30 protein-coding genes (1 of these 30 cut by a window edge) are annotated in these 43,382 nt (G+C 71.7%); 13 read left to right on the plus strand and 17 right to left on the minus strand.

Translation table 11 applies throughout. From position 1 onward, the window contains the following. From ACIQPT_RS28455 to ACIQPT_RS28470, 4 genes are all read right to left on the minus strand, one after another. Positions 1–3,114, minus strand: the 5' portion of a protein-coding gene (locus tag ACIQPT_RS28455; protein WP_401159882.1) for a CDP-glycerol glycerophosphotransferase family protein. 348 nt of this gene lie to the left of the window's left edge; only the first 3,114 of its 3,462 coding nucleotides appear in the window; it begins with the start codon at positions 3,112–3,114; the stop codon falls past the left edge of the window. A 212-nt stretch (positions 3,115–3,326) separates the two neighbouring features. Further along, the gene (locus ACIQPT_RS28460; protein WP_401159884.1) at positions 3,327–4,229 is read right to left on the minus strand and encodes a TylF/MycF/NovP-related O-methyltransferase; all 903 of its coding nucleotides are present in this window, start codon (positions 4,227–4,229) and stop codon (positions 3,327–3,329) included. Positions 4,230–4,240: 11 nt separating this feature from the next. Beyond that, positions 4,241–4,999, minus strand: a complete 759-nt coding sequence (locus ACIQPT_RS28465; RefSeq protein WP_401159886.1) for a methyltransferase domain-containing protein — start codon at positions 4,997–4,999, stop codon at positions 4,241–4,243. Between the two features lie 117 nt (positions 5,000–5,116). Next, a complete protein-coding gene (locus ACIQPT_RS28470; RefSeq protein WP_401159938.1) occupies positions 5,117–6,247 on the minus strand; it encodes a CDP-glycerol glycerophosphotransferase family protein in 1,131 nt (376 codons plus the stop codon). Between the two features lie 236 nt (positions 6,248–6,483). Here ACIQPT_RS28470 and ACIQPT_RS28475 point away from each other — a divergent pair, with 236 nt between their 5' ends. Both ACIQPT_RS28475 and ACIQPT_RS28480 read left to right on the plus strand, forming a co-directional pair. After that, a complete protein-coding gene (locus ACIQPT_RS28475) occupies positions 6,484–10,764 on the plus strand; it encodes a CDP-glycerol glycerophosphotransferase family protein (RefSeq protein WP_401159888.1) in 4,281 nt (1,426 codons plus the stop codon). 84 nt (positions 10,765–10,848) lie between these two features. Then, the gene (locus tag ACIQPT_RS28480) at positions 10,849–12,117 is read left to right on the plus strand and encodes a hypothetical protein (protein ID WP_401159889.1); all 1,269 of its coding nucleotides are present in this window, start codon (positions 10,849–10,851) and stop codon (positions 12,115–12,117) included. A gap of 54 nt (positions 12,118–12,171) precedes the next feature. Here the strand turns inward: ACIQPT_RS28480 and ACIQPT_RS28485 are convergent, their stop codons facing one another. After that, the gene (locus ACIQPT_RS28485; RefSeq protein ID WP_401159891.1) at positions 12,172–12,783 is read right to left on the minus strand and encodes a TetR/AcrR family transcriptional regulator; all 612 of its coding nucleotides are present in this window, start codon (positions 12,781–12,783) and stop codon (positions 12,172–12,174) included. Positions 12,784–12,976: 193 nt separating this feature from the next. Here ACIQPT_RS28485 and ACIQPT_RS28490 point away from each other — a divergent pair, with 193 nt between their 5' ends. Further along, positions 12,977–13,876 (plus strand): ABC transporter permease, encoded by a 900-nt coding sequence (locus ACIQPT_RS28490; RefSeq protein ID WP_401159893.1) that lies wholly within the window; start codon positions 12,977–12,979, stop codon positions 13,874–13,876. After that, positions 13,869–14,672 (plus strand): ABC transporter ATP-binding protein, encoded by an 804-nt coding sequence (locus ACIQPT_RS28495; RefSeq protein ID WP_401159895.1) that lies wholly within the window; start codon positions 13,869–13,871, stop codon positions 14,670–14,672. Before ACIQPT_RS28490 ends, ACIQPT_RS28495 begins: the two co-directional genes overlap by 8 nt. 202 nt (positions 14,673–14,874) lie before the next feature. Here the strand turns inward: ACIQPT_RS28495 and ACIQPT_RS28500 are convergent, their stop codons facing one another. Then, entirely contained in the window at positions 14,875–19,890 is a 5,016-nt protein-coding gene (locus ACIQPT_RS28500) for an NAD-glutamate dehydrogenase (RefSeq protein WP_401159897.1), read from the minus strand. Positions 19,891–20,321: 431 nt separating this feature from the next. Between ACIQPT_RS28500 and ACIQPT_RS28505 the strand changes: the two genes are divergently transcribed. Next, entirely contained in the window at positions 20,322–20,885 is a 564-nt protein-coding gene (locus ACIQPT_RS28505; RefSeq protein ID WP_401159899.1) for a DJ-1/PfpI family protein, read from the plus strand. 206 nt (positions 20,886–21,091) lie between these two features. Here the strand turns inward: ACIQPT_RS28505 and ACIQPT_RS28510 are convergent, their stop codons facing one another. Both ACIQPT_RS28510 and ACIQPT_RS28515 read right to left on the minus strand, forming a co-directional pair. Then, the gene (locus tag ACIQPT_RS28510) at positions 21,092–21,778 is read right to left on the minus strand and encodes an HAD family hydrolase (RefSeq protein ID WP_401159901.1); all 687 of its coding nucleotides are present in this window, start codon (positions 21,776–21,778) and stop codon (positions 21,092–21,094) included. 50 nt (positions 21,779–21,828) lie between these two features. Then, positions 21,829–22,335 (minus strand): DUF6912 family protein, encoded by a 507-nt coding sequence (locus ACIQPT_RS28515; RefSeq protein ID WP_401159902.1) that lies wholly within the window; start codon positions 22,333–22,335, stop codon positions 21,829–21,831. A gap of 274 nt (positions 22,336–22,609) precedes the next feature. On the opposite strand from ACIQPT_RS28515, the gene ACIQPT_RS28520 reads away from it, so the two are divergent. Beyond that, positions 22,610–23,056, plus strand: coding sequence for an Rv3235 family protein (locus ACIQPT_RS28520; protein WP_401159904.1), 447 nt, complete (start codon positions 22,610–22,612; stop codon positions 23,054–23,056). 68 nt (positions 23,057–23,124) lie between these two features. On the opposite strand, the gene secA is transcribed toward ACIQPT_RS28520, so the two are convergent. Continuing rightward, positions 23,125–25,944, minus strand: a complete 2,820-nt coding sequence (secA, locus tag ACIQPT_RS28525) for a preprotein translocase subunit SecA (protein ID WP_401159905.1) — start codon at positions 25,942–25,944, stop codon at positions 23,125–23,127. A 240-nt stretch (positions 25,945–26,184) separates the two neighbouring features. Here secA and ACIQPT_RS28530 point away from each other — a divergent pair, with 240 nt between their 5' ends. Then, the gene (locus tag ACIQPT_RS28530; protein WP_401159907.1) at positions 26,185–26,793 is read left to right on the plus strand and encodes a GNAT family N-acetyltransferase; all 609 of its coding nucleotides are present in this window, start codon (positions 26,185–26,187) and stop codon (positions 26,791–26,793) included. Between the two features lie 67 nt (positions 26,794–26,860). After that, positions 26,861–28,048 carry a winged helix-turn-helix domain-containing protein gene (locus ACIQPT_RS28535; protein ID WP_401159909.1) on the plus strand — a complete coding sequence of 396 codons (1,188 nt, stop codon included), beginning with the start codon at positions 26,861–26,863 and terminating at the stop codon, positions 28,046–28,048. Between the two features lie 54 nt (positions 28,049–28,102). Here the strand turns inward: ACIQPT_RS28535 and ACIQPT_RS28540 are convergent, their stop codons facing one another. From ACIQPT_RS28540 to mtnA, 7 genes are all read right to left on the minus strand, one after another. Next, complete coding sequence (locus ACIQPT_RS28540) at positions 28,103–28,858, minus strand: response regulator (protein ID WP_401159911.1); 756 nt, start codon at positions 28,856–28,858, stop codon at positions 28,103–28,105. A gap of 183 nt (positions 28,859–29,041) precedes the next feature. Continuing rightward, positions 29,042–29,731 (minus strand): ribosome hibernation-promoting factor, HPF/YfiA family, encoded by a 690-nt coding sequence (gene hpf, locus ACIQPT_RS28545; protein WP_401159940.1) that lies wholly within the window; start codon positions 29,729–29,731, stop codon positions 29,042–29,044. A 327-nt stretch (positions 29,732–30,058) separates the two neighbouring features. Then, positions 30,059–30,817, minus strand: coding sequence for a ComF family protein (locus ACIQPT_RS28550; RefSeq protein WP_401159913.1), 759 nt, complete (start codon positions 30,815–30,817; stop codon positions 30,059–30,061). Positions 30,818–30,914: 97 nt separating this feature from the next. Next, positions 30,915–32,744 carry an LpqB family beta-propeller domain-containing protein gene (locus ACIQPT_RS28555; RefSeq protein WP_401159942.1) on the minus strand — a complete coding sequence of 610 codons (1,830 nt, stop codon included), beginning with the start codon at positions 32,742–32,744 and terminating at the stop codon, positions 30,915–30,917. Positions 32,745–32,778: 34 nt separating this feature from the next. Then, positions 32,779–34,818 (minus strand): MtrAB system histidine kinase MtrB, encoded by a 2,040-nt coding sequence (gene mtrB, locus ACIQPT_RS28560; RefSeq protein WP_401159915.1) that lies wholly within the window; start codon positions 34,816–34,818, stop codon positions 32,779–32,781. A gap of 1 nt (position 34,819) precedes the next feature. Further along, entirely contained in the window at positions 34,820–35,509 is a 690-nt protein-coding gene (gene mtrA / locus ACIQPT_RS28565) for a two-component system response regulator MtrA (RefSeq protein WP_007448372.1), read from the minus strand. A 4-nt stretch (positions 35,510–35,513) separates the two neighbouring features. Beyond that, positions 35,514–36,656: an S-methyl-5-thioribose-1-phosphate isomerase gene (gene mtnA, locus ACIQPT_RS28570; protein WP_401159919.1), complete on the minus strand. Its 1,143-nt coding sequence runs from the start codon at positions 36,654–36,656 to the stop codon at positions 35,514–35,516. Positions 36,657–36,808: 152 nt separating this feature from the next. On the opposite strand from mtnA, the gene ACIQPT_RS28575 reads away from it, so the two are divergent. Genes ACIQPT_RS28575 through ACIQPT_RS28595 form a run of 5 tightly spaced genes read left to right on the plus strand, consistent with a single transcriptional unit; the run spans position 36,809 to position 42,301 of the window. Next, complete coding sequence (locus tag ACIQPT_RS28575; RefSeq protein ID WP_401159921.1) at positions 36,809–38,020, plus strand: hypothetical protein; 1,212 nt, start codon at positions 36,809–36,811, stop codon at positions 38,018–38,020. Positions 38,021–38,024: 4 nt separating this feature from the next. Continuing rightward, on the plus strand, positions 38,025–38,714 hold the full coding sequence (locus ACIQPT_RS28580) for a DUF4129 domain-containing protein (RefSeq protein WP_401159923.1): 690 nt from the start codon (positions 38,025–38,027) through the stop codon (positions 38,712–38,714). After that, a complete protein-coding gene (locus ACIQPT_RS28585) occupies positions 38,711–39,961 on the plus strand; it encodes a DUF4350 domain-containing protein (RefSeq protein ID WP_401159925.1) in 1,251 nt (416 codons plus the stop codon). Before ACIQPT_RS28580 ends, ACIQPT_RS28585 begins: the two co-directional genes overlap by 4 nt. Further along, on the plus strand, positions 39,958–40,977 hold the full coding sequence (locus ACIQPT_RS28590) for an AAA family ATPase (protein WP_401159927.1): 1,020 nt from the start codon (positions 39,958–39,960) through the stop codon (positions 40,975–40,977). Before ACIQPT_RS28585 ends, ACIQPT_RS28590 begins: the two co-directional genes overlap by 4 nt. 10 nt (positions 40,978–40,987) lie before the next feature. Next, positions 40,988–42,301, plus strand: a complete 1,314-nt coding sequence (locus tag ACIQPT_RS28595) for a DUF58 domain-containing protein (protein ID WP_401159928.1) — start codon at positions 40,988–40,990, stop codon at positions 42,299–42,301. A 16-nt stretch (positions 42,302–42,317) separates the two neighbouring features. Here ACIQPT_RS28595 and ACIQPT_RS28600 read toward each other — a convergent pair whose 3' ends face one another. Continuing rightward, a complete protein-coding gene (locus ACIQPT_RS28600; RefSeq protein ID WP_401159930.1) occupies positions 42,318–43,172 on the minus strand; it encodes an IS5 family transposase in 855 nt (284 codons plus the stop codon). Between the last annotated feature and the right edge of the window lie 210 nt (positions 43,173–43,382).

Genomic DNA, 43,382 nt, shown 5'->3' on the forward strand with positions numbered 1-43,382 from the left:
GCGCGAGACGTCCCGGACGAAGGCGGTGTCGGGGACGCTCCCGCCGACGAGGTAGTGGCGGCGCACCAGCAGGACTTGGTCCTCGCCGAGGGCCTCCCGTGCCTGCTCCAGGTCGAGTTGGAGATCGAGCCCGTAGCGTCCGCCCTGCCGGGGCTGGTCGTCGCGCCAGGTGGGGGCGTACAGGATCACGCGCCGCCCCTCGGGGATCGCGAGCCGTTCGCGTACGGCGGCGGCGATCTTGTCCCGGTCGGGGGCGTACAGCAGGTCGTTGCGCGGGTAGCCGCACTCCAGGACCTCGCCGGAGTAGCCGAAGGCGCGACGCAGGACGGGCGTGGAGAAGCTGTTCGGGGAGACGAGGACGCTCCACTGGGCGGACCGGTGCTCCATGGACGCCATGTAGGCGGCATCCGCGTGCGGGGTGCCCGCGAGGTCGCGGCCGATGCGCTTGAGCGGGGTGCCGTGCCAGGTCTGGACGACGCACTGGCCCTCGGCCCGCTCGAACCACTGGGGGAGGTGGGTGTTGGTGACGATCCACCGGCTGCGGGCCAGCGCCTGGTACCACTCGGCGCTGTGCAGGGCGACGGGCCGGACACCGTCGGGCACGGCCGTCTGCTGGTCGCGGACGACCCACAGGTGCTCGATGTCCGGTTCCCTGGCGGCGAGTTCGCGGTGGATGGCGCGGGGCGAGTCGGAGAACTGGCGGCCGTCGTAGCTGGAGTAGAGGACGGCGGGGCGTGTCGCGGCCGGGGCGACGGAGCGGAGCACGGCGTACCGCTCGCGCCGGACGCGCTGCCCGTACGGGCCCCGGTCGACGGCCGGGAGCGCGCTGCCGGATTCCAGGACGAGCCGGTCGTGGTTGCGCCGCTGGAGGGTGAAGTCGCGTCCGCCTGAGTGTTGTTGACGTGGCAGGGCGGGATGCAGAGGAGTGCTCGCCCGGAGCGGTCGGTACGCCTCCGGGTTCCGCTCCCCCGGCTCGCGCAGGAAGAGGTACCAGCGCCCCTCGGCGAGGGGCAGCGCTCCGCCGGGCCCTTCGACGGCGGCGGGCGTGATCACGGCCCGGAAGCGGTCGCCGTCGCCGTCTCCCCGCTCCAGCCCGAGGGCGGCCTCCTCGTGGTGGCCGCTGTGCCGCAGGACGAGTTCGTGGGGGGCGGCGTCGGCGGGTGCCGGGAACGCCCCTTCCAGCACCAGCTCTCCGGACGTCCCCTCCCAGGTGGCGGAGGTGACGACGGGCTGGACGGCCCGGTCGGTGAGCACGAGGTCACCCGAGGGGTTGGGGGCGGCGTACAGCTCACGGCCGCCGGGCAGCGGATAGCGCCCGTCCTGGCCGTCGGTCCGGGCCGCGACCGTCAACGGCTTTCCCTCGCCGATGAGTTGGACACCCCAGATGCCGTCCTCGCCCCGGAAGACGCTGAGCGGGATGTCCGCCGCCCGGGAGCCGAGCGAGCCGCGCAGGGCGAACTCCCGGGTCTCCTTGGTGCGCCACTCGGTGAGCCTGAGGGCGACCGGCCCGGCGTCGCCGAGGACCTTCACCTCCAGGCGCACGGAGTCCTCGACCGCCGACTGCCCGGTCAGGACGGCGGCGACGCGTTCGGTGCGCAGCTCCAGCTTGTTGCCGGACAGGACGGGGACGATCCGGGTCCGCTCGTCGGTGTACGTCACGGCGGGCGGGGCCGGGGTGCCGACGAGCCGCATGGGGCCCCGGCGCGGCCGGCCCGCGCCGACGACGACGGCCTCCGGCTTCCAGGTCGTGCGACCGCCCTTGGCGATGAGCCGGCGCGGGTCGACGACGGCCTCGAACCCGGCGCGGTCGTAGCGGTGCAGGGAGCGGCCGGAGCGGGCGGTGGCCTCGTCGCCCGGGACCGGGCGGGTCCGCAGCGGGATCAGCCGCTTCCCGGACCGCAGCCAGCCGAGCCGGACCGGCCCGCCCGGGGCGTTGCGCACATAGGCGTACCCGGTCAGACGCAGCAGCCCGTCCCGCCAGACGGCCTCGGTGAGGTGGGCGTGGACGGGCAGCTCGGCGGCGGTCAGCGCGGTCGTGGCGGGTGGCAGCGGGTCACGGACGGCGGGGTGGTGGGCGCGGGGGCGGAACAGTCCGCGTACGTGGAAGGTGTCCCGGTCCTTCTTCTCGTCGGCGAGGAGGGCGAGGAGTTCGGGCAGGCGGCGTTCGCGGATGAGCTGCCACTTGACCCGCAGATGCAGCGGCAGTGCGGCGAGGACGCCGGGTTCGACGGTGGCGGCGAACGCTCCGGCGTGCTCCAGGAAGGCTTCGTGGAACTCCGCGTCGCCGTCCGGCAGGGCCTCGATGAACAGCCACAGGTCGCCGGAGAGCGCGTGGGCGTCGTAGCGGCGCTTGGCCTCGGCGGCGGGCCCTGCGGCTTCCGCCCGGTCGGCGAGGAAGCGGCTGACGGTGGTGACGGCGGCGACCCGGTCGCGGATGCCCCGGGGCACGGCCCGCCGGGTGGTGATCGAGCCGTCGCGGTCGCGCCAGTGGTAGACGGGCTCCTCGACGACGTCGACCGAGTGGGCCAGGAAGTGGGCGGGCAGGACGACGGCGATGTCCTCGTACAGCACGCCCGTCGGGAAGGCGAAGGCGTGCTCGTCCCAGAAGGTGCGGCGGAAGACCTTGTTGCAGGCGATGCGGTCGCCGAGAAGGATCCAGTCGCGGGTGACGTGGGTGGCCGGGCGGGCCTTCTCCATCGGCTTGCGGAACATCGGGGACTGTTCGAGCTCGCCGTTCGCCCGCAGCCGGAGCACGTTGCCGGTGGCGAAGTCGGAGCCGGAGGCGTCGAGTTCGGTGAGCATCCGGGCGTATGCGCCGGGCGGCACGACGTCGTCGCTGTCGACGAACGTCAGGAACTCCGCCTCGGGATGCGCCTCGCGGATCCCGGCGTTGCGGGCCGCGCCGAGTCCGGCGTTCTCCTGCCGGACCAGCCGGAAGCGCGGATCACGGTCCACGAACTCCTGCGCGACGACCGGGCCGTTGTCCGTGGAGCCGTCGTCGACGAGGACGACCTCCAGGTCCGGCATGGTCTGTTCGGCGAGCGAGGACAGGCAGGCACCGAGGTACTCCTCGACGTTGTAGAGGGGGACGACGACGGTGAGACGGGGTGCCATCGCGGCGCACGATCCTTCCGGGGACTGGGGCTTCGGGGGCGTGGAGGGCCCGCCGGGGGCCATGGGGTACAACCCGCGCCGGGAGGACGGGTCACCCGAGGGGGTCCGTTCGGGTGACGCGGAGGGCGGAGTCGGGCACCCGGGGGCGTGCCGGGAGCGCGTTCGAGCCCCGTACCGGGAAGGGCACGGGGCTTGGGCCTGGAGACGTGGCGTCAGGGCTTGACGGCGATCCGGCCCTCGTCCATCCGCAGCAGGAGGAGCTGCTCACCGGTCTTGTCGAGGAACTCGTCGACCGCCTGGCGCGAGCCCTGCCAGTAGCCGTAGTCGTCGATCAGGAGGATGCCGCCGCTGACCAACCGGGAGTACAGGTGCTCCAGTTCGTGCTTCGTGGAGGCGTACCAGTCGGTGTCCAGGCGCAGGATCGAGATCTGCTCGGGGGCCTGCCCGGGGACGGTGTCCTCGACCCGCCCCCGCACGTAGTGGACGCGCTCCTTCGGGTACGGGACGTTGTCGAAGCCCGCTTTGACGTCCTCCAGCGAGGCGACGGCCCAGATCGGCCGGTCCTTGCCCTGGGCGTCCAGCAGCTCCTGGGCCGGCCGGCCGTCACGCCGCAGGTCCTCGGCGGTGGGCGGGGTCATGCCCTCGTACGTGTCGAAGAGGTACAGGTCGCGCTCGGTCTCCCCGACGGACAGCAGGGTCCGGGCACAGGCCTGCATGGAACCGCCGCGCCAGACACCGCACTCGACGATGTCACCGGGGATGTTGTGCCGGGCGATGTGGCGGGTGGCGAGGATGAAGGCGTTGAGCCGCTCCGGCGAGGTCATCGAGTACGGCTTGACCGCGCGGATGATGTCCTTCGCCTCGTCGTCGTAGTCCTCCGGGAACGCGAGCGCGGGCTTCTTCGCCTTGGGCTTCGCGGCCGCCGGGGGTACGTGAGCGGGGGCGGGAGTCACGGCCGGAGCGACGGCCGACGCCGCTGCGGGAGCGGCGGGGGCGGTGCGGGCGGCGGGCACCGTGACGCGCCTGAGCTGATATCCGGTGAGCTGCTGAAGGACGCCGTTGACGGCGTTGCGCCAAGCCATGCCCCGGGACAGTACGCGCGGTTTGTGGCGCATGTCACCTTTCGTCAACCTGCCATTGATCGGGGCGGGTCCTGTTCGAGTGAGGGCGTCTGCGCGGGCACGGCCTTCGGGCGTCCGCACTCCTCGCGGCCGTCGAGCGGCGGGGGCAGCGGCACGGAGTCCACCCCGCCGACCCGGTTCGCCCACCACACCGCCAACTCCCGTACGGCGAACATGGTCAGGCGCGGATAGCGCTGCGGCTTGCGGAAGACGCCGACGGAGTCGCCCCAGTAGGCGGCCTTCTTGTCGATGGCCCGGTAGTCGTGCCAGATGCCCTTGCGCGGCGGGAAGTCGGTGTAGGCCTCGCGCAGTTCGAGCCGGGAGTGCGCGGCGAGCGCCCGGAAGCCGTCGGGGTAGTAGCGCCAGCAGTCCTGCGCGTCGTGGACATGGCCGCGCGAGGGGGCGGTGACGAACGCGTGCCCGCCCGGCTTCAGGATCCGCGCGATCTCCAGCATGGAGGCCCAGAAGAACGGGATGTGCTCGAACGCCTGCCCGGAGAGGACGACATCGGCGCTGTTGGAGCGGGCGGGGATGCGGTACGGCTTCTTCATCACGGCGTCCACGTTGGGCCCGTCCTGCACATCGACGCCGAAGTAGTCGATGGGGTGCCCGGCGAGGAGCGCCCGGTGGGTACGGGTCTGCTTGCCGGAGATCCGCGACCCGAGGTCGACGACACGGTAGGCGCCGTGACCGGATGCGGGCCCTTCGGCAGGCAGATACTCCTTGACGCAGAGTTCCATCTGCTCGTAGGCGGACCGGTGCATGGACGTCTCCCAACATGGCGGGGTGAGCGAGCTGTTGGGCACAACGACCGCGCGGCACGGAGGAATCGGCACGGGGATCGCGTCTTGGGCCATTCGAGTGGCGGGCGCGGCCCCGGGTCAGCCGGCCGGGGCGAAGAACCTCCGTACGACGCGTTCCGCCGCGCCGCCGTCGTCGTACGGGCAGAACCGCTCCCGGAACGCGGTGCGCGACGCGGCCGCCTCCGGTGACCGCCACGTCCCCGTCCGGAACACGTCGGCCAGCTCGTCCGGGGTGGTGGTGACGGGCCCTGGGGTGTCGCCGGCCCGCCCGGAGAGCAGATCGACGTAGGTGCCGCGCGTGGCCCGGTAGGCGGACCAGTCGGGGGCGTGGACGACGATCGGGCGGTCGAGGCAGGCGTAGTCGAAGATCAGGGAGGAGTAGTCGGCGATCAACGCGTCGGCGGCGAGGCAGAGTTCTTCGACCCGGGGATGCGCGGTGACGTCGATGACGCGCCCGGTCGGCGCGCTCTCGCCGAGTCCGGCCGACCGCCCGTAGAAGTAGTGGGCACGCACCAACACCACGTACTCCGTTCCCAGTTCGCGCGCCAACCGCTCCGGGTCCAGGTCGGGGACGAAGCCGGTGCGGTAGTCGCGGTGGGTAGGAGCGTAAAGCAGAGCGGTCTGCCCCTCGGCAATGCCCAGCTCGGCACGGATCTTCGCGATGTCGTCGGAGGTGGCGGTGAAGTAGACGTCATTACGGGGATACCCGAGGTCGAGCCGTTCGTACGCGCCCGGGTAGACGCGGTCCCACACCTCGGTGGTGTGCGGGTTGGCGGAGAGGCTGAAGTCCCACTGGCCGACATGGGCGAGGATCTTCCCGAAGTCGGTCTTGCGGGCGAGGGCGGGGTACGCGCGCTGATCGAGCCCCATGGTCTTGAGCGGGGTCCCGTGGTGGGTCTGGAGATAGCGCTGACCGGGGCGTTTGGTGAAACCGCCGGGAAAGCTGGAGTTGTTGACGAGGTAGGTGGCCGTGGCCATGGCCCGCCAGTAGGGGCGCGAGCCCTCGATGACGTACGGCACCCCGGCCGGCATCCGGTCGCGATGCCGGGAGGAGACGACCCACAGGCCCCGGATGTGCGGGACCAGTTCGCGGGCCTTGGCGTGGATGGCGGCCGGATTGCAGGCGACGCCCCGGTTCCAGTACGCCCCGTAGACGGCGAGGTCCGGGTCGAGGGGGCGGCGCAGGTCGGTGCGGTAGGCGGCCCGCATGGCCTGGCGACGCACGAACCGCTTCACGGAGGCCCGGGTGGGCAGGGAGACCCGGGTGGGCACGGGGACCCGGGTGGGCACGGGGACCCGGGTGGGCTCGGAAGCTCGGGTAACCACGGAAGCTCGGGTGGGCATGGCAGCCGAGCGTAATCGCGGGCCGGGACGACCGAGGGCCCGCGTTCACCCGTTCGGGTCAGCGCCGGTGACCCCGGGACCCGCCCCCTGTTGACCAGGACATGAAGCCACCCCTCCTCAGCGTCGTCGTCCCCGTCCACAACGTCGAGGCCTACCTCGAGGACTGCCTGCGGTCGGTGGCGGAACAGACCCTCGACGCGATCGAGGTGGTCATGGTCGACGACGGCTCGACGGACGGAAGCGCCCGGATCGCCGCCGAATTCGCCGCGCGGGACGACCGCTTCCGGCTGATCCGGCAGAAGAACGCCGGCCTGAGCGCCGCCCGCAACACCGGTGTCCGGCACACCACCCCCACCGTCCCCTACGTGGCGTTCGCCGACAGCGACGACATCGTCGTGCACGACGCGTACGAGCGGATGACGGCCTCGCTGGAGTCGACCGGTTCCGATCTGGTGACCGGCAATGTGTGGCGGCTGACCGGCCAGGGGCGCCGGCAGGCCTGGCAGTACCGCTGGCTGACCGCCACGCGTGCCCGCACCCACATCACCCGGGATCCACGTCTGCTGGCCGACCGGGTGGCGTGGAACAAGGTGTTCCGGCGCTCCTTCTGGGACGCGCACGCCTTCGCCTTCCCCGAGGGCAAGCTGTACGAGGACACCCCGGTGATGATCCCCGCGCACCACCTCGCGGGCTCGGTCGACGTCCTGGCCGAGCACGTCTACTACTGGCGGGTGCGGGAGGGCTCGATCACCCGGCGGCGGACGGACGTCACGGGCGTACGGGACCGGATCGCCGCGTGCGAGCAGGTCAGCGCGTTCCTGGGCGGCCGGGACGCGGCGCTGCGGCGGGCGTACGACACGTCCTGTCTGCGCGACGACTTCGGGTACTTCCTGGACGGCCTGCCGATGGGGGGCGAGGCGTACCGGGCGGCGTTCCTGGAGGGCGCCGGGGCCTTCGTCGACCGGGCGGGACCGGGGGCGCTGGAGGGGCTGCCGGTGGAGCTGCGCATCAAGTGGACGCTGGTGCGGGAGCGACGCCTGGCGGAACTGCTGGAGGTCCTCGCCTTCGAACGGGTCAACGGGGCGGGCACGTTCGCCGTCCAGGGCCCCCCGGGGCGGCGGCGGGCGGTATACCCCGGCGTGCGCGGCGCGAGCGCCCGGCTCGCGCGCACGGACATCCCGGCGGTGGCGCGGCTGCTCGATGCGCGCTGGGGTGCGGACGGGAAGCTGCGGCTGCGCGGTTACGCGTATCTGCGCAACCTTCCCGCCGCCTCCGCCCGGCAGCGGCTCACGGTGGGGATGGTCCGGGCCGAGCGGGGAAGGCAGGTGCGGCCGGTGCCGGTGCGTTCCGTGTCCGCGCCCGAGGCGACGGTGAACTCCGGTCAGGAGCTGCACGGTTACGACCACGCGGGCTTCGAGATGGTCCTGGACCCGGACCGGCTGCCCGCGACGGCGGGGAGCGGCGGCTGGCTGGTGGGCCTGGTCATCGCGGGACCCGGGGCGGTCCGCCGGGTGGCGGTACGCGCTCCGGACACGGGCGCGGACCAGCCGCTGACGCACGACCTGGGCGACGGGCGACGGGCGGTGCTCGACTACCGGGGCGGCCGGCTCCGGCTGACCGTGTCACGGCTGCGGGCCCTGGCCGAAGGACACCGGCCCCAGGGGCCGGAGGCGGGCGTCGAGGCGGACGAGGCCCCGCTGGAACTAACGGGCCGTTTCTTCGGCGGGAGCAGGCCCACGGCGCTGCTGCTGACGCGCGACGGGAGCGAGGAGCACTTCTGCCCGGTGGAGTACGCGGAGGCCGGCGGGGGCGGCGGGAGCGGCGGCGCGGACGAGGCGAATGCGGCAGGCGGGGCTGCGGTGCCGGCCTTGGCGGCCGGGGCGGACGGGGTGGACCGGGCGGCCGGAGCGGACCGGGCGGACCAGGTGGCCGGAGCGAACCAGGTGGACCGGGTGGCCGGGGCCGACGGGGCGGACCGGGTGGCCGGGGCGGCCGGGGCGGACCGGGTAGACCGGGCGGACGGGGCGCACGGGCCGGACTGGGTGGCCAGGGCGGACCAGGCGGCCGGGGTGCACGGGGTCGCGTTCACGGTGCGCGTGCCGCTCGCCGAACTCGCCGGCGCCCCGCCCGCCCCGCATCGGGCCCCCCGCGAGGTCGAGGCGGAGAGCGGGGCGCGGTGGCGGGTCCGGCTGCTGCTCGCCGACGGCACCCACGCCCCGCTGCCCGCCGCCCCGGACCTGCCGCCGCCCGCGTACGCGGACCCGGCGGGCGACCTGGTGCTGGACCTGGCGGGGTTCCCGTACGCGGACGGGGTGGAGCGCACGCCGGATGGGGGCCTGCGCATCCGGGGGGCGTACACCCGGGAGCGTCCGGCCGACGGCGGACCGGAGACCTCCGGCAGCCGTCTGGTCCTGCACCACGAGACGCTGCACGAGACGGTCACGATCCCGGTCGCCGAGACAGTCATGGGGCCGCTCGCGAAGGGGACTTGGGGCGGAGCTCCGAGCGGGGGCGGGATCGAGGCCCCGGAGGGAGCTGAGGCCGGGGGCGGGGCCGAGCCTGAGCCCGGGGCCGAGACGGGAGCCAGGGCCGACGCCCGGGCCCAGCGCGGAGCCGAGGCTGGAGCCGGGGCAGGGGCCCACGGCGGAGCCGGAGCCGGAGCCCAGACCGAGGCCGGAGCCCAGACCGGGGACGGAGTCGAGGCCTTGGGCAGGCCCCAGGGCGGGGCCGGGGCCGGGGCTCAGACCGGAGCCGAGGCCGGAGCCGGAGCCCACACCGGAGCCGGAGCCGAGCCCGAGCCCGGGGCCGAGGCCCAGGCCGGAGCCCAAGGCGGAAGCCCGGACGGGACCCAGGCCGCCGGTCCCGGAGACAGCTCCGGGGCCGGAACCCGGGCCGGGGCCAGAGCCAGCGCCGGAGACAGCTCCGGGGCCGAGGCCGAGGCCGGGGCCAGCGCCGGCCCCCCCGCCGACGCCTCCCCCGCCGGCGCACCGGCCCGGTTCTCCGCGCTGATCGTTCCGCCGCTCCCGGAAGGACGCTGGGAGGTCCGCCTGGACGACGGCCGCCCCGTACGCGTCCTCGGCTCCGCCGCCGCGCTCCTGCCCTGCGGCGACAGCGGCGGCGACGGCGGCGAGAACGGGCTGCGTCTGGAGCGGCGGCACGGCGACCGGCTGTCCGTGGTCGCGGAACCGGGCCTGCCGGCGGCCGGGCGGAGCGCGTACGGCAGGCGGCTCCTGCGCGCCGCGTACCACCGCGACCGGCACACGCCGTCGCTCCCGCTCCGCGACACCGTCCTCTACGCGGGCGGCGACTCCCCGCGCGCCGTGCACGCCGAGCTCGTGCGCCGGGGCACGGAGACCGAGCACCTGTGGGTCACGGGTACCACCCCCGGCCGCGCCACCCACGTACCACCCGGCGCGCGGGCCGTCCCTGTGCACAGCCCCGCCTGGTACGAGGCGCTGGCCCGCTCCCGCCGGATCGTCACGGACGAGCAGCTGCCCGGGTGGTTCGAGCGGCGTCCGGGGCAGACGGTCGTCCAGACCTGGCACGGCACTCCGCTCGGCCGGTTCGGCGGCGGTCTGGCGGACACCCTCTACGCCGACCACCAGTACCTCGCCACCCTGCCGCAGCGGTCGGCCCAATGGTCGGTACTGGTCTCACCGAGCCGCTTCGCCACCCCGTGGCTACGCCGGTCGCTCGCGTACACGGGCGAGGTGCTGGAGGCCGGGTCGCCCGCCGACGACGTGCTGTTCCCGCCCGACCGGGACAAGGCCGCCGATGCGGTGCGGCGCGGGCTCGGGATCCCGGAGGGCCACCGGGTCGTGCTGTACGCCCCGACCTACCGCGACCACCTGGCCCACCCCCCGGCCGCCTCCGCCGACCGCACGGCCCCCGCCCCCGGCCCGTACCGCTGGGATCCGGCGCTCGACCTGCCCGCCCTGGCGCGGGCGCTCGGCCCCGGCCACACGGTGCTGGTGCGCCGCCACCCCCGGGTCACGGGGAGCATCCCGACCGGGCCCGGTGTGCTCGACGTGTCCGGGCACCCGGGGGCGGCCGGGCTGCTGCTGGTGGCCGACGTCCTGGTGACGGACTACGCGGGGCTGATGTTCGACTTCGCGCTGACGGGCCGGCCGATGCTCTTCCACACGTACGACCTGGAGCACTACCGCGACACCGTGCGCGGCTTCTGCCTGGACTTCGAGACCCGGGCGCCGGGGCCGCTGCTGGTCACGACGGACGAGGTGGCGCAGGCGCTGCGCGACACCGGTTCGCTGGCGGCCCGGCACGCCGACGCGTACGAGAGCTTCCGCCGCGACTACTGCGACCTGGACGACGGCGGGGCTGCGGCCCGGGTCGCGGACCGGCTTCTGGCGGACACGCCTTAGGGCGGGCATCGGGAGCCGTGGTCCGGAATCCCTCGGACGGGTGGCGGCGGGGAGAGCGGGCCCGCCGCACGGAACCCATGGGATGTGCCCCTCTTCTCCGCTGCCTCCTCCGCCCCGTCCTCCGGAATCCCGCCCTCCGACCTCTCGTCCTCCGATCTGTCGTCCTCCGATCTGTCGCCCGCCGCGACCGGAGGCAACGGGTCCGGCGGGGCGGCCCGGCCGCCCCTGTGGCTGCCGTCGCCGTACCTCGTGCTGGGCGGACTGCTGTGGGCGGTGCTGTCGGCGGCGGCCTGGCAGGCTCCGCTGTGCTGCGAGGCCGGGCTCCAGGCGGCGGTCGTCGAACGGCTGCGGGTGAACCTGCTGCACCCAGCGTTCCCGATGACCGACCTGCCCGCCGTGGCGAGCGCCCACTACTCCCCGTACGCGCTGCTCCAAGGGCTGGCCGCCCGCGCCACCGGCTTCTCGGGCCCGTCCGTCGTGGCGGTGGCCGCGTCGGTGAACCTGCTGCTCCTGCTCACCGGGATCGGCCGGCTCACCCGGCTGCTGACCCCGAACCGCTGGGTGCCGGTGCTCGTGCTGGTGCCGCTGGCCCTGATCCACTGGGCGGACCCGGCCCGCTGGAGCGCGCCGAGCACGTTCGCGGTCGCGGTCACGTTGCATCTGTGGGCGTGGACCGGTCACGCGGCCGCGAGGGCCGCCCGCCCCGGCGACCCCAAGCCCGGCCGGACGCCCCGGTGGGCGGAGGCGGCCGGGATCGGCCTCCTGCTCGGGCTCGTCCTGCTGGTCCACCCGCCGACGGCGGTCGGCGCGGCGATCGGGTGCCTCGCCCTGATCGCGGTCCGGACGCGGACCCGGATCCGGCCGACCGTGTGGCGGTGGGCGTTCGCCGTCGTGTGCGCGGTGACCGTGGCGGCGCTGTGGCCGTACTACAACGGGCTCACCGCCGCGCGCACCCCCGCCGCCGGCCGGACCACGGGGCCTCCGGCGGCCGAGGGGGTACGGGCGGCCGGGGAACCGTACGCCTGGGCGACCGCGTACGTGCCCCCGGGCGAGGTGGTCCTGACGGACAGCCGCCCGGCGATGTACGCGCTGGCCGGGCACGGGGCGTACGTGCTGGCCGACGCGCTGCCCGACGCGGGGCTCGCGACCACGGAGCGGCGGGAGAGGAGCCGGGCGGTGGCCGCCTACCTCGATGCGTCGACCCCGCAGGCCCGGCGGGACGGGATCACCGCCCGGTACGGGGTGCGGTGGCTGCTGCTGACCCGCTACCAGCGGCTGCCCGAGAACGCGACGGTGCTGACGTTCAGCCCGCGCACGGGCGAGGTGCTGGCGCGGGTGGCGGCGACGGGTTGAGGGTCCGCGGGCAGGACAACGGACCGGGCCGCGCCGGGCCGGGCCGGGCCGCTCTCAGCCGGCGCGCTTGAGGGCGGCGACCGCCGAGGCGGCCAGATCGTCCAGGTAGCCCTTCGGCAGTTCGCCGCGGACGACGACGAGCCGCCAGTACAGCGGCCCGACGATCAGGTCGAGCGCCCGGTCCGGATCGCTTCCCTCCGGCAGCTCCCCCCGGGCCACCGCCTCCCGCACCACCACGGCGGCGACGCCCTGCTGCTGGTCCAGGAGCGCGGTCTTGATCGCCTCGGAGATCTCCGGATTGCGGGCCGCTTCGACCAGCAGGTCCGGGATGACCTGCGAGGCGACCGGGTGGCGCAGGGCGTAGGCGGCCAGTTCGAGGACGGCGCGCACGTCCCCGTACAACGAGCCGGTGGCCGGGGCGGGCATCCCCTGGGCGGCGACGGCCGCGACCAGGTCGAGGACGAGCGCCAGCTTGGACTTCCAGCGGCGGTAGACGGCGGTCTTGCCGACGCCCGCGCGCCGGGCGATGCCCTCGATGGACATCCGGGCGAACCCCACCGCGGCGAGTTCCTCGAAGACGGCGGCGCGGATGGCGTCGGTCACGTCCTCGCGCAGGACGGCGGCGCCTGCGGGGGCACGGCGGCGGGTTCCCCGTTCGGTGGTCATGGCCCGCATGATAGTCGGCCGCGACGAAACGGTTGCGTTGCGACGTAGAAGCGTCCTACTCTCAGCGTTACGACGATACGGTCCCGTCCCAACGAGGGCGTCCCCACGGGACCGTACCGTCCCCTCCCTTCCCTCCCGCTTCCGTCGAAAGCGATCGTTCGTGGTGAGCCAGACAGCAGCACCGCCGTCCCCGGTGAGCACTCCCGCCCGGGCCGTCCCCGCCTACGCGCCCGGTGAGCTGGCGGCCCTGGCCGCCCGGCACGGCCTGAAGGTCAGCGGCGCCCGGCCGTCGCTGCCCGCGTACATCCGGCAGCTCTGGGGGCGCCGGCACTTCATCACGGCATTCGCGACGGCCAAACTGACGGCCCAGTACAGCCAGGCGAAGCTCGGCCAGATCTGGCAGATCATGACGCCGCTGCTGAACGCGACGGTCTACTACTTCATCTTCGGCGTCCTGATGGACACCAGGCGCGGGGTGGAGGACTTCGTCCCGTTCCTGGTCACCGGGGTCTTCATCTGGACCTTCACCAGCAGCTCGATCACCGCGGGCACGCGGGCGATCAGCGGCAACATCGGCCTGGTGCGGGCCCTGCACTTCCCGCGCGCCTCGCTGCCGGTGGCGCTGGCGCTCCAGCAACTGCAGCAACTGCTGTTCTCGCTGGGGGCACTGACCCTGATCCTGCTGCTGTTCGGCCAGTACCCGCGCCCGTCCTGGCTGCTGGCGATCCCGGCGCTGGCGCTCCAGGCCCTGTTCAACACCGGCCTGTCGATGGCCATGGCCCGGCTGACGGCCAAGACCCCCGACATCGCCCAGCTGACCCCGTTCGTGCTGCGGACCTGGATGTACTCGTCGGGCGTCATGTGGAGCCTGGACCACCTGCTGGCCGGCGACCGGGTGCCGCACGCGGTAATGGTGCTGCTGGAGTACAACCCGGCGGCGCTCTACATCAACCTCATGCGGTACGCGCTCATCGACAGCTACAGCGGGCTGCCGGCGCACGTGTGGGCGGCGGCACTGGGCTGGGCCCTGCTCTGCGGCGTGGCCGGATTCGTGTACTTCTGGAAGGCCGAGGAGACCTACGGACGTGGCTGACGGCAGGAACACCCCCGGGGATCACCGGGTCCCGACGGTCGTCGTCGACGACGTCCACATCACGTATACGGTCCATGGCGCCCGTACGGGCAAGGGCAGCGCCACCTCGGCGCTCAGCCGGCTCACCACCCGCCGCGCGCCCCCCGGCGCCCGCAAGGTGCACGCCGTGAAGGGCGTCAGCTTCGCCGCGTACAAGGGCGAGGCGATCGGCCTGATCGGCTCGAACGGCTCGGGCAAGTCCACGCTGCTCAAGGCCGTCGCGGGCCTGCTTCCGCCGACGCGGGGCCGGGTCCACACCCGGGGCCAGCCCTCGCTGCTCGGTGTGAACGCGGCACTGATGGGCGACCTGACCGGCGAGCGGAACGTGGTGCTGGGCGGACTCGCGATGGGCATGACCCGCGAGCAGATCCGCGAACGCTACGACGAGATCGTCGACTTCTCCGGCATCAACGAGAAGGGCGACTTCATCACGCTGCCGATGCGCACGTACTCCTCGGGCATGGGCGCGCGGCTCCGCTTCTCCATCGCGGCGGCCAAGAGCCACGACGTACTCCTGATCGACGAGGCCCTGTCCACGGGCGACGCGAAGTTCCAGCGCCGCAGCAAGGACCGCATCAAGGAACTGCGCGCCGAGGCGGGCACGGTCTTCCTGGTCAGCCACAGCAACAAGTCGATCACCGAGACCTGCGACCGGGCACTGTGGCTGGAGGCGGGCACGCTGAGGATGGACGGCCCGGCGAAGGACGTGGTGGCGGAGTACGAGGCGTTCACGAAATCCAGCCCGTCCGGCGCTTGAGGACATCTTCTCCAGCCCGCCCGGCCAACCCCAGCCCGCCCGGCGATTGAGGGCACCTTCTCCAGCCCGTCCGGCCAACCCCAGCCCGCCCGGCGCTTGAGGGCATCTTTTCCAGCCCGTCCGGCGTTTGAGGACGGAACCCCACGCCGAGGGGGCCGGCGCCCAAACAGGCCCCGGCCCCCTCACCCCCGTACGGCAACACCTACGCGTGCGTACGCAACAACGTCCGCATGGTCCGCATAGCCACCGACAGATTCGCCAGATCAAACGCCTCCGACCCCTGGATCTCCTCCAGCGTCGACCGCGACCGAGCCAGAATCGCCGCGTTCTTCGCCTCCCACGCCAGGAACCTCTGCTCCGGCGTCGAGGACCCGTTCCCCACGCTCAGCACATCCGACGTGAGCGCCGCATGCGCCGCGTACAGGTCCTCGCGGATGGACGCGCGGGCCATGGACTGCCAGCGGTCGGCCCGCGGCAGCTCGATGATCCGGTCCATCAGCTGGGTGATCCGCAGCCGGTCCGCGAGGTCGTAGTAGACCTCGGCGACCTCCAACGGCTCCTGCCCCGTACGGTCCGCGATGGCCACGATGTCCAGCGCCGGGAAGGCGGACGAGAACCCGGCCACCCGCACCGCCAGCTCGTCCGGGACGCCCACCGAGGTGAGCTCGTCCAGGATCGAGTGGTACCAGTCCAGGTCCGCGCCCTTGAGCAGCTTCGGCAGCTCGTCCCAGACCCGCGCGACACCGTCCCGGAAGCTCTCGATGGTCTCCGCGATGGCGACGGGCTGCGGCCGGTTGCCCAACAGCCAGCGCGAACCGCGCTCGACCAGCCGCCGCGAGTGCAGCCGGATCCGCGTCTGGACATCGGCGGAAACCTTGTTGTCGAGCGCCTCGACGGCGTCCCACACCCGGGACAGGCCGAAGATCTCGCGGGCCGCGAACTGGGCCCGCACGATCTCCTCGATCGACGCCCCGGTCTCCTCGCGCAGCCGGTGCAGGAAGGTCGAACCCGCGGTGTTGACCGTGTCGTTGACCAGGACCGTCGTGATGATCTCGCGCCGCAGCGCATGCCCGTCGACCGCCTCGGGGAACCGCTCGCGCAGCTCGCTCGGGAAGTAGGCGTGCACCAGCTTCTGCAGGTGCGGGTCGTCCGGCAGGACGGTGGAGATCAGCTCGTCCGCCGTCGTGATCTTCGTGTAGGCGATCAGCACGGCCAGCTCGGGCTGGCTGAGCCCCTTCTCGTTGCTCAGCAGCTCCCGGATGTGCCGGTCGGCGGGCAGGAACTCCAGCGCCCGGTCGAGAGCGCCGTCGCGCTCCAGCCGGCGCATGAAGCGCTGCTGGGCGTGGAGCAGGGACGGGGCCTGGGCGGAGGCGTTGGAGAGCGCGACGTTCTGCGCGTAGTTGTTGCGCAGGACGAGCGCGCCGACCTCGTCGGTCATGTCGGCGAGCAGTTTGTTGCGCTGCTTGACGGTCATGTCGCCGTCCCGGACCAGACCGTTGAGCAGGATCTTGATGTTCACCTCGTGGTCGGAGGTGTCCACACCGGCGCTGTTGTCGATCGCGTCGGTGTTGATCCGGCCGCCGTTGCGGGCGAACTCGATCCGGCCGAGCTGGGTGGCGCCGAGGTTGCCGCCCTCGCCGACGACCTTGGCCCGCAGGTCCTCGCCGTTGACGCGGATCGCGTCGTTGGCCTTGTCGCCGACGTCGGCGTTCGACTCGGAGACGGCCTTGATGTACGTGCCGATGCCGCCGTTCCACACCAGGTCGACGGGGGCCTTGAGGATGGTCTGCATCAGGTCGGCGGGCGTCATCTTGCTCACCGAGGGGTCGATGCCGAGCGCCTCGCGGATGTGCGAGTTGAGCGGGATCGACTTGGCGCTGCGCGGGTGGATCCCGCCGCCCGCGGAGAGCAGGCCCGTGTCGTAGTCGGCCCAGGAGCTGCGGGGCACGTCGAAGAGCCGGCGCCGCTCGGCGTACGAGGTGGCGGCGTCCGGGTTCGGGTCGATGAAGATGTGCCGGTGGTCGAAGGCGGCGACGAGGCGGATGTGCTCGGAGAGCAGCATGCCGTTGCCGAACACGTCGCCGGACATGTCGCCGACGCCGACGACGGTGAAGTCCTCGGTCTGGGTGTCGTGGCCCAGCTCCCGGAAGTGCCGCTTGACGGACTCCCAGGCGCCCCGGGCGGTGATACCCATGCCCTTGTGGTCGTAACCGGCCGAGCCGCCGGAGGCGAACGCGTCGCCGAGCCAGAAGCCGTACGCGACGGCGACCTCGTTGGCGATGTCGGAGAAGCTCGCGGTGCCCTTGTCCGCGGCGACGACGAGGTAGGTGTCGTCCTCGTCGTGCCGGACCACGTCGACGGGCGGCACGACCTCGCCGGCCACCATGTTGTCGGTGATGTCGAGCAGCGCGGAGATGAACGTGCGGTAGGCGGCGACGCCCTCGGCGAACCAGGCGTCGCGGTCCACGGACGGGTCCGGGAGCTGCTTGGCGACGAAGCCGCCCTTGGCGCCGACGGGGACGATGACGGTGTTCTTCACCATCTGCGCCTTGACCAGGCCGAGGACCTCCGTACGGAAGTCCTCGCGCCGGTCCGACCAGCGCAGCCCGCCGCGGGCGACCTTGCCGAAGCGCAGGTGGACGCCCTCGACGCGCGGCGAGTAGACCCAGATCTCGTACGCCGGGCGGGGCGCGGGCAGGTCCGGGATGGCCTGCGGGTCGAACTTCATCGAGACGTAGGAGTGCGGCGTGCCGTCCTCCGTGTGCTGGAAGAAGTTAGTGCGCAGGGTGGCCTTGATGACGGTGAGGAAGGAGCGCAGGATCCGGTCCTCGTCGAGCGAGGCGACCTGGTCCAGGGCTCCGTCCAGCTCCTCCAGGAGCCCGTCGGTCAGCTCCGTGCCGGCGCTCTGGCGGCCGGGCGACATGCGGGCCTCGAAGAGCGAGACGAGCAGCCGGGTGGTGTGGACGTTGTTGCGGAGCGTGGACTCCATGTAGTCCTGGCTGAAGGTGGATCCGGCCTGCCGCAGGTACTTCGCGTAGGCGCGGAGCACCATGGCCTGCCGCCAGTTCAGCCCGGCGCCCAGCACCAGCGCGTTGAAGCCGTCGTTCTCCGCCTCGCCCTTCCAGACGGCGGCAAAGGCTTCCTGGAAGCGGGCGCGGGCGTCGTCGGCGAGGTAGCCGCCGTTGCCGTTGGCCAGGGGCATCCGCAGCCCGAAGTCGTAGATCCAGGCGTGCGTACGGTCCGCGCAGCGCAGCTCGTACGGCCGCTCGTCGACGACCTCGACGCCGAGCTGCTGGAGCGCCGGGAGGACGGCGGACAGGGAGACCTGCTCACCGGTCCGGTAGATCTTGAAGCGGCGCTCGCCGGGACCCGCGCCGACCGGCTCGTACAGGCTGAGGGCGAAGTCCTTCTCGCCGCGCTTGAGGGTCTCCAGGTGGACCAGGTCGGCCACGGCGGCGCGCGGCGAGTGGTCGGCCTTGTAGCCCTCGGGGAACGAGTGGCCGTACTGGCGCTGGAGTTCAGCGCCGCGCTCCTCGCCCAGCTCGGCGTTGAGCGCCTCCTGGAAGCCGTCGGCCCAGGAACGGGCGGCCTCGACGAGGCGGGCCTCGATGCGGTCGGCGTCGGCGTCCGTCAGATGCGGCAGCTCGGTGCCGGCCGGGACCCGGATGACGAAGTGCAGCCGGGAGAGGATCGACTCGGTGTTCCACGCCGAGAAGTCGACGCTGTTGCCGCCGAGCTCCTCCTTGAGGATGTCGATCAGCCGCAGGCGCACGCCGGTGGTGTAGCGGTCGCGCGGGAGGTAGACGATCGCGGAGTAGTAGCGCCCGTACTCGTCCTGGCGCAGGTAGAGCCGCAGCCGGCGGCGCTCCTGGAGGTAGAGGACGGAGGTCACGATGGAACGGAGCTGGTCGACGGGCGTCTGGAACAGCTCGTCGCGCGGGTAGGTCTCCAGGATCTGGAGCAGGTCGCGGCCGTCGTGGCTGTTGTACGAGAAGCCCGCGCCCTCCACCACCTCGGCGACCTTGCGGCGGATGACGGGCACCCGGCGCACGGACTCGGTGTAGGCGGCGGAGGAGAACAGCCCGAGGAAGCGGCGCTCGCCGACGACGTTGCCCTTGGCGTCGAACTTCTTCACGCCGACGTAGTCGAGGTAGCTGGGGCGGTGCACCGTGGCCCGGCTGTTGGCCTTCGTCAGGACGAGGAGCTTGTGCTCACGGGCCTTGGCGCGGGCGTCGGCGGGCAGCCGGTCGAAGGACGGGCTGACGGGGTGGGCCTCGTCCTCGCTGTGGTGCGGGTCGGAACGCAGGATGCCGAGCCCGGTGCCGGGTACGGCGGCCAGCGCGTCGCTGTCCTTGAGCTCGTACTCGCGGTAGCCGAGGAAGGTGAAGTGGTCGGCGGCCAGCCAGCGCAGCAGCTCGCGGGCCTCCTGGACCTCCTCGTCGGCGAGGTCGTCCAGCGGTTCGCCGGGCAGGTCGTCGGCGATCCGGAGGGCGGAGTCGCGCATCTTCCCCCAGTCCTCGACGGTCTCCCGTACGTCGGACAGGACGCGCAGCAGGTCGGCGGTGATCTGCTGGAGGTCGGCGCGGTCGGTCTCGCGGTCGATCTCGACGTGGATCCAGGACTCGACGAGCGCGTCGTGCGGCAGCTCGTCCTTGCCCCCCTTGGCGTCCTTGCGTCCCTTGGCGCTCTTGCCGCTCTTCGGGATGCCGGGTCCGCCGGAGAGGACCTCGATGAGCTTGCCGGTGACATCGCGGCGGACCGTGACCTGCGGGTGGATCACGACATGGATGCCGCGCCCCTGCCGGGACAGCTCGTTGGTGACGGAGTCCACCAGGAAGGGCATGTCGTCGGTGACGACCTCGACGACGGAGTGGCTGCAGGTCCAGCCGTTCTCCTCGACGGTCGGGGTGTGCACCCGGACGTTCGCGGTGCCCTGGGGACGATTCTCGGCCAGCCGGTAGTGCGAGGCGGCGGCGCCGAAGACATCGACCGGGTCACGGCCGCTGAGGTCCTCCGGAGCCGTATGCAGGTAGTAGCGCTGGAGGTAGGCGAGCACGGTGTCCTGACCGGCACGGGCGCTCTCGTCGGCCCCGGCGGCGGAAACCCGCGCCCGGGGGGCACCTCCCGGGCCACCGACACCACCGCCCGGACCGTTTTCAGCTACCTTGGCGGCCCCTGCGAGCAGCTCGGCCTTGGCTTCGTCCAGCTTGGTCTGCATGTCCTCTGGCTCCTGTCGCGCGCCGTTGCGTGACGTAGGTGAGAAAAGCGGCGTACCGCCACGACGCGGGGTTTCCGGTCTGGGTCGACGCTATGCCGCTTCGAGAGATACCCGGGACCACATCGGCCATTTTCGGCGGCTGGTCCGGAGTCGGGAGATCGCGGATCGCCCGGGTGCGGTGGCACTCCGGGCGGCAGCCGGGGGCTTCGCTGCCCCCGAGGCGTATCGCGCTGATCACGGCACCAGGCTATCCCCCTCGCACCCCACCGCGTCATGAGCTGCTTGTGTACAAAAGAACACCCCGAACTTTGACACTCTGGACAGTGCGTCGCGCCGCCTTGGCGAACCACCGAAACCGGGGCAGTCTGTCCGTACCGCACGGATTCAGGCCCTCGACACGCCATCGGGGCCACGGCCCCGAGGAGCCCGCCATGCCGCAGAAGATCCTCATCGTCACCGGCGACGCCGCCGAGTCGCTCGAAGTCCTCTACCCGTACCAGCGGCTGCTGGAGGAGGGGTACGAGGTCGACATCGCGGCCCCCGAGCGCAAGACGCTGCGCTTCGTGGTCCACGACTTCGAGCCCGGCTTCGACACGTACACGGAGAAGCCCGGCTACACCTGGCCCGCCGATCTGTCCTTCTCCGAGGTCGACCCCGGGGCCTACATCGCCCTGGTGATCCCTGGCGGCCGCGCCCCCGAGTACCTCCGCAACAACGCCGAGCTGCGGAAGATCGTCGGCGCCTTCTTCTCCGCGGACCGCCCGGTCGCCCAGATCTGCCACGGCCCCCTGATCACCGCCGCCACCGGCAACCTGAGCGGCCGCAACGTCACGGCCTACCTGGCCCTGGAACCGGACATGCAGAGCGCGGGCGCGACCTTCCAGGACACGGAGGCGGTGGTGGACGGCGCCTTGGTCTCCTCGAGGGCCTGGCCGGACCACGCGGCCTGGATGAGGGAGTTCCTGAAGGTACTCAAGTCGAACCACCCCAACTGAAGCCCACCTGCCTTCCCAGCCCACCCGACGAGCTTTTCAAGCCCGCCCGGCGCACCTTCCAGCCCGTCCGGCGATTGAGGACATCTGTTCAGCCCGCCCGGCGCTTGAGGGCACTTCAAGCCCGTCCGGCGCTTGAGGACCGGGGCCCGGGGCAGCGCCCCGAAAAGCCCGCACCACAGCACCCCGCACCCCGCACAGGCCCACCCCTACGCGGCAAACGTCTCCGCCAACGCCACCGCCTCCCCCAGGCTGTCCACCACCGGCACCCCCGCCCCCTCCAGACTGCTCCGGCTGTGCGACCCCCCGGTGTACAGCACGGCCCGAGCCCCCACATGCGCCGCCGCCACCGCGTCATCGAGCGCATCCCCGATGACCACCGCGTTCTCCGGCGAGAACCCGTCCACGCCCCCCACCCCGGCCAGCGCAGCAAAGTGCCGCTCCATGTGGAGCGCCTTGCTCCCGCCGGACGGCCCCGTACGCCCCTCGACCCGGACGAACCGCGGCTCGATCCCGTACCCCCGCACCACCGGCACGAGCTGCTCGTGCCCGTACATGCTCAGCAGCGACTGACTGCGCCCGGCCCGCTGCCACTGGTGCAGCAGCTCCTCCACCCCGGCGGTGAGCCCACAGGCCACCCGCTGCTCCGCGTAGTACCGGTGGAAGATGGCATCCATTCGCTCCCACTCGGCCTCGGTGGGCAGCCGGCCCAGGAACCGCTCGTAGAACCGGGGTATGGGGATGGTGTACATCTCCCGGTACTGCTCCAGCGTGATCGGCGCCAGCTCGACCTCCGCGAACGCGGCGTTCGTCGCCTGGATGACGGCATGGGTGTCGTCGAGCAGCGTGCCGTTCCAGTCCCAGACCAGATGTGTGCGTGTCGTCCCGGAAGTCATACAGAAAAAATACCCGCCGGGTCCGACAACGCCACCGAGTCAGCGCCGACTCAGCCGATGAGCTGCGGAATCTCCTGAACGCCGAACCAGAGCAGCTCGTGGTCCTCGGCGCCGTCCACGGTGAACTGCGCGTCGCCGTCGCCGAGGTCCGCCGCCCCCAGGGCGTCCGCCGCGGCGGCCACGTCCTTCTCCGCGTCGTCGGCGTCCACGTGCACCGCCGCCGCCTTGGCCAGCGGCAGCGCGGCAGCGATCCGCACCTCGCCGAGCGACGCCGCGCTCAGCCCGTGGTCGGGATCGGCCGCGGCGGCCCCGTCCGGTACGTCGACGGCGACGACGACCCGGCGGCGCACCTCGTCCGGGCTCCCGGCGATCATCCGGAGCGAGGCGGCGGCGGCCCGGTTGAGCGCCGCGTACTCCAGTTCCTCGATGTCGTCGGAGACGTACCACTCGCGCAGCCCGGGGGTCACCGCGTAGGCGGTCAGCGGTCCGGGGCCGACCTCGCCCGCACCGTGCGCCGCTGCGAGACCGGAGAGGGTCAGGGGGACGTACACGCGCATGGCAGGTCGCTTTCGTAGAGGGAAACGTCCTCAGGATACGTGGGAACGTCCCCTTTCGGGTTTCGGCAACCGGGGTCGTCCGTCCACGGCCGAGGCCCCGTCACCCCCGCCCTCACCCTTGCCGCACAAGGGTCGAGCCACGGACAGGTGAAACCGCCCGTTCCTGATCGGCGCCCGAAGGCCCCTTGCGTCGCTGACGACCGCACCCGTAGAAGATCCCCAACACAAGTTACCGCCCGGTAGATACCGGGCCCGGTCAACGGGGGCGATGATCATGAGCACGGACAGGACGAGGCCCGCCGGCCGACACGACCAGAACGGTCCCCGGTCGGTACCTCCGCAGCGGTCCCGCAGGCAGCAGCCCCACCGGCCGCAGCGGCCCCACCAGTGGTTCGCCGAACGCCTGCTCGCGGTCCTCAGCGGCCAGCGCCCGGTGCACTGGATGCTCGGCCACACCATCGGCGAGGCCTACGACCAGCTCGCCGAGCTGGCCCCGAGCACCCCGCTGGGGGCCTCCCGGGGCAGCCGCCCCGTCCTTCGCCACTGCCGCGGGGCCCAGCCCGCCACCGGCGTGGTCGAGGCGTTCGCCAGCATCGCCGCGGGCGACCGGATCCGGGCGATGGCCTTCCGCCTGGAACAGGGCCCCGACCAGCGCTGGCGCTGCGCCGCGGTGGAGCTGGGCGGCGAACGCCTCACGGCCGGCGCCCCGGGCCCCCGGTGACCCGGCGAACGCGGCAGGGGCCGGACACCACGTGGTGTCCGGCCCCTGCCGGGGTACTGCGCCTGCTGCTACTTCTTGCGACGGCGACCGCCGCCGCCACCGCTCTTCTGGGCCTTGCGGCGCTCCGCACGCGTCATGCCGTCCGAGGAACCGGACCGCGCACCGTCGTCGTCATTGGCGAAGTCGCCCTCGACGACACCGCCCTCACCGTCCACCGTGGGAGCGGAGAAGTGGAGCCGGTCCGGCCGCTGCGGGGCCTCCAGGCCCTTGGCGCGGATCTGCGGGGCGGCGGCTGCGCTCTCCTTCTCCAGCGAGGTGCGCTCGGCGCCGTCCTGCACCGGAACCTCCTCGACCTGCTGCTCGACCTGGACCTCCAGGTTGAACAGGTAGCCGACGGACTCCTCCTTGATGCCCTCCATCATGGCGTTGAACATGTCGAAGCCCTCGCGCTGGTACTCGACCAGCGGGTCCTTCTGCGCCATGGCCCGCAGGCCGATGCCCTCCTGGAGGTAGTCCATCTCGTAGAGGTGCTCGCGCCACTTGCGGTCGAGCACCGAGAGGACGACCCGTCGCTCCAGCTCACGCATGATGTCGGAGCCGAGGGTGGCCTCGCGCTCCTCGTACTGCTCGTGGATGTCGTTCTTGACCGACTCGGCGATGAACTCGGCGGTGACGCCCGCCAGGTCCCCGGCCGCGTCCTCCAGCTCCTCGACGGTGACCTTCACCGGGTAGAGCTGCTTGAAGGCGCCCCACAGCCGGTCCAGGTCCCACTCCTCGGCGAAGCCCTCGGCGGTCTCCTGCCGGATGTAGTCGTCGATCGTGTCGTCCATGAAGTGCCGGATCTGGTCCTGGAGGTCCTCGCCCTCCAGAACGCGGCGGCGCTCCCCGTAGATGACCTCGCGCTGCCGGTTGAGCACCTCGTCGTACTTCAGGACGTTCTTACGCGTCTCGAAGTTCTGCTGCTCGACCTGCGACTGGGCGGAGGCGATGGCGCGGGTGACCATCTTGTTCTCGATCGGGACGTCGTCCGGAACGTTCGCCATCGACATGACGCGCTCGACCATCTGGGCCTTGAACAGGCGCATCAGGTCGTCGCCCAGCGACAGGTAGAAACGGGACTCGCCCGGGTCGCCCTGACGGCCGGAACGACCGCGCAGCTGGTTGTCGATACGGCGCGACTCGTGGCGCTCGGTGCCGAGCACGTAGAGCCCGCCGAGGTCCTTGACCTCTTCGAACTCCGCCTGCACGGCCAGCTCGGCCTGCTCCAGCGCGGCGGGCAGCGCGGCCGCCCACTCCTCGACGTTCTCCACCGGGTCGAGGCCGCGCTGGCGCAGCTCCGCCTCGGCGAGGTCGTCCGGGTTGCCACCGAGCTTGATGTCGGTGCCTCGGCCGGCCATGTTCGTCGCGACGGTGACGGCGCCCTTGCGGCCCGCCTGGGCGACGATCGTCGCCTCCCGGTCGTGCTGCTTGGCGTTGAGGACCTCGTGCTGGACACCGCGCTTGGAAAGCTGCTGCGAGAGGTACTCGGACTTCTCGACCGAGGTGGTGCCGACCAGGATCGGCTGGCCCTTCTCGTGCTTCTCGGCGATGTCGTCGACGACCGCGGCGAACTTGGCGACCTCGGTGCGGTAGATCAGGTCCGACTGGTCGGCGCGGACCATCGGCCGGTTCGTCGGGATCGGCACCACGCCGAGCTTGTAGATCTGGTGGAACTCGGCGGCCTCGGTCATCGCCGTACCGGTCATGCCGGAGAGCTTGTCGTAGAGGCGGAAGAAGTTCTGCAGGGTGATCGTGGCGAGGGTCTGGTTCTCGTCCTTGATGTCCACCCCTTCCTTCGCCTCGATCGCCTGGTGCATGCCCTCGTTGTAGCGGCGGCCGGCGAGGATACGGCCGGTGTGCTCGTCGACGATCATGACTTCGCCGTCGATGACGACGTAGTCCTTGTCCTTCTTGAACAGTTCCTTGGCCTTGATGGCGTTGTTCAGATAGCCGACGAGCGGGGTGTTCACCGACTCGTAGAGGTTGTCGATGCCGAGCCAGTCCTCGACCTTGGCGACACCCGTCTCGTGGATGGCCACGGTCCGCTTCTTCTCGTCGACCTCGTAGTCGCCGGTCTCCTCGATGCCCTTGAGCTGGTTGCCCGCCTCACCCTTGGTGAGACGCGTGACCAGCTTGGCGAAGTCGCCGTACCACTTGGTGGCCTGGTCGGCCGGGCCGGAGATGATCAGCGGCGTACGGGCCTCGTCGACGAGGATCGAGTCGACCTCGTCGACCACGGCGAAGTTGTGGCCGCGCTGGACGAGCTCGTCCTTGGACCACGCCATGTTGTCGCGGAGGTAGTCGAAGCCGAACTCGTTGTTCGTGCCGTACGTGATGTCGCAGGCGTACTGCTCACGGCGCTGTGCCGGGGTCATATTGGCGACGATGCAGCCGACGGACAGGCCGAGGAACTTGTGGACCCGGCCCATCAGCTCGGAGTCGCGCTCGGCGAGGTAGTCGTTGACCGTGATCAGGTGCACGCCCTTGCCGGAGAGCGCGTTCAAATAGGTGGGCAGGGTGCCGACGAGGGTCTTGCCCTCACCGGTCTTCATCTCGGCCACATAGCCGAGGTGCAGGGCGGCTCCGCCCATCATCTGTACGTCGTAGTGGCGCTGTCCGAGGACGCGCTTCGCGGCCTCACGGACCGTGGCGAACGCTTCGGGAAGCAGGTCGTCCAGGCTCTCGCCGTCCGCGTACCGTTCCTTGTACTCGTCGGTGAGCGCCCGCAGCTCGGCGTCGGAGAGGTTGACGAAGTCCTCTTCGATGGAGCTGACCTGGTCCGCGATGCGGTGCAGTTTGCGCAGGATCTTGCCTTCGCCTGCACGCATGAGCTTGTTGAAGACGGACACTGAGGCTGGTCTCCTTGCCGGTCGGGCCTGGCACTGGGTCGTGTAATGGACTCTGGCGCGGGCACGGCAGGTGGGCCCCACCGCAACGGCCATCGTAAGCGAGGACACCACCGCGTCGGGAGGGCTGCCGTCGCGTGGACCTCGCCGCACCCTTATAGGACAACGGTCCAAACGCGCGGAAGGTGCCGGGAAGCCCCAAAAGTGCTCGCATCACGGGAGCGGGCTCACGAGAATCGGCCCATGGAGCCGATCACTCTCACCACGGAACGACTGCTCCTGCGGCCCTTCGGTCCGCAGGACACGTACCGGGTGCACGCCGCCTGTCAGGACCCGGACATCCAGCGCTGGACGGTGATCCCCTCCCCGTACCGCCTCACCGACGCGGAACTGTTCACCACGAAGCTCTCCCCGGCGGGCTGGCAGGACGACTCCTCCTACGGCTTCGCCCTGGTCCTGCCGGAGACCGGGACGCTCGCCGGGGCGCTCGGCATCGACCGGCGCAGCCGGCCCGGGACGTACGAGGTGGGCTACTGGTCCGCCAAGGAGCACCGCGGCCGCGGATACGTCACCGAGGCGGTGCTCGGCTCCGCCCGCTGGGCCTTCGCCTCGCTCGGGGCGGACCGGCTGGAGTGGCGGGCCGAGATCGGCAACCTGGCCTCGCGGGCCGTCGCCCTGCGGGCCGGGTTCCGGCTGGAGGGCGAGCAGCGGTCCGGGCTGCTGAACAAGGGGGTGCGGCGCGACGCCTGGACGGCGGCCCTGATCCCGTCCGACCTGGGGCTCACGGGCACCCACCCGTACGTCCCCGAGCGGCACGCCCCGCGGTCCGGCGGAAGCCCGGAATCCGGATGACGGCCCACGTGATCGGCGGGCGGAATCCGGGGCGGGACTGTCAGTGGTGCCGTCTAGGGTTCCCCGTATGACGCCTGTGCCTCCTCCCGCAGTCGAACTCTCCGCCGACCAGGCCCGCCGCATCGCGCTGCGCGCCCAGGGCTTCCTGGGGGCTCCGGACCGCCGGGCGGGGGTGCCGGGGGTGCTGCGCCACCTCGGCGCCGTCCAGCTGGACACGATCTCGGTGCTGGCCCGCTCGCACGAGCTGATCCCCTATGCCCGGCTCGGCCCGGTGAACCGCCGGACGGTGGAGGAGGCCTACTGGTCGGGCGGCCGGTCCTTCGAGTACTGGTCGCACGCCGCGTGCATCCTGCCCGTCGAGGAGTGGCCGCACTTCGCGTTCCGCCGCCGCGCCTACCGCGCCCGCCCCCACTGGCACCACGATCTGCCCGACGGCGCGTACGACACCGTGATCAAGCAGCTGCGCGACGAGGGCCCGCTGACGGCGACCGAGCTGGGCGGCGCGAAGAACGGCGGCGAGTGGTGGGACTGGTCGGCGTCCAAGGTCGCCGTCGAGCGGGCCCTGATGTACGGCGAGGTGGTGTGCACCGAGCGGCGCGGCTGGAAGCGGGTCTACGACCTGGCCGAGCGCGCCATTCCGGACGCCCTGCTGCACGACGAGCTGAGCGACGACGAGTGCCGGAGGCGGCTGGTCGCGCTGGCGGGCACGTCGCTCGGCGTCGGCACCCGCAGTGACATCGCGGACTACCACCGGCTGAAGGGCGAGGAGTTCGACGCCGTGGTGGCGGACTCGGGCCTGGTCCCGGTCGTGGTGGAGGGCTGGGCGAAGCCGGCCTGGGCGGACCCGGAGGCCCTGGCGAAGGAGCCTCGCGGACGCCACCGTACGACGCTGTTGTCACCGTTCGACTCCCTGATCTGGGAGCGGGCGCGTACGGAGCGGATCTTCGACTTCACGCACCGGCTGGAGGCCTATGTGCCCAAGCAGAAGCGGATCCACGGCTATTTCGCGATGCCGTTGCTGGCGGGCGGGAAGCTCCAGGGCCGGGTCGACCCGGCGCGCGAGGGGACCACGCTGGTCGCCCGGCAGGCATCGCTGGCGGGCCCGAAGGCGGTGGTCCCGATGGCCGAGGCCCTGGTGGAGGCGGCGGCCTGGGTGGGCTGCACGGACATCCGGGTGGACCGGGTGGACGCCCCGGAGCTGCGCGAGCCGCTCAGGACGGAGATCGGCCACGCCTTCCAGCGCGCCTACCGCTGACCGGGCCGGGTCCGGGGCCGGAGCGGGAGCAGGGGCGGGAGCCGGGGCCGTCCGCTACCTGATCTCCAGGATCTTCTCGCGCATGGCGTAGACCACGGCTTCCATCCGGGAGTGCAGCTGCAGTTTCTCCAGAATATTGCGGACGTGGTTCTTCACCGTGTTCTCGGAAATGAACAGCTCCTTGGCGATATCCCGGTTGTTCATGCCGGTCGCCACGAGCTTCAGCACCTCCAGCTCGCGTTCGGTGAGCCGGGGCGCCGGGACGAGCCGTCGTTCGTCGGTGCGCTGGATCATCGATTTGAACTCGGTGAGCAGCTTGGAGGCCATGGAGGGGCTGATCTGGGACTGCCCGTCGGCGACCGCGCGAATGGCCGTGGCGACCTCGTCGGTGGAGATCTCCTTGAGGAGATATCCGGTCGCACCCGCCTTGATCGCCTCGTAGAGATCGGCCTCCTCGTCGCTGATCGTCAACATGATGATCTTCGCGCTGGGGGCCACCTCCTTGATGGCGGTGCAGGCCTCGATGCCACCGCGCTTGGGCATCCGGACATCCATCAGAACGATGTCGGGCAGCAGGTCGGCGGCCTTGTCGACCGCCTCGGAGCCGTCCCCGGCCTCGCCGATGACCTGGATGTCCTCCTCCTGCGCGAGGACGATCTCCAGACCCCTGCGGAAGAGCGCGTGGTCATCGACCACGAGGACCCTGATGGGCTCCTTGCGTGAAGCGCCGTCCGCGACCGTGCCGGAATACCCACCGGTGTCGTCGTCGGAGTCATTCGCATCGCGCACGGGCCCGAAGGTGTCCGCCATCGTTCCTCCCCCTGAAGGCCACGGCCTGAAGTGTCGGTCGTTCGCCAACGGCACTTCACAGAACACCGATTGGCTCGGGCCGCCATGATTCCATGCCCGAGCCCCGGCACGGTGGCCCTGTGCCCGTGCGCGGGTGCCCCCGGTGGCGCGAAAACGCCCCGGGGGCACCTCGACGATGTGGCCTCAGCCGCCGAGCGCACCGCCCGCGCCGCCTGCTTCGTCCGCGGCGAGCGGGTCGGTCCTCAGGTGGATGACGCCGTAGTCGTAGGCGTGTCGCCGGTAGACGACGCTGGGCTCCTTCGTCTCGGAGTCGACGAACAAGTAGAAGTCGTGACCGACCAGTTCCATCTCGTAGAGCGCCTGGTCGAGCGACATGGGTGCGGCGGTGTGGGTCTTCTCGCGCATCACGAGCGGCCCTTCGCCCTGTACTTCGAGCGAGCCGATCTTCGTGGTGGGGACGGGCGCCGGCGTCTGGTCGCCGACCAGCTCACCGTCCTCGTCGAACGAAGCGACGCCGGGGACCACGTCCCCGACCTCGGCAGCCGACAGACGGCCGTTGCCACGGCGGCTGTAGCGCTTGTCGTGCTGCTTGCGCAGCCGGGCCTCCAGCTTTCCGGTGGCCAGGTCGAGCGCTGCGTAAGGGTCGCCCGCCGCCGCTTCCGCCCGGATGACCGGTCCCCGGGAGCGGAGCGTGATCTCCACCCGGTCGGAACGGTCGGCCTGACGGGGATTCGGCTCCTTGGACACCTCGACGTCGAGGCTGATCACCTTGCCGTCGAACTTCTGGATCTTGTCCAGCTTCAGCTTCTCGGCCACGTGCTTGCGGAACCGCTCGGGCACCTCGGTCTTGCGGCCCTTGACGACGATGTCCACGCAGAACTCCGTTCCCGGATCGCCCCGCTCCATGGCGGAGCATCTCCCTTTTGCACCAGGCCCCGGAGATCACCAGGGCCTCGGACTCGGTGGCTTTCGCCTCCTCCTCCCCCGCCGGAAGGGTCGCAACCCCACCGACTTTGCGTGCTTCTCCTACCGGTGAGTTACCTGCCCGAAACCTGATGGTGCATTCATCGAGGTCCGGCATTCACCGTTCCTCACAACCGAACATAGCCTGCACACCAGGGTCTCGGCACCCGCTACTGACACGTACCTCCGTTCAGGGGGTATTGCCCTCTCATTACCTGCAACGATGCAAGTTCTCGGTCAGTTCCGGTTTATTTCGAAGGCGGAGGGAGAGGCCGCGACGACCGCCGCCCGGCACCCTCCGTGCACGAAGGGCTCCCGACCGGTGCCGCACGCCTCCCCGACGGCCCGTGCCGCCTCCGCCAGCGTCGATCCCGTCGTCAACAGATCGTCGACCAGGATCACCCTGCCGTGCCGGAGAGGCCCGTGCCCGAGCAGACCGTGCCGGACCAGCCGCTCGCCCCCCGCGGTGAGTTCCAGCGCGCCGGCCAGATTCGCCCTCCGCTGCCGCGCCCCGAGCCCCGACTGGTCGGCGACCGCGCGCCGCTGCCGCAACAGCGGAAGCACCTGGGCCGGACGGCCACGGCGGCGCAGGTCCCGCGCGGCCGTGGCGGCGATCCTGCGCACCGGGTCGTGGCCGCGTGCCGCGGTCGAGGAGCGCGCGGAGGGCACGGGGACCAGCAGCAGGGGGCCCGCACCGCCCGACTGCCCCGTCCCGGCCCGTACACAACCCGCCAGGGCCCGTCCGAGTGCCCCCGCCAGTCCGAGTGCCCCGCGCTCCTTGTGGGCCAGCAGAACCGCGCGTACGGCGTTCTCGTACGGCGCGGCCGCGTACACCGCCGGGAGCCCCGGGGGCCGGGGCGAGGGCCGGACCCGGCGGGCCTGCGCACCGTGCAACGCGGCCCCGCAGGCCGGGCACAGCTCGGTGCGCGGTCTGCCGCAGCCGGCGCAGCTCACCGGCAGGAGCAGACCGGACAGCTCGTGCCACGCGTTCCGCATGGCTCCACAGTGCCGGGGCCCCGAAGACCGGGCCACCCCTGTGGATAACCTCTGTGGGCCCCCCGGGCGGCCCGGCGGAGCCCGGCCTGCTCGCGGATCAGCCGGGGTAGACCAACGACGTGCCCTGCTTGAGAACCGTCTGCCAGTTGTCGCCCGGCGAGAGCTTCACTATGCCGTCGCCGACGGTCTCAGCCATCAGCGGAAGCAGCTCGTCGTCCGCCGCTGCGACCGACTGGACCTGGTTCACCCCGGGCAGCGCCCCGGAGGCCGACGTGGAACCGTCCGCCTGTACGTAACGCACCTGCTGGACACCGCCCGCCTCCTTGCCGACCACCACCAGACGGCTGCGTCCCGACCAGGAGATGGCCGTCACGTCCGCGAGCTGCGGTGCGGCCTGGCGCAGGTCCTCGACCGAGATCTCGGGCGCCACCGCGGACCCCCGGCGCTCGACCCGGCCGATCTTCAGCGTCGTATGGCCGTCCTTCGTCAGCAGCAGAGCGATCCGCACCCCGTCCGCGGACATCCGCAGCTCCTCGATCCGGGCGCCGTCGAGGCCCGGCACCCGGACCTCCTGCGGGTCGCCCGCTCCCCCGGCCAGCCGAAGCAGCCGGGAACCGGCCGGATCCCGGTCGGCGACCCACAGGTCGCCGCGGCCGTCCCAGCTCGGCGGCGACAGCCGGTCGGCGGCCTTCTTCGCCGCGCTGGTGACGAGGGGCTCGGCCAGCTCGCCGTCCGCCCCCAGGGACGCCACATAGAGGTTCTGCCCGTTGGCGGAGACCGCGGCGGCCCGCTGTTCGTCCCGGGCCACCCCGACGGCGCCCATCGGGACGGCGCCCGCGCCGAGGGGTCCGGTCACGGGCTCGGGCGTGCCGGTGCCTTGGGTGGCGCCGGGGATCCGCTCCACCTGGCCCTTGTCGTTGATGAAGTACTGGCTGTCGGCCCCGTCGGAGCCGTGGTCGGCGGAGAAATCCGGCGCGTCGTCGGCGTCCAGCGCGCAGAGCACGCCCTTGCCGCCCTCCAGCTCCACCCGTCCGACCCGTGCCGAGGTCAGGTCCCGGAGCGTGAACAGCACCTGCGCGGCCATCATCCGGCAGGCGCTCCGGCCGGCCCTGTCGGCCTTGTCGTTGAGCGGCACCTTCAGGACGTTCTGATCGTTCGGCGGCAGCGCGATGACGCCCTTGCGCAGGGCGGTCCCCGTCGGGAACCGGGAGTCGACCACGGGCCGCAGCCAGTTCGTCGGCCCGGCGAGCAAGGTCCTGATGGTCTGGGTGGCGGTGTCCATGCGCGTGACCGGATCCGTACGGTTGCGTACGTAGACGGGGTCCGCGACGAGCGTCGACTGCCCGTTCGTGCGCCCGGTGGCGAAGTAGTACTTGTTCACGGAGCGGTAGAGCCGCTTGAAGTCGGACTGCCCGAGGACCAGGCCGTCCGGCACGACGTCGATGCGCCACTCCTGCTTGCCCTCCGCCACCTTCTCCAGCACCAGGTGCAGGGTCTGGGAGTAGTCGGTGGGCGCGAGCGGCCGGTAGGAACTCTGGGCGTCGACCGCCGCCACCTTCTCGCCGGTCAGCGTGTAGGTCGTCTCCCTGTCCCGGGTGGCCCGGTTGTCCTCGTCGTGGAGCAGGGGGCCGCTGCGGTTGGGGGCCTGGGCGAGCACCGTGGTGCCCCCGCCCGGCTGCCAGGTCCGCCGGGCGTCGGCGCTCAGATACTTCCGCGTGGTCGCGAACGCGGGATCGTCGCTGGTCATCGACTCCAGGAAGCCGTCGACGATCTCGCTGGGCGGGGCGCCGTCCCGGGGCGCCACCGCGTACACCTGCACCTGGGAGTCCCCGGGCTGCGAGGCGTCGACCGCCTTGACGTCCCCGGTCACCGGCATCGAGCCGCATCCGGCCAGTACGACGATGCCGCAGCCCAGCAGCGCGGTCATCCGCACCGCCCGTCCGTGGCCGCCCGGACGGCGGTCAGTACCCACGAGTGGTGTCCTCCTGGTCGGAATTCTGTACGCCGTTGCTCACACGCCCACCGGGACGCTCCTGGGCCGGGCGCGCCACGACACGTGCTCCGTTGCCGGGCAGCGCGGCGGGGTGCACCGACGAGGGGGCGCCGCTACGGACGGCGGGGCCGCGACCGGGCACGGGCAGCGGCGCACGCTCGCCGGCCCCGGGCTGCGACGGCACGGACATCAGCCGGTGGTCGTCCACCGCACCCGCCCCGGCCTCCTCGCGCTCCCGGTTGTCCCGGTTGCGCCGCGAGTCCTCGGGCTCCAGCGGTATCGGCGAACCGCGCAGGGGCTCGTCCGCCGTACGCGGCAGGGTCAGCCTGAACTGGGAACCGCCGCCCGGCTCGCCCCAGGCCTGGAGCCAGCCGCCGTGCAGCCGGGCGTCCTCCACGGCGATCGAGAGGCCGAGCCCCGTCCCGCCGGTCGTCCGGGCCCGCGCCGGGTCGGCACGCCAGAACCGGTTGAAGACCCGGGTCGCCTCGCCGGGCTTGAGCCCGACCCCGTAGTCCCGGACGGCCACGGCGACCGCGCCCTGTGCCACGCCCATCCGCACCACGACGTCCCGGCCCTCACCGTGCTCGACGGCGTTGACCACGAGATTGCGCAGGACGCGTTCGACGCGGCGGGCATCGGCCTCGGCTATCACCGGCTGGTCGTCACCGATCACGAGAATCCGGCTGCCCTTGCGCTCGGCGAGCGGCTCGGCGCCGCCGATCACCCGGTGCACCACGGCCCGCAGGTCTATCGGCTCGGCCTCCAGAGCCGCGGCGCCCGCGTCGAAGCGGCTGATCTCCAGCAGATCGGCGAGCAGCGACTCGAACCGGTCGAGCTGGTCGCCCAGCAGTTCCGCGGAGCGCGCGGTGACGGGGTCGAAGTCGGCACGCGCCTCGTGGATGACATCGGCGGCCATCCTGACCGTCGTGAGGGGGGTCCGCAGCTCGTGCGAGACGTCGGAGACGAAGCGCCGCTGCATCCGGGAGAGCTCCTCCAGCTGCTGGATCTTCAGCTGGAGGTTCTGGGCCATCTTGTTGAAGGCCTCACCGAGCCGGGCGATGTCGTCCTCGCCGGTGACCTTCATCCGTTCCTGGAGCTTGCCGGCGGAGAGCCGCTCGGCGATGCCGGCCGCCATCCGCACCGGTGTGACGACCTGCCGCACCACAAACCAGGCGATGGCCCCGAGCAGCACGACGACGAACAGCCCGGCGGTCGCCAGGGTCGTCTTGACCAGCGTCAGGGACTTCTCCTCCTGCGCGAGCGGGAAGAGGTAATAGAGCTCGTAGGGATGCTGGTCGATGTCGTAGAGCCGCTTGCCGACGACGAGCCCCGGCTGTGACTCCTTGCTGTACGAGTACCGGATCATGGAGTACGTCTGGAACGCGCCCTGCCCCTTGCCCACCTCCTGCCGCAGGCGCTCGGGCACGCTGGCCGCCTCGACGCTGCCCGAACCGCGCGCGGCACGGCTGCTCGCGCCCTCGGTCACCGAGTCCACGCTGAGCGCCACCACGTTGAAGGCGTTCTTGCCGCCGCTGGCGAGCTGGTCGACGAGCTCGGTGCGCCAGGAGGTACTGCCGGTCACGCCGTCGGCGCCCCCGCTCCCCTGTCCGTCGGGGGCGAGAGGGGCGTTCGCCTTCTCCTGGGCCGCGGCGAAACCGCCGGCGGCCTGGGTCTGGGCAGCCTTGCCCTTGGCGTCGAGCAGTCCGTTGCGGACCTGCCCGATGACGACGAAGCCGAGCAGCAGCACGACCCCGATCGACATCAGCAGCGTGCCCGCGACGACGCGGAGCTGCAGGTTCCGCCGCCACAGCCGGACGGCGGGCAGCAACGGTCGGCGTACCCACCGCATCAGCAACCGCGGTACGGGCCCGCCGGGCGTCCGGTCCTCGAACAGCCGGCCGCCCTGCAGGAAACGGCTCATACGTGGTGCCTTCCGTCCCGGGCCGGCAGCCCGCTCCGTACGGACTCCCGGCTCACCGGGCCCCGGAGCAGCGCTGCCTCCGGCCATCTCAGCTCGGTCCGGCCTTGTAGCCGACGCCTCGGACCGTCACGACGATCTCCGGCCGTTCCGGGTCCTTCTCGACCTTGGAACGCAGACGCTGGACATGCACATTCACCAGGCGGGTGTCGGCCGCGTGGCGGTAACCCCACACCTGCTCCAGCAGGACCTCACGGGTGAAGACCTGCCACGGCTTGCGGGCGAGCGCGACCAGCAGGTCGAACTCCAGCGGAGTCAGGGCGATGGACTGCCCCTCACGCTTCACGGAGTGGCCGGCCACATCGATGACCAGGTCACCGATGGTCAACTGCTCCGGCGCGGGCTCTTCGGACCGCCGCAGACGTGCCCTGATCCGGGCAACCAACTCCTTAGGTTTGAACGGCTTGACGATGTAGTCGTCGGCCCCTGATTCCAGGCCGACCACGACATCGACGGTGTCGCTCTTGGCAGTGAGCATGACGATCGGCACACCGGACTCGGCCCTGATCAGCCTGCACACCTCGATGCCGTCCCTTCCGGGCAGCATGAGGTCGAGCAGCACCAGGTCCGGCTTGGCCTCACGAAATGCGGCCAGTGCCTTGTCGCCGTCCGCTACGAACGACGGCTCGAAACCTTCTCCACGCAGCACAATCCCGAGCATCTCGGCCAGTGCGGTGTCGTCGTCGACGACAAGGACGCGTCCCTTCATAATCGACATCATCCCATTAGCTAATCGTTACCTGCGATGACCTGGCACACAGCTCTGCCAGTCCGACCCCCGTGACCGGGGAAATTGCGCCCTCCTCGGTGACGATCGCCGTGATCAGTTCCGGCGGTGTGACGTCGAAGGCCGGGTTGTACGCCGGGGCCCCGAGGGGTGCGACGACCATCCCGCCTCCGCCGCCGACCGATACACCCTGTAGCGATGTGAGCTCCGTCACTTCCTTCCCGGAACGCTGCTCGACGATGATCGATGTGCCGTCCGGGGTCTCCAGATCCACGGTCGTCGTCGGCGCCACCACGATGAAGGGCACGTGGTGGTACTTCGCGAGCACGGCCAGCGGATAGCTCCCCACCTTGTTGGCCACCGAGCCGTCCGCGGCGATGCGGTCCGCCCCGATGAGCACCGCGTCGACCTCCCCCGCCGCGAACAGGGACCCCGCCGCATTGTCCGTGAGCAGGCTGTACGCCAGACCGTTGCGCGCCGCCTCGTACGCGGTCAGCCGGGCCCCCTGGAGCAGCGGCCGCGTCTCGTCCACCCACAGGCGTCGCAGCCGCCCCTTCCGGTGCACCCGCAACGCCACGGCGAACGCCGTCCCCTCGCCCCCGGAGACCAGCGCCCCCGTGTTGCAGTGGGTCAGCAGCTGATACCCGCGGCCGGGCAGCAGTTCCTCCAGCAGCGCCTCGCCGTACTCCGCCATGCGCCTGCTGGCCCGGGCGTCCTCCCGGTGCAGGGCCCGCGCCTCGGCCAGCGCGGCCGCGGCGGCCACCTCGTCCCCCTGCCCCTTTCCGGCGGCCTCCCAGTAGGCCGCCGCCACCCGCCGCACCCCGTAACCGAGGTTCACCGCGGTGGGCCGCGCCCCCTCCAGCAAGCCGGCCGCCTCCGCCACGTCGTAGCCCCGTGCCGCGGCGAGCGCCACCCCGTAGCCCCCGGCGATCCCGAGGAGCGGAGCCCCTCGTACCGCCAGCGTCCGTATCGCCTGCACCAGCGCGGGAACATCGGTGCACACCAGCTCGGCTTCCTCGGCGGGCAGCCTCGTCTGGTCGAGAAGCACCAGCACGGGACCTTCCGGAGGTTCGTCCCAGCGGAGTACGGAAAGCGCGGGAGGCTCGATGCCCACCGGCGATTGCGCGTCCTGATCAGCCATCCGCCCAGTCTGCCCGGTGAACCGCCCGCACAGGAACGCACGCAGGAGATCGCGCGGGAGACAGAGCGGCTGGTCCGCCCCGGGCCGCCGCGTGGCACGATGGCTGCCAACCTGCCGCCCCGATGAGCGGTCAGGACGGTGAAGGAGCGAGAATGAACGACTCTCCGGGCTGGGCGTCGCCCGGATCTGCCCCCTCCGACGGCAAGGAGACGGCGATCCCCCGCCCCTCCGAACCCCAGGACGGAAGCGGCCCGACGGGGCAGTGGTCCCCCGAGCAGCCGCCCCCCGGGCAGTGGTCCCCACCGAGCAACCCCGGCAGCGGCCCGGGAGCACGGCCGCCCGCGCCCGGCTGGGGCGGTGGCCCGCACCGACAGGGCTGGGCAGGACCGCCGCCGGCCGCGAAGCCCGGCGTCATCCCGCTGCGCCCCCTGAGCCTCGGCGAAATCCTCGACGGCTCCGTCTCCGCCCTGCGCGCCCACTGGCGTACCGCCCTCGGCTTCAGCCTCGCGGTCTCGGTGGTCACCCAGATCGGCATCATCCTCATGCAGCGCTACCTGCTGCCGAGCCCGACCACCGTCGACCCGAACGCCACCGGCGCGGAGGCCCTCCGCCAGACTGCCGATTCGGCCCGCTCGACACTGTTCTCGCTGGCCCCGGCCTCCCTCGTCACCATGATCGCCACGCTTTTCACCGCGTCGATCGTCACCGTGATCATCAGCCGCTCCGTGCTGGGCCGTCCCACCACGCTCTCGGACGCCTGGGCCGAGGCCCGTCCGCGGGTCCTCCCGCTGCTCGGGCTGACCATCCTGGTGGCCCTGATCATGGCCGCGATCATGACCGTGGGCATCGGCCCCGGCCTGCTGCTGGGCTCCGAGGCCGGAGCGGCACTCGCCTTCCTCGGCTTCGCCGCCGCCTGCGTCGTGATGCTCTGGCTGAACGTCAGCTTCGCCCTCGCCGCCCCCGCACTGATGCTGGAACGGCAGAGCATCGTGGCCGCGCTGCGCAGGTCGGCGAAGCTGGTCCGCGGCGCCTGGTGGCGCACCTTCGGGGTCCTGGCCCTGACCTGGCTGCTGACCTTCCTGCTGACGTTCCTCGTCTCCATCCCGTTCACCGCTATCGCGGTGATCGCCGACGGAACCGACGTCAGCGATTTCCTCAGCAGCAGCGCCCCCTCCGCGGGCTGGCTCTTCCTGATCATCACCGGCATCGGCGAAGTGATCGTCTCGACACTGATCTACCCCTTCGTCGCCGGCGTCATGGCCCTCCTCTACATGGACCAGCGCATCCGCCGCGAAGCCCTGGACCTCGACCTCGCCCGGGCCGCGGGCCTGCCCGGCTACGACGCCGACACCCCCAGGAGCTGATGCGGTGTCGGGGGCGGGGGGCATCACCACAGCACGGCGGGACATCGCAGCGGGCGACATACCCGTGGACACTCCACGTCTTCCCGCACGGGAGGCGGCCGAGAGCGAGCTGTCCAAACCGATGTACCACGAGAACGACCCGAACTTCCTCCAGCGCGCCCTGAACCGGTTCTGGGACTGGGTCGCCGGAGTGTTCGACGCCGCCGCGGGCGCCGCCCCCGGCGGCCCGGCCGGAATCGTCGTCCTGGTCGTCATCGTCATCGGCCTCGCCGCCGCCCTCTGGTGGCGGCTCGGCACCCCGCAACGCTCCTCCCGGAGCGCGGACGCCCTCTTCGACACCGACGGCCCCCGCAGCGCGGCCCAGCACCGTGCGGCCGCCGAAACCCACGCTGTGGCTCTGCGCTGGGCCGAAGCCGTCCAGGAACGCATGCGCGCCATCGTCCGGTCCCTGGAGGAGCGGGCCCTGCTCGACCCCCGCCCCGGCCGCACCGCGGACGAAGCCGCGGCCGAAGCGGGCCGTACCCTGCCCGAACACACCGCCCGGCTGCGCGCCGCCGCCCGGAGCTTCGACGACGTGACATACGGCGGCCGCACCGCGGACCAGCCGGCATATCTGTCCCTGCGCACCCTCGACCTCGAACTCGACGAGGCAAAGCCGCTGCTGCCCGGAACCTCCCGAGGAGTCACCGGATGACCGCGGCGACCACCGCTTCCCCCACCTCGACGGCGCCCACACCCGGCCAGGTCTGGACCCGCGCCCGAGGCGTCCTGGCCGTCGTCCTCATCCTCGTCGTCGCCGGCATCACGTTCGCCGCCGTACGCTCCGGAACGAACTACGGCCAGCTCGACCCCCGCTCCGCGGACCCCAAGGGCAGCCGCGCCGTGGCCGAACTCCTCAAGGCACGCGGTATATCCGTCACCGTCGCCACCACTCTCGACGAGGCCACCGCAGCGACCAGCCCCGACACCACCCTTCTGGTCGCCGGCCCGAACCTCCTGACACGGTCGCAACAGCTCAGCCTGGACGAGGCGGCCTCCGCCTCCGCAGGCCGCACCCTGCTGATCGCCCCCGGCCCCGGAGCCACCGCCCGGCTCGCTCCCGGCGTCCTCGCCGAGCCGCAGCACGCCGTCAGTGCTCTCGCCCCGTCGTGCGAGCTCCCCGCCGCCCGCCGCGCCGGCACAGCGGACCTGGGCGGCACCCGCTACGCGACACAGGACCCGGCCGCCGTCACCTGCTACCCGAGCGCGGGACTCCCCAGCCTGGTCGTCCTCCCCACCGGGACGAGCGGCGACACGGTCATCCTCGGCTCCCCCGACTTCCTCCACAACGAGCGTCTCGACAAACAGGGCAACGCCTCGCTCGCCCTGCAACTCCTCGGCTCCCGTCCCCATCTCGTCTGGTACCTCCCCTCTCTCACAGATCCATCCGCGACAGTCGATGACAACGCCCCCGGTGACGGGAACGAAGAACAGTCGGAGGGCGGAGCAAGGGACGACGCGGCCGACGGGAGCAGCTTCCTCGACCTCGTCCCCTCCGGCTGGCTGTGGGGAACGCTTCAACTCGCCCTCGCCGCAGTGCTCGCCGCGGTCTGGCGGGCCCGCCGACTCGGCCCCCTGGTGACGGAACAGCTGCCGGTAGCCATCCGCGCGTCCGAATCCGCCGAAGGCCGCTCCCTCCTCTACCGCAAGGCCAACTCCCGCGACCGGGCCGCCGATGCCCTCCGAGCCGCCACCCGCACACGCCTCGCACCCCTCGCCGGAGTGCCCGCCCGTGATGCGCACACCCCCGACGTCCTCCTCACCGCCGTGTCCGCACGCATCACCGCCCCGGACCGCGACCTCAACACTCTGCTCTTCGGCACGGCTCCCACCACCGACGCCGCCCTGGTCCTCCTCGCCGATCAACTCGACGCCCTCGAAAGAGAGGTACGCACTTCATGAGCGCCCCGACCCCCGAGCCGGCCGTGCCCACTGCGGCCCCCGTGAAGCCCTCGGAACCGGAGCCGTCCGACAGCGCCCGCGCGTCCTTGGAGGCTCTGCGCTCCGAGATCGCCAAGGCCGTCGTCGGCCAGGACCCCGCCGTCACCGGACTCGTCGTCGCGCTGCTCTGCCGGGGTCACGTACTCATCGAGGGCGTGCCCGGCGTGGCCAAGACCCTGCTGGTCCGCGCGCTCGCCGCCTCGCTCGAACTCGACACGAAGCGGGTCCAGTTCACCCCCGACCTGATGCCCAGCGATGTCACGGGCTCACTGGTCTATGACGCGCGTACCGCCGAGTTCTCCTTCCAGCCCGGCCCCGTCTTCACCAACCTGCTGATCGCCGACGAGATCAACCGCACCCCTCCCAAGACCCAGTCCTCCCTCCTCGAGGCGATGGAGGAACGGCAGGTCACCGTCGACGGAACGCCGCGGCCACTGCCTGACCCCTTCCTCGTTGCCGCGACCCAGAACCCCGTCGAGTACGAAGGCACCTACCCCCTCCCCGAAGCCCAACTGGACCGCTTCCTGCTCAAACTGACGGTCCCGCTCCCCTCGCGGCAGGACGAGATCAACGTCCTCACCCGGCATGCCGACGGCTTCAACCCACGTGACCTCAAGGCCGCCGGGATACGGCCCGTCGCCGGACCGGCCGATCTGGAAGCGGCTCGCGAAGCCGTCGCGAAGACAACCGTCTCCCCCGAGATCGCCGGCTATGTCGTGGATATCTGCCGTGCCACGCGCGAATCCCCCTCGCTCGCCCTCGGCGTCTCCCCCCGAGGCACCACCGCACTGCTGTCGACCGCCCGCGCCTGGGCCTGGCTGACCGGCCGGGACTATGTCATCCCGGACGATGTGAAGGCCCTGGCGCTCCCCACGCTCCGTCATCGCATCCACCTGCGGCCCGAGGCGGAAATGGAAGGAGTCACCCCCGACTCCGTCATCGCCTCAGTGCTCGCCCACGTCCCCGTACCCCGATGAGGCGGTGACCATGGCCCTCACCGGACGTACCGCTCTGCTGGCCGCCCTGGGGTCACTCCCCGTAGGCATCCTCGCTCCCAGCTGGACCGGGATGCTCGCGGTCAACGCCCCGCTCTCTCTGGCAATTCTGTGTGACTACGCCCTGGCAGCGCCAGTGCGCACGCTTCGATTCACTCGATCCGGCGATACATCTGTTCGACTTGGTGACGCGGCAGACGTGCAACTCACGGTTACCAACACCTCGCGCCGACGTCTGCGCGCCCAGCTGCGGGATGCCTGGCCTCCCAGCAGCTGGACCTCAGGCACCGAACACCGCGCTTCCCGTCACACGCTGACGATTCCCGCCGGGGAACAGCGACGCCTGGTCACCGTTCTGCGCCCGACCCGGCGCGGCGAACGGCGGGCGGAACGCATCACGGTCCGCTCGTACGGCCCGCTCGGCCTCGCCGCACGCCAAGGGCAGCACCGGGCCCCGTGGACCGTACGGGTCCTGCCTCCGTTCACCAGCCGCAAGCATCTGCCGTCCCGGCTCGCCCGGCTCCGGGAACTCGACGGCCGTACCAGCGTTCTGACACGCGGTGAGGGTACGGAGTTCGACAGTCTGCGGGCCTACGTGCCCGGGGACGACACCCGCTCCATCGACTGGCGGGCCACCGCGCGCCAGTCCGCCGTAGCGGTCCGGACCTGGCGCCCCGAGCGTGACCGGCACATCCTGATCGTCCTGGATACCGGGCGCACATCCGCGGGCCGGGTGGGCGACGTTCCCCGTCTCGACGCCTCGATGGACGCCACACTCCTCCTCACCGCGCTCGCCACCCGGGCGGGCGACCGGGTGAGCCTCCTCGCCTACGACCGCCAGGTCCGGGCTCGGGTCCAAGGCCGGACGGCCACGGGAAATGTTCTGGCCACCGTCATCAACACCTTGGCCACGCTGGAACCCGAGCTCATCGAAACGGACGCCCGCGGCCTCAGCAATGCCGCCCTCACCGACGCCCCCCGCGGTTCGCTGATCGTTCTCCTCACGACGCTGGAAGCCGCCCCCATCGAGGAAGGGCTCCTCCCGGTGCTGCCTCAACTCACCCAGCGCCACACCGTGCTCCTGGCCGCGGTCTCCGACCCCCGGATCGAGGAAATGGCCCACGCCCGGGGAACCGTCGACTCGGTGTACGACGCGGCAGCCGCCGGCCAGGCCCAGGCCGACCGTCGCCGCACGGCCGACAGGCTCCGGCGCCACGGCGTTGTCGTCGTGGACGCCACTCCGGACACTCTCGCTCCCGCACTTGCCGATACGTACTTGGCCCTGAAGGCCGCGGGCCGCCTCTGAGACCGCGTTTGAGATCTCACTGGTTGGCTTGTGAGAGTCGTCGGGGGCCGGTTCGGGTTGCCGGTCGGCCGCGGGTGAGTCGGCGGACCATGATTCCGATCATCGCCCAGCGGATCATGGTCTCGGAGTGCGCGGGCTGCTGCTCGTAGTCTCGGGCGAGACGGCGGTGTGCGGTGATCCACGACAGTGTCCGCTCGACTGCCCAGCGCTTTGGCTGGACCTGGAATCCCTTCTGGCCGGGGTCCTTGCGGACGATCTCCAGCTCGAGGCCGAGGATCTTTGCCGTCCAGTCGACCAGGCGTCCGGCGAACCCCTGGTCCGCCCAGATCTTCTTCACGCCCGGGTGGTCCAGGCGGGTCCACAGCAGCGGACGCCGCGCGCCGTCACGGTCCTGGACGCTCGCGGCGACGACATGGACGGCCAGGAGCAGGCCGAGGGTGTCGGTGACGATGAACCGCTTGCGGCCCTTGACCTTCTTGCCCGCGTCGAAGCCCCTGGTCGCGGTGGGAACGGTGTCAGCTGTGCGCACGGACTGCGAGTCGATCAGCCCGGCGCTCGGTTCAGGGTCGCGGCCTTCGGCGTCGCGGACCCTCTCGCGCAGGGCATCGTGGACGCGTTCGACCGTGCCGTCGTCGTGCCACCAGGTGAAGTACCAGTACACCGTCGGCCAGGGCGGGAAGTCCTTCGGCAACTGCCGCCAGGAACAGCCGGTCCGCACCACGTAGAAGATCGCGTCCACAATCCGCCGCCGGGGATGCTTCTCCCGCCGCCCGCCCTTCGGCCCCACCCGCGCCGGCGGCAGCACCGGCTCCACCAACGCCCACTGCTCGTCCGTCAGATCCGACGGATACCCGCCCCCAGAACCAATCACGCAGTGCTCAACGACCGCCCAAGCCCACGGCTACGGCAGATCTCAAACACGGTCTGAGAGACCCGAGGAGAATCAGCCCTGCTCCAGCTGATTCTCCTCGCTATCGATCGTGTCCGGAACGCAGAAAAGCCCCGTGCCACAAGGCACGGGGCTTTCCCGGAAAAATTGTTCGGCGGCGTCCTACTCTCCCACAGGGTCCCCCCTGCAGTA

The organism is Streptomyces sp. NPDC091289, from assembly GCF_044757365.1.
Lineage (GTDB): Bacteria > Actinomycetota > Actinomycetes > Streptomycetales > Streptomycetaceae > Streptomyces.

What these genes read in the sequence shown, in the direction of transcription:
- ACIQPT_RS28465 (WP_401159886.1), bottom strand. Translation starts at nt 4,999, where the DNA reads ATGCACCGGTCCGCCTACGAGCAGATGGAACTCTGCGTCAAGGAGTAT.
- mtnA (WP_401159919.1), bottom strand. Translation starts at nt 36,656, where the DNA reads ATGGCTGATCAGGACGCGCAATCGCCGGTGGGCATCGAGCCTCCCGCG.
- ACIQPT_RS28595 (WP_401159928.1), top strand. Translation starts at nt 40,988, where the DNA reads ATGGCCCTCACCGGACGTACCGCTCTGCTGGCCGCCCTGGGGTCACTC.
- ACIQPT_RS28500 (WP_401159897.1), bottom strand. Translation starts at nt 19,890, where the DNA reads ATGCAGACCAAGCTGGACGAAGCCAAGGCCGAGCTGCTCGCAGGGGCC.
- ACIQPT_RS28475 (WP_401159888.1), top strand. Translation starts at nt 6,484, where the DNA reads ATGAAGCCACCCCTCCTCAGCGTCGTCGTCCCCGTCCACAACGTCGAG.
- ACIQPT_RS28515 (WP_401159902.1), bottom strand. Translation starts at nt 22,335, where the DNA reads ATGCGCGTGTACGTCCCCCTGACCCTCTCCGGTCTCGCAGCGGCGCAC.
- mtrB (WP_401159915.1), bottom strand. Translation starts at nt 34,818, where the DNA reads ATGGCCGGAGGCAGCGCTGCTCCGGGGCCCGGTGAGCCGGGAGTCCGT.
- ACIQPT_RS28485 (WP_401159891.1), bottom strand. Translation starts at nt 12,783, where the DNA reads ATGACCACCGAACGGGGAACCCGCCGCCGTGCCCCCGCAGGCGCCGCC.
- ACIQPT_RS28540 (WP_401159911.1), bottom strand. Translation starts at nt 28,858, where the DNA reads ATGGCGGACACCTTCGGGCCCGTGCGCGATGCGAATGACTCCGACGAC.
- ACIQPT_RS28555 (WP_401159942.1), bottom strand. Translation starts at nt 32,744, where the DNA reads ATGACCGCGCTGCTGGGCTGCGGCATCGTCGTACTGGCCGGATGCGGC.
- ACIQPT_RS28520 (WP_401159904.1), top strand. Translation starts at nt 22,610, where the DNA reads ATGAGCACGGACAGGACGAGGCCCGCCGGCCGACACGACCAGAACGGT.
- ACIQPT_RS28535 (WP_401159909.1), top strand. Translation starts at nt 26,861, where the DNA reads ATGACGCCTGTGCCTCCTCCCGCAGTCGAACTCTCCGCCGACCAGGCC.
- ACIQPT_RS28470 (WP_401159938.1), bottom strand. Translation starts at nt 6,247, where the DNA reads ATGCGGGCCGCCTACCGCACCGACCTGCGCCGCCCCCTCGACCCGGAC.
- ACIQPT_RS28590 (WP_401159927.1), top strand. Translation starts at nt 39,958, where the DNA reads ATGAGCGCCCCGACCCCCGAGCCGGCCGTGCCCACTGCGGCCCCCGTG.
- ACIQPT_RS28460 (WP_401159884.1), bottom strand. Translation starts at nt 4,229, where the DNA reads ATGCGCCACAAACCGCGCGTACTGTCCCGGGGCATGGCTTGGCGCAAC.
- ACIQPT_RS28510 (WP_401159901.1), bottom strand. Translation starts at nt 21,778, where the DNA reads ATGACTTCCGGGACGACACGCACACATCTGGTCTGGGACTGGAACGGC.
- ACIQPT_RS28575 (WP_401159921.1), top strand. Translation starts at nt 36,809, where the DNA reads ATGAACGACTCTCCGGGCTGGGCGTCGCCCGGATCTGCCCCCTCCGAC.
- ACIQPT_RS28505 (WP_401159899.1), top strand. Translation starts at nt 20,322, where the DNA reads ATGCCGCAGAAGATCCTCATCGTCACCGGCGACGCCGCCGAGTCGCTC.
- ACIQPT_RS28585 (WP_401159925.1), top strand. Translation starts at nt 38,711, where the DNA reads ATGACCGCGGCGACCACCGCTTCCCCCACCTCGACGGCGCCCACACCC.
- ACIQPT_RS28550 (WP_401159913.1), bottom strand. Translation starts at nt 30,817, where the DNA reads ATGCGGAACGCGTGGCACGAGCTGTCCGGTCTGCTCCTGCCGGTGAGC.
- ACIQPT_RS28530 (WP_401159907.1), top strand. Translation starts at nt 26,185, where the DNA reads ATGGAGCCGATCACTCTCACCACGGAACGACTGCTCCTGCGGCCCTTC.
- mtrA (WP_007448372.1), bottom strand. Translation starts at nt 35,509, where the DNA reads ATGATGTCGATTATGAAGGGACGCGTCCTTGTCGTCGACGACGACACC.